This window comes from Actinosynnema sp. NPDC059797 (assembly GCF_042732085.1).
Taxonomy (GTDB): Bacteria; Actinomycetota; Actinomycetes; order Mycobacteriales; family Pseudonocardiaceae; genus Actinosynnema.
In genome coordinates this window covers 1-54,752 of record NZ_JBHWIE010000026.1, presented here as the reverse complement: position 1 = coordinate 54,752, position 54,752 = coordinate 1, and the positions used below count along the sequence as shown (strand labels likewise).

At 73.7% G+C, this 54,752-nt stretch carries 59 protein-coding genes and 1 pseudogene (1 of these 60 running past the window's edge); 22 read left to right on the top strand and 38 right to left on the bottom strand.

Translation table 11 applies throughout. From position 1 onward, the window contains the following. The 3 genes and pseudogenes from ACFV4N_RS10760 to ACFV4N_RS10750 all read left to right on the top strand — a co-directional run. On the top strand, positions 1-3,549 hold the 3' portion of the coding sequence (locus ACFV4N_RS10760) for a multifunctional oxoglutarate decarboxylase/oxoglutarate dehydrogenase thiamine pyrophosphate-binding subunit/dihydrolipoyllysine-residue succinyltransferase subunit (RefSeq protein ID WP_499672266.1). 132 nt of this gene lie to the left of the window's left edge; 3,549 of the gene's 3,681 nt are visible here — the last part of the coding sequence; the start codon falls outside the window, past its left edge; it ends in the stop codon at positions 3,547-3,549. Between the two features lie 5 nt (positions 3,550-3,554). Next, a complete protein-coding gene (locus ACFV4N_RS10755) occupies positions 3,555-3,737 on the top strand; it encodes a DUF6104 family protein (RefSeq protein ID WP_499672265.1) in 183 nt (60 codons plus the stop codon). Positions 3,738-3,765: 28 nt separating this feature from the next. Then, positions 3,766-3,966 (top strand): annotated as a pseudogene (locus ACFV4N_RS10750) (hypothetical protein); the annotation flags it as partial. Here ACFV4N_RS10750 and ACFV4N_RS10745 read toward each other — a convergent pair. The 3 genes from ACFV4N_RS10745 to ACFV4N_RS10735 all read right to left on the bottom strand — a co-directional run bounded on the left by ACFV4N_RS10745 (position 3,927) and on the right by ACFV4N_RS10735 (position 5,966). Further along, positions 3,927-4,157 carry a hypothetical protein gene (locus ACFV4N_RS10745; RefSeq protein ID WP_499672264.1) on the bottom strand — a complete coding sequence of 77 codons (231 nt, stop codon included), beginning with the start codon at positions 4,155-4,157 and terminating at the stop codon, positions 3,927-3,929. The pseudogene ACFV4N_RS10750 and the gene ACFV4N_RS10745 sit on opposite strands and share 40 nt — an antisense overlap. 181 nt (positions 4,158-4,338) lie before the next feature. After that, a complete protein-coding gene (locus ACFV4N_RS10740) occupies positions 4,339-4,977 on the bottom strand; it encodes a class I SAM-dependent methyltransferase (protein WP_499672263.1) in 639 nt (212 codons plus the stop codon). Next, positions 4,974-5,966: an aldo/keto reductase gene (locus ACFV4N_RS10735; RefSeq protein WP_499672262.1), complete on the bottom strand. Its 993-nt coding sequence runs from the start codon at positions 5,964-5,966 to the stop codon at positions 4,974-4,976. Before ACFV4N_RS10735 ends, ACFV4N_RS10740 begins: the two co-directional genes overlap by 4 nt. A gap of 250 nt (positions 5,967-6,216) precedes the next feature. Here ACFV4N_RS10735 and ACFV4N_RS10730 point away from each other — a divergent pair, with 250 nt between their 5' ends. The 3 genes from ACFV4N_RS10730 to ACFV4N_RS10720 are packed head-to-tail and all read left to right on the top strand — an operon-like array spanning position 6,217 to position 8,451. Then, a complete protein-coding gene (locus ACFV4N_RS10730; protein ID WP_499672261.1) occupies positions 6,217-7,551 on the top strand; it encodes an O-antigen ligase family protein in 1,335 nt (444 codons plus the stop codon). Next, positions 7,533-7,970 carry a hypothetical protein gene (locus ACFV4N_RS10725; RefSeq protein ID WP_499672260.1) on the top strand — a complete coding sequence of 146 codons (438 nt, stop codon included), beginning with the start codon at positions 7,533-7,535 and terminating at the stop codon, positions 7,968-7,970. The genes ACFV4N_RS10730 and ACFV4N_RS10725 overlap by 19 nt, the downstream gene beginning before the upstream one ends. A gap of 40 nt (positions 7,971-8,010) precedes the next feature. After that, positions 8,011-8,451: a hypothetical protein gene (locus tag ACFV4N_RS10720; protein WP_499672259.1), complete on the top strand. Its 441-nt coding sequence runs from the start codon at positions 8,011-8,013 to the stop codon at positions 8,449-8,451. A 39-nt stretch (positions 8,452-8,490) separates the two neighbouring features. On the opposite strand, the gene hutI is transcribed toward ACFV4N_RS10720, so the two are convergent. From hutI to ACFV4N_RS10685, 7 genes are all read right to left on the bottom strand, one after another. After that, a complete protein-coding gene (gene hutI, locus ACFV4N_RS10715) occupies positions 8,491-9,636 on the bottom strand; it encodes an imidazolonepropionase (protein WP_499672258.1) in 1,146 nt (381 codons plus the stop codon). Next, positions 9,633-10,898: a formimidoylglutamate deiminase gene (locus ACFV4N_RS10710; RefSeq protein WP_499672257.1), complete on the bottom strand. Its 1,266-nt coding sequence runs from the start codon at positions 10,896-10,898 to the stop codon at positions 9,633-9,635. Before ACFV4N_RS10710 ends, hutI begins: the two co-directional genes overlap by 4 nt. Next, positions 10,895-12,073, bottom strand: coding sequence for an allantoate amidohydrolase (locus tag ACFV4N_RS10705; protein WP_499672256.1), 1,179 nt, complete (start codon positions 12,071-12,073; stop codon positions 10,895-10,897). The genes ACFV4N_RS10710 and ACFV4N_RS10705 overlap by 4 nt, the downstream gene beginning before the upstream one ends. Next, on the bottom strand, positions 12,070-13,713 hold the full coding sequence (gene hutU, locus ACFV4N_RS10700; protein WP_499672271.1) for a urocanate hydratase: 1,644 nt from the start codon (positions 13,711-13,713) through the stop codon (positions 12,070-12,072). Before hutU ends, ACFV4N_RS10705 begins: the two co-directional genes overlap by 4 nt. Position 13,714: 1 nt before the next feature. Then, a complete protein-coding gene (gene hutH / locus ACFV4N_RS10695) occupies positions 13,715-15,220 on the bottom strand; it encodes a histidine ammonia-lyase (RefSeq protein ID WP_499672255.1) in 1,506 nt (501 codons plus the stop codon). Between the two features lie 72 nt (positions 15,221-15,292). Further along, entirely contained in the window at positions 15,293-16,252 is a 960-nt protein-coding gene (locus tag ACFV4N_RS10690; RefSeq protein WP_499672254.1) for a hypothetical protein, read from the bottom strand. Then, entirely contained in the window at positions 16,249-16,728 is a 480-nt protein-coding gene (locus tag ACFV4N_RS10685) for a SigE family RNA polymerase sigma factor (protein WP_499672253.1), read from the bottom strand. The genes ACFV4N_RS10690 and ACFV4N_RS10685 overlap by 4 nt, the downstream gene beginning before the upstream one ends. A gap of 44 nt (positions 16,729-16,772) precedes the next feature. Between ACFV4N_RS10685 and ACFV4N_RS10680 the strand changes: the two genes are divergently transcribed. Continuing rightward, positions 16,773-17,561, top strand: a complete 789-nt coding sequence (locus ACFV4N_RS10680) for an IclR family transcriptional regulator (protein WP_499672252.1) — start codon at positions 16,773-16,775, stop codon at positions 17,559-17,561. A 303-nt stretch (positions 17,562-17,864) separates the two neighbouring features. Here the strand turns inward: ACFV4N_RS10680 and ACFV4N_RS10675 are convergent, their stop codons facing one another. From ACFV4N_RS10675 to ACFV4N_RS10660, 4 genes are read right to left on the bottom strand one after another with little or no spacing between them, the layout of a single operon-like run. Next, positions 17,865-18,749: an ABC transporter substrate-binding protein gene (locus ACFV4N_RS10675; protein ID WP_499672251.1), complete on the bottom strand. Its 885-nt coding sequence runs from the start codon at positions 18,747-18,749 to the stop codon at positions 17,865-17,867. 25 nt (positions 18,750-18,774) lie between these two features. Next, a complete protein-coding gene (locus tag ACFV4N_RS10670) occupies positions 18,775-19,485 on the bottom strand; it encodes an ABC transporter permease (RefSeq protein ID WP_499672250.1) in 711 nt (236 codons plus the stop codon). Next, positions 19,461-20,063 (bottom strand): ABC transporter permease, encoded by a 603-nt coding sequence (locus ACFV4N_RS10665; RefSeq protein WP_499672270.1) that lies wholly within the window; start codon positions 20,061-20,063, stop codon positions 19,461-19,463. The genes ACFV4N_RS10670 and ACFV4N_RS10665 overlap by 25 nt, the downstream gene beginning before the upstream one ends. Positions 20,064-20,112: 49 nt before the next feature. Continuing rightward, positions 20,113-21,153, bottom strand: a complete 1,041-nt coding sequence (locus ACFV4N_RS10660) for an ABC transporter ATP-binding protein (RefSeq protein WP_499672249.1) — start codon at positions 21,151-21,153, stop codon at positions 20,113-20,115. Between the two features lie 103 nt (positions 21,154-21,256). On the opposite strand from ACFV4N_RS10660, the gene ACFV4N_RS10655 reads away from it, so the two are divergent. Continuing rightward, positions 21,257-22,816, top strand: a complete 1,560-nt coding sequence (locus tag ACFV4N_RS10655) for a bis-aminopropyl spermidine synthase family protein (protein ID WP_499672248.1) — start codon at positions 21,257-21,259, stop codon at positions 22,814-22,816. Here ACFV4N_RS10655 and ACFV4N_RS10650 read toward each other — a convergent pair. The 9 genes from ACFV4N_RS10650 to ACFV4N_RS10610 form a co-directional block, all read right to left on the bottom strand. Beyond that, positions 22,805-23,383 carry a hypothetical protein gene (locus ACFV4N_RS10650; protein WP_499672247.1) on the bottom strand — a complete coding sequence of 193 codons (579 nt, stop codon included), beginning with the start codon at positions 23,381-23,383 and terminating at the stop codon, positions 22,805-22,807. The two genes, ACFV4N_RS10655 and ACFV4N_RS10650, sit on opposite strands and share 12 nt — an antisense overlap. 39 nt (positions 23,384-23,422) lie before the next feature. Continuing rightward, positions 23,423-24,019, bottom strand: coding sequence for a hypothetical protein (locus ACFV4N_RS10645; RefSeq protein ID WP_499672246.1), 597 nt, complete (start codon positions 24,017-24,019; stop codon positions 23,423-23,425). Beyond that, positions 24,016-25,269, bottom strand: a complete 1,254-nt coding sequence (locus ACFV4N_RS10640; RefSeq protein ID WP_499672245.1) for a hypothetical protein — start codon at positions 25,267-25,269, stop codon at positions 24,016-24,018. Before ACFV4N_RS10640 ends, ACFV4N_RS10645 begins: the two co-directional genes overlap by 4 nt. Further along, the gene (locus ACFV4N_RS10635; protein ID WP_499672244.1) at positions 25,269-25,571 is read right to left on the bottom strand and encodes a type VII secretion target; all 303 of its coding nucleotides are present in this window, start codon (positions 25,569-25,571) and stop codon (positions 25,269-25,271) included. Before ACFV4N_RS10635 ends, ACFV4N_RS10640 begins: the two co-directional genes overlap by 1 nt. Beyond that, positions 25,568-26,053: a YbaB/EbfC family nucleoid-associated protein gene (locus tag ACFV4N_RS10630; protein ID WP_499672243.1), complete on the bottom strand. Its 486-nt coding sequence runs from the start codon at positions 26,051-26,053 to the stop codon at positions 25,568-25,570. Before ACFV4N_RS10630 ends, ACFV4N_RS10635 begins: the two co-directional genes overlap by 4 nt. An 88-nt stretch (positions 26,054-26,141) precedes the next feature. Further along, a complete protein-coding gene (locus tag ACFV4N_RS10625; RefSeq protein ID WP_499672242.1) occupies positions 26,142-26,909 on the bottom strand; it encodes a hypothetical protein in 768 nt (255 codons plus the stop codon). Further along, positions 26,906-27,505: a YbaB/EbfC family nucleoid-associated protein gene (locus tag ACFV4N_RS10620; protein WP_499672241.1), complete on the bottom strand. Its 600-nt coding sequence runs from the start codon at positions 27,503-27,505 to the stop codon at positions 26,906-26,908. Before ACFV4N_RS10620 ends, ACFV4N_RS10625 begins: the two co-directional genes overlap by 4 nt. A 50-nt stretch (positions 27,506-27,555) precedes the next feature. Continuing rightward, the gene (locus ACFV4N_RS10615; protein ID WP_499672240.1) at positions 27,556-30,759 is read right to left on the bottom strand and encodes a putative bifunctional diguanylate cyclase/phosphodiesterase; all 3,204 of its coding nucleotides are present in this window, start codon (positions 30,757-30,759) and stop codon (positions 27,556-27,558) included. A 223-nt stretch (positions 30,760-30,982) separates the two neighbouring features. Beyond that, the gene (locus tag ACFV4N_RS10610) at positions 30,983-32,164 is read right to left on the bottom strand and encodes an NAD(P)-dependent malic enzyme (protein ID WP_499672239.1); all 1,182 of its coding nucleotides are present in this window, start codon (positions 32,162-32,164) and stop codon (positions 30,983-30,985) included. A gap of 288 nt (positions 32,165-32,452) precedes the next feature. Here ACFV4N_RS10610 and ACFV4N_RS10605 point away from each other — a divergent pair, with 288 nt between their 5' ends. Further along, entirely contained in the window at positions 32,453-33,046 is a 594-nt protein-coding gene (locus ACFV4N_RS10605; RefSeq protein WP_499672238.1) for a dTDP-4-dehydrorhamnose 3,5-epimerase family protein, read from the top strand. Positions 33,047-33,109: 63 nt separating this feature from the next. On the opposite strand, the gene ACFV4N_RS10600 is transcribed toward ACFV4N_RS10605, so the two are convergent. Then, positions 33,110-33,400, bottom strand: a complete 291-nt coding sequence (locus ACFV4N_RS10600) for a S26 family signal peptidase (RefSeq protein ID WP_499672237.1) — start codon at positions 33,398-33,400, stop codon at positions 33,110-33,112. Between the two features lie 114 nt (positions 33,401-33,514). Between ACFV4N_RS10600 and sodN the strand changes: the two genes are divergently transcribed. The 3 genes from sodN to ACFV4N_RS10585 all read left to right on the top strand — a co-directional run bounded on the left by sodN (position 33,515) and on the right by ACFV4N_RS10585 (position 35,347). Further along, entirely contained in the window at positions 33,515-33,934 is a 420-nt protein-coding gene (gene sodN, locus ACFV4N_RS10595; protein WP_499672236.1) for a superoxide dismutase, Ni, read from the top strand. A 329-nt stretch (positions 33,935-34,263) separates the two neighbouring features. Next, positions 34,264-34,869: a histidine phosphatase family protein gene (locus tag ACFV4N_RS10590; RefSeq protein ID WP_499672235.1), complete on the top strand. Its 606-nt coding sequence runs from the start codon at positions 34,264-34,266 to the stop codon at positions 34,867-34,869. After that, the gene (locus ACFV4N_RS10585; RefSeq protein WP_499672234.1) at positions 34,862-35,347 is read left to right on the top strand and encodes a GNAT family N-acetyltransferase; all 486 of its coding nucleotides are present in this window, start codon (positions 34,862-34,864) and stop codon (positions 35,345-35,347) included. Before ACFV4N_RS10590 ends, ACFV4N_RS10585 begins: the two co-directional genes overlap by 8 nt. Here ACFV4N_RS10585 and ACFV4N_RS10580 read toward each other — a convergent pair. Beyond that, positions 35,322-35,792 carry a hypothetical protein gene (locus ACFV4N_RS10580; protein ID WP_499672233.1) on the bottom strand — a complete coding sequence of 157 codons (471 nt, stop codon included), beginning with the start codon at positions 35,790-35,792 and terminating at the stop codon, positions 35,322-35,324. The genes ACFV4N_RS10585 and ACFV4N_RS10580 overlap by 26 nt on opposite strands. 72 nt (positions 35,793-35,864) lie before the next feature. On the opposite strand from ACFV4N_RS10580, the gene ACFV4N_RS10575 reads away from it, so the two are divergent. Further along, entirely contained in the window at positions 35,865-36,308 is a 444-nt protein-coding gene (locus ACFV4N_RS10575; RefSeq protein WP_499672232.1) for a MarR family transcriptional regulator, read from the top strand. A 120-nt stretch (positions 36,309-36,428) separates the two neighbouring features. On the opposite strand, the gene ACFV4N_RS10570 is transcribed toward ACFV4N_RS10575, so the two are convergent. The 3 genes from ACFV4N_RS10570 to ACFV4N_RS10560 all read right to left on the bottom strand — a co-directional run bounded on the left by ACFV4N_RS10570 (position 36,429) and on the right by ACFV4N_RS10560 (position 38,749). Then, positions 36,429-37,211 carry an SAM-dependent methyltransferase gene (locus ACFV4N_RS10570; RefSeq protein ID WP_499672231.1) on the bottom strand — a complete coding sequence of 261 codons (783 nt, stop codon included), beginning with the start codon at positions 37,209-37,211 and terminating at the stop codon, positions 36,429-36,431. 263 nt (positions 37,212-37,474) lie between these two features. Further along, complete coding sequence (locus ACFV4N_RS10565) at positions 37,475-38,224, bottom strand: S1 family peptidase (protein WP_499672230.1); 750 nt, start codon at positions 38,222-38,224, stop codon at positions 37,475-37,477. 126 nt (positions 38,225-38,350) lie between these two features. Continuing rightward, positions 38,351-38,749, bottom strand: coding sequence for a hypothetical protein (locus tag ACFV4N_RS10560; RefSeq protein ID WP_499672229.1), 399 nt, complete (start codon positions 38,747-38,749; stop codon positions 38,351-38,353). A 267-nt stretch (positions 38,750-39,016) separates the two neighbouring features. Here ACFV4N_RS10560 and ACFV4N_RS10555 point away from each other — a divergent pair, with 267 nt between their 5' ends. Continuing rightward, complete coding sequence (locus ACFV4N_RS10555; RefSeq protein ID WP_499672228.1) at positions 39,017-39,961, top strand: diacylglycerol/lipid kinase family protein; 945 nt, start codon at positions 39,017-39,019, stop codon at positions 39,959-39,961. Between the two features lie 239 nt (positions 39,962-40,200). Next, positions 40,201-40,455, top strand: coding sequence for a WhiB family transcriptional regulator (locus tag ACFV4N_RS10550; protein WP_053719541.1), 255 nt, complete (start codon positions 40,201-40,203; stop codon positions 40,453-40,455). 124 nt (positions 40,456-40,579) lie between these two features. On the opposite strand, the gene ACFV4N_RS10545 is transcribed toward ACFV4N_RS10550, so the two are convergent. Next, positions 40,580-42,058, bottom strand: coding sequence for a sensor histidine kinase (locus tag ACFV4N_RS10545; protein WP_499672269.1), 1,479 nt, complete (start codon positions 42,056-42,058; stop codon positions 40,580-40,582). Beyond that, entirely contained in the window at positions 42,059-42,274 is a 216-nt protein-coding gene (locus ACFV4N_RS10540) for a biotin/lipoyl-binding carrier protein (protein WP_499672227.1), read from the bottom strand. It abuts the gene before it with no gap. Positions 42,275-42,382: 108 nt separating this feature from the next. On the opposite strand from ACFV4N_RS10540, the gene ACFV4N_RS10535 reads away from it, so the two are divergent. Next, a complete protein-coding gene (locus ACFV4N_RS10535; RefSeq protein WP_096498094.1) occupies positions 42,383-42,457 on the top strand; it encodes a 50S ribosomal protein bL37 in 75 nt (24 codons plus the stop codon). A gap of 1,001 nt (positions 42,458-43,458) precedes the next feature. Here the strand turns inward: ACFV4N_RS10535 and rsrA are convergent. Both rsrA and ACFV4N_RS10525 read right to left on the bottom strand, forming a co-directional pair. Next, positions 43,459-43,839, bottom strand: a complete 381-nt coding sequence (gene rsrA, locus ACFV4N_RS10530; protein ID WP_499672226.1) for a mycothiol system anti-sigma-R factor — start codon at positions 43,837-43,839, stop codon at positions 43,459-43,461. Continuing rightward, the gene (locus ACFV4N_RS10525; RefSeq protein WP_499672225.1) at positions 43,836-44,462 is read right to left on the bottom strand and encodes a sigma-70 family RNA polymerase sigma factor; all 627 of its coding nucleotides are present in this window, start codon (positions 44,460-44,462) and stop codon (positions 43,836-43,838) included. The genes rsrA and ACFV4N_RS10525 overlap by 4 nt, the downstream gene beginning before the upstream one ends. A 241-nt stretch (positions 44,463-44,703) precedes the next feature. Between ACFV4N_RS10525 and ybaK the strand changes: the two genes are divergently transcribed. After that, positions 44,704-45,180: a Cys-tRNA(Pro) deacylase gene (gene ybaK, locus ACFV4N_RS10520; RefSeq protein ID WP_499672224.1), complete on the top strand. Its 477-nt coding sequence runs from the start codon at positions 44,704-44,706 to the stop codon at positions 45,178-45,180. Between the two features lie 108 nt (positions 45,181-45,288). Here ybaK and ACFV4N_RS10515 read toward each other — a convergent pair whose 3' ends face one another. Together ACFV4N_RS10515 and ACFV4N_RS10510 are read right to left on the bottom strand one after the other, a co-directional pair. Further along, positions 45,289-45,900 carry an alpha/beta hydrolase family protein gene (locus ACFV4N_RS10515; protein WP_499672223.1) on the bottom strand — a complete coding sequence of 204 codons (612 nt, stop codon included), beginning with the start codon at positions 45,898-45,900 and terminating at the stop codon, positions 45,289-45,291. Then, positions 45,897-46,658: an SOS response-associated peptidase gene (locus tag ACFV4N_RS10510; RefSeq protein ID WP_499672222.1), complete on the bottom strand. Its 762-nt coding sequence runs from the start codon at positions 46,656-46,658 to the stop codon at positions 45,897-45,899. The genes ACFV4N_RS10515 and ACFV4N_RS10510 overlap by 4 nt, the downstream gene beginning before the upstream one ends. A gap of 97 nt (positions 46,659-46,755) precedes the next feature. Between ACFV4N_RS10510 and aroA the strand changes: the two genes are divergently transcribed. The 3 genes from aroA to ACFV4N_RS10495 all read left to right on the top strand — a co-directional run bounded on the left by aroA (position 46,756) and on the right by ACFV4N_RS10495 (position 49,471). Next, positions 46,756-48,021, top strand: coding sequence for a 3-phosphoshikimate 1-carboxyvinyltransferase (gene aroA, locus ACFV4N_RS10505; protein ID WP_499672221.1), 1,266 nt, complete (start codon positions 46,756-46,758; stop codon positions 48,019-48,021). A 1-nt stretch (position 48,022) separates the two neighbouring features. Continuing rightward, on the top strand, positions 48,023-49,033 hold the full coding sequence (rsgA, locus tag ACFV4N_RS10500; protein ID WP_499672220.1) for a ribosome small subunit-dependent GTPase A: 1,011 nt from the start codon (positions 48,023-48,025) through the stop codon (positions 49,031-49,033). 69 nt (positions 49,034-49,102) lie between these two features. Further along, entirely contained in the window at positions 49,103-49,471 is a 369-nt protein-coding gene (locus ACFV4N_RS10495) for a VOC family protein (protein ID WP_499672219.1), read from the top strand. Between the two features lie 44 nt (positions 49,472-49,515). Here the strand turns inward: ACFV4N_RS10495 and ACFV4N_RS10490 are convergent, their stop codons facing one another. From ACFV4N_RS10490 to ACFV4N_RS10480, 3 genes are read right to left on the bottom strand one after another with little or no spacing between them, the layout of a single operon-like run. Beyond that, complete coding sequence (locus ACFV4N_RS10490) at positions 49,516-50,007, bottom strand: DUF6912 family protein (protein ID WP_499672218.1); 492 nt, start codon at positions 50,005-50,007, stop codon at positions 49,516-49,518. Continuing rightward, the gene (locus ACFV4N_RS10485) at positions 50,004-51,380 is read right to left on the bottom strand and encodes a WS/DGAT/MGAT family O-acyltransferase (protein WP_499672217.1); all 1,377 of its coding nucleotides are present in this window, start codon (positions 51,378-51,380) and stop codon (positions 50,004-50,006) included. Before ACFV4N_RS10485 ends, ACFV4N_RS10490 begins: the two co-directional genes overlap by 4 nt. A 10-nt stretch (positions 51,381-51,390) precedes the next feature. Continuing rightward, positions 51,391-52,047 carry a phosphotransferase gene (locus ACFV4N_RS10480; protein ID WP_499672216.1) on the bottom strand — a complete coding sequence of 219 codons (657 nt, stop codon included), beginning with the start codon at positions 52,045-52,047 and terminating at the stop codon, positions 51,391-51,393. A 64-nt stretch (positions 52,048-52,111) separates the two neighbouring features. Here ACFV4N_RS10480 and ACFV4N_RS10475 point away from each other — a divergent pair, with 64 nt between their 5' ends. After that, a complete protein-coding gene (locus ACFV4N_RS10475) occupies positions 52,112-52,867 on the top strand; it encodes a TrmH family RNA methyltransferase (protein ID WP_499672215.1) in 756 nt (251 codons plus the stop codon). Here the strand turns inward: ACFV4N_RS10475 and ACFV4N_RS10470 are convergent. After that, positions 52,856-53,254 (bottom strand): HAD-IA family hydrolase, encoded by a 399-nt coding sequence (locus tag ACFV4N_RS10470; RefSeq protein ID WP_499672214.1) that lies wholly within the window; start codon positions 53,252-53,254, stop codon positions 52,856-52,858. The genes ACFV4N_RS10475 and ACFV4N_RS10470 overlap by 12 nt on opposite strands. A gap of 133 nt (positions 53,255-53,387) precedes the next feature. On the opposite strand from ACFV4N_RS10470, the gene ACFV4N_RS10465 reads away from it, so the two are divergent. After that, complete coding sequence (locus ACFV4N_RS10465; RefSeq protein ID WP_499672213.1) at positions 53,388-53,672, top strand: Rv3235 family protein; 285 nt, start codon at positions 53,388-53,390, stop codon at positions 53,670-53,672. Positions 53,673-54,752 lie beyond the last annotated feature (1,080 nt).

Below are 54,752 nucleotides of genomic sequence, written 5' to 3'. Positions count from 1 at the left end.
ACGCAGCGGTCCGGCAACGGGGCCTCGACCACCGCGGAGAACGGCACGACCAAGTCGAGCGCGTCGGCTACCGCCACGGCCACGAAGGCCGCGCCGGCGCCGGCCGCGAAGCCGGCTGACACCAAGCCCGCGGAGAAGCCCGCGCCGCCCAAGCCGGCGAGCAAGCCCGCGCCCGCGCAGGCCGCCAAGGCCGCGCCGGTGCAGCAGGGCAAGGGCGAGGAGCGCAAGCCGCTGCGCGGCGCCGCCGCCGCCATCGCGAAGAACATGGAGCTGTCGCTCACCGTCCCGACCGCGACGAGCGTGCGCGCGGTGCCGGCCAAGCTGCTGGCCGACAACCGCATCGTGATCAACAACCACCTCAAGCGCACGCGCGGCGGCAAGGTCTCCTTCACTCACCTGATCGGCTACGCCGTGGTCCGGGCGCTCCAGGCGTTCCCGAACATGAACCGGCACTTCGCCGAGGTCGACGGCAAGCCGAACGTCGTCACGCCCGAGCACGTCAACTTCGGCCTGGCGATCGACCTGCCCGGCAAGGACGGCTCGCGCTCGCTGGTCGTGGCCTCGATCAAGGGCTGCGAGAACATGACGTTCACGCAGTTCTGGCAGGCCTACGAGGACCTGATCCGCAAGGCGCGGACCGGTGCGCTGACCGCCGAGGACTTCTCCGGCACCACCATCTCGCTGACCAACCCGGGCACGATCGGCACCAACCACTCGGTGCCGCGGCTGACCGCGGGCCAGGGCGCGATCATCGGCGTCGGCGCCATGGAGTACCCGGCGCACTTCCAGGGCACCAGCGAGCAGGCCCTGACGGACATGGGCGTCAGCAAGATCATCACGCTGACCTCCACCTACGACCACCGGATCATCCAGGGCGCGGAGTCCGGCGAGTTCCTCAAGCGCATCCACCAGCTCCTGCTGGGCGAGGACGGCTTCTACGACGACGTCTTCACCTCGCTGCGCCTGCCGTACGAGCCGATCCGCTGGGTCGCCGACATCCCCGAGGGCGCGGTCGACAAGACCGCCCGCGTCATCGAGCTGATCGACGCGTTCCGCACCCGCGGCCACCTGATGGCCGACACGGACCCGCTGAACTACCGCCAGCGCAGCCACCGCGACCTGGACGTCCTGTCGCACGGCCTGACCCTGTGGGACCTGGACCGGGAGTTCCCGGTGGGCGGGTTCGCGGGCCAGGAGCGGATGAAGCTGCGCGACATCCTGGGCGTCCTGCGCAACTCGTACTGCCGCACGGTCGGCGTCGAGTACATGCACATCCTCGACCCGGAGGAGCGCCTCTGGATCCAGGAGCGCGTCGAGGTGCCGCACGAGAAGCCGCCGGCCACCGTGCAGAAGTACATCCTGTCGAAGCTCAACGCCGCCGAGGCGTTCGAGACCTTCCTCCAGACCAAGTACGTCGGCCAGAAGCGGTTCTCGCTGGAGGGCGGCGAGACCGTCATCCCGCTGCTGGACGCGGTGCTGGACAAGGCCGCCGAGCACGAGATCGACGAGGTCGTCATCGGCATGCCGCACCGCGGCCGGCTGAACGTGCTGGCGAACATCGTCGGCAAGCCGATCTCGCAGATCTTCCGCGAGTTCGAGGGCAACCTCGACCCGGGCCAGGCGCACGGCTCCGGCGACGTGAAGTACCACCTGGGCGCGGAGGGCAAGTACTTCCGCATGTTCGGCGACGGCGAGACCAAGGTGTCGCTGACCGCGAACCCGTCCCACCTGGAGGCCGTGGACCCGGTGCTGGAGGGCATCGTCCGCGCCAAGCAGGACATGCTCGACAAGGGCGGCGAGGGCTTCACCGTGCTGCCGGTCGCGCTGCACGGCGACGCCGCGTTCGCGGGCCAGGGCGTGGTCGCCGAGACGCTGAACCTGGCGCTCGTGCGCGGCTACCGCACCGGCGGCACCGTGCACGTCATCGTCAACAACCAGGTCGGCTTCACCACCGCGCCGGAGAACTCGCGGTCGTCGAAGTACTCGACCGACGTGGCGAAGATGATCGGCTCGCCCGTGTTCCACGTGAACGGCGACGACCCCGAGGCGTGCTACTGGGTCGCCAAGCTGGCCGTGGACTACCGGCAGCGGTTCCACAAGGACGTCGTCATCGACATGGTCTGCTACCGGCGGCGCGGCCACAACGAGGGCGACGACCCGTCGATGACGCAGCCCGCGATGTACGACGTGATCGACACCAAGCGCTCGGTCCGCAAGACCTACACCGAGGCGCTGATCGGTCGCGGCGACATCTCCGTCGAGGAGGCCGAGAAGGCGCTCCAGGACTTCTCCTCGCAGCTGGAGCACGTGTTCAACGAGGTCAGGGAGCTGGAGAAGCACCCGATCAAGACCTCGCCGTCGATCGAGGCCGAGCAGCAGATCCCGGCCAAGCTGCCCACCGGCATCGAGCGCTCGGTGATCGAGCGGATCGCCGACGCGCACGTGGACCTGCCCGAGGGCTTCACCCCGCACCCGCGCGTGAAGCCGGTGCTGGAGCGGCGCGCCAAGATGGCCCGCGAGGGCGGCATCGACTGGGCGTTCGCCGAGCTGCTGGCGTTCGGGTCGCTGGTGCTGGAGGGCCGCACGGTCCGCCTGGCCGGCCAGGACTCGCGGCGCGGCACGTTCGTGCAGCGGCACGCCACGCTGGTGGACCGCAAGAAGTCCGACGAGTACACCCCGCTCCAGCACCTGGCCGAGACCCAGGGCAAGTTCATGGTGTACGACTCGGTGCTGTCGGAGTTCGCGGCGCTCGGCTTCGAGTACGGCTACTCGGTGGCCAACCCGGACGCGCTGGTGCTGTGGGAGGCGCAGTTCGGCGACTTCGTCAACGGCGCGCAGCCGATCATCGACGAGTTCATCTCGTCCGGTGAGGCGAAGTGGGGCCAGCTCTCCGACGTCGTGCTGCTGCTGCCGCACGGCCACGAGGGCCAGGGCCCGGACCACACCTCCGGCCGCATCGAGCGGTTCCTCCAGCTGTGCGCGGAGGGCTCGATGACGATCGCGGTGCCGTCGACCCCGGCGAACTACTTCCACCTGCTGCGCCGGCACGCGCTGGACGGCGTGAACCGCCCGCTGGTGGTGTTCACCCCCAAGTCGATGCTGCGCCTGAAGGCCGCGACCAGCCCGGTCGAGCACTTCGTCGAGGACCGCTTCCAGTCGGTCATCGACGACCGGAACGTGGTGAAGTCCGAGGTCACCAAGGTCATCCTGTGCTACGGCAAGATCTACTACGAGCTGCTGGCCGAGCAGGAGAAGCGCGGCGCCAAGGACGTGGCCATCGTGCGCGTCGAGCAGCTGTACCCGGTGCCGGCGCGCAAGCTGACCGAGGCGCTGGAGAGCTACCCGAACGCCGCCGAGGTCCGCTGGGTCCAGGAGGAGCCGGCGAACCAGGGCGCGTGGCCGTTCTTCGGCCTGGCCCTGCCGGAGCTGCTGCCCGACCGGTTCCGCGTCAAGCGCGTGTCCCGGCGCCCGATGGCCGCGCCGTCCGCCGGGTCGTCCAAGGTCCACGAGGTCGAGCAGCGCGAGCTGATCACCAAGGCGTTCGAGTAGGGATCGTGTACTTCACCGACCGAGGCATCGAGGAGCTGGAGAGCCGGCGCGGCGAGGAGGAGGTCAGCCTCGCCTGGCTGGCCGACAAGCTGCGCGGGTTCGTCGACGCCAACCCCGAGTTCGAGACGGCGATCGAGCGCCTGGCCACGTACCTGGCGCGCGACGACGAGGACGACTTCGAGGACTGAGGCGCCCCGGTGACCGAGGCCCCCGCCCGTGCCCGGGTGGGGGCCTCGTCCGCGTTCAGGGCCTCCCCGACGTCTCCCGCGGCGACGACGAGGCCCCCGGCCGGACCCGGGTCCGCTGGTCCGGGAGCTGGAGGAACTCCGCCTGCGCGCCGGCGACCTGAGCGAATCGACCTTGGCGAAGAAGATCGGCTACAGCAGGCAGTCCGTGTCGGCGGTGCTCAACGGCAGGCGGCTGCCCAGGTGGGCGTTCGTCGAGGAGTTCGCCAAGGCGTGCGACGCGCCCCCGGGCAAGCTCCCGGAGCCGCACGCCCTCTGGATGGAGATCAACCTGGGCGCGCGGGCGCAGTCCCCCGGCTCGGCGGTCGGGGCCGGCGCGGGCGTGGAGCGCCGACCGCTCGACACCACGTGGTACCGCGACAACGAGGAGTTCTACAGGTCGGGCGCGCCAGGGGTTGAGCGGGCTCAGCGTCGAGAGCGCGGAGTTCCAGCGCTGCTTCAGCGAGCACTTCGAGCAGCTGTGGGCCGCGCTCGTCCCCCTGGACGACCACCTCAAGGAGCGCGCGGGGTGAGCCTCCCCGTCCCGGGAGGGGGGCCACCCCGCTCAGGCGTGCCGGGCGCTGAACCAGGTCAGGTCCTCGGCCAGCCACGCGTCGCGCGCCAACCCGACGGCGGCCAGCTCGTCGTCCAGCTCGTCGACGGTCAGGCGGCGCGCGGTGAACGGGTGCTCCCAGCGGCGGCCGTCGACCAGGTAGTCGACGGTCGCGTGGAGCAGGTCGCCGTCCCGGCGCACGTCGCGCAGCCCGGTGCGGACGGGCCCGGCGTCGCCGCCCTGCCCGTCGGCGACGCCGTCGAACCAGCCGGGCGGGTGCCACTGGACGACCAGCCTGCCGTCCCGGTCGAGGTGGCGGGCGGCGGCCGCGAGCAGGGCGCGCGGGCCCTCGGGGGTGTTGACCAGGTGCGCGGCCAGCAGGACGCCCGGGAAGCGGGTGCCCAGGCGCAGGTCCTGGATGCGCCCCCGCACGCCGGTGACGCCGCGGAGGTGGGCGAGCATCTCCGGCGACTCGTCCACGCCGACGACCGGGTGGCCGAGCTCGACCAGCCGGTGCGCGACCCGCCCCGTGCCGCACCCGAGGTCCAGCACCCCGGCTCCCGGCGGGAGGACGCCGTGCACCAGCTCGGCCTCGCCCAGGGGCGGCAGCAGGGTGTAGACCTCGACCGGGCTGCCGTCCGCCGCGGTCACCAGGCGTACGCCTCCGGCGCGGGCTTGCTGCCGTTCGGGCCGGGCGCCGGGAACAGCTCGTCCAGGCGGTCCAGCACCTCGCCGTCGAGCTTGATCTCCACCGCGCGCAGCGAGCCGTCGAGCTGGTCCCCGGTCCGGGGGCCGATGATCGGCGCCGTCACGCCCTCGCGGTGCAGCAGCCACGCCAGGCCGAGGTGGGCCGGGTCCTCGCCGAGGTCCGCGGCCAGCTTCTCGTAGGCCTCCACGGCGTCCCGGTTCTTCTCCAGGGCGTCCGCGCTGCGCCCGCTGTTGCCGCGCGAACCGCCGCCCTCGCGCTGCTTGCGCAGCACGCCGCCGAGCAGGCCGCCGTGCAGCGGGGACCACGGGATCACGCCCAGGCCGTAGTGGAGGGCGGCGGGCAGGACCTCCAGCTCCACGTACCGGTTCATCAGGTTGTAGATCGACTGCTCGCTGACCAGGCCGAGGAAGTGCCGGTTCCGGGCCGCCTCCTGGGCCTGGGCGATGTGCCACCCGGCGAAGTTCGACGACCCGAAGTAGATCACCTTGCCCTGCTGGCGCAGGACCGAGAACGCCTCCCAGATCTCGTCCCACGGCGTGTTCCGGTCCACGTGGTGCATCTGGTACAGGTCGATGTAGTCGGTCTGGAGCCGCTTGAGGGACGCGTCGGCGGCGCGCCGGATGTGCAGGGCGGACAGGCGCTTCTCGTTCGGCCAGTCCCCCATGTCGCCGTAGAGCTTGGTGGCCAGCACGGTCCGCTCGCGCCGGCCGCCGCCCTGCGCGAACCACCGGCCGATGATCTGCTCGGTGACGCCCTCGCCCTTCTGCCAGCCGTAGACGTCGGCGGTGTCGAAGAAGTTCAAGCCGTGCTCGTGGGCCCGGTCCATGATCGCGTGGCTGTCGGCCTCGGAGGTCTCCGGGCCGAAGTTCATCGTCCCGAGGCAGAGCCGGGACACGGACAGGCCGGAACGGCCGAGCTGGGTGTGCTCCATACCGCCAAGCCTGCCCCCGTCGCGCCGATCCGGCCACGTGGAGCCGCTCCAGGTGGGCGGAGGCCAGGGCCGGCGGGGTCCGCCGACCGAACAGGCGAGGCCGTTCCCCCTTGTGCGCCAAGAGGAACGGCGTCGGCACGCATGGTCGCCCGCCGGGCGGGCTAGTTTGTAAGTTTTCTTTACCAGCGGTCGATCCCGTGGATAGCATCCGCGCGTCGGAGGGCTCCAGCGGTGCAACTTGGGGAGAGCCGTGCCGGTCCAACTCGAACGGGTGCCCACCGGCACGTCGGTGCCGACCCACCTCCCGGTCCTGCTGGCCGCCATCGCGGCGGCCGTGGTCGCGCAGGGCGGCTACCACCTGCCGGGGCGCGTCCTGTCCGCGGTGCTGGCCGGGCTCGCGCTCCTGCTCGTCTTGCGCACGCGCCCGGCCGCCGGGCCGCTGCCGTGGGCGTGCGGCGCGCTGTCGGTTTGGGCGCTGGCGCTCGCGTTCTCCCACGGGCGGCCGGCGGACGCGCTGCCGACGGTCGCCGCGCTCGGCACGCTCGCCGCCGCGGCGGTCGTGGCCCGGCAGGCGACCCCGGCCCAGCGCGACCTGGCGGCGTCGGCCCTGCTGGGCCTGGGCGCGGCCGCCGCCCTCGTGGGGTGGGCGGCGGTCGTGTTCCGCGTCCCGTCGTGGTCGATGGTCTCCGAGGGGCTGACCAGGGCCTCCAGCACGGTGACCTACCCGAACTCCGCCGCCGCCCTGTTCGCCGCGCTCGCCCTGCTCGCCCTGGGCCTGCGCACCGCGAGACCCGGGTCGCCCGGCCTGGTCGCGGCGGCGTACGCGCTGCTGGTCGGCCTCGGCGCGACGCTGAGCCGGGCCGGGGTGGTCGCCCTGGTGGTGGGCCTGCTGGCGCTGTGCGCGTTCGCCGGTCCCCGCGCGGTCGCGCGGCACGCGCCGCCCGCCGTGCTCGGGGCGCTGGTCGCCCTGGCCGTGCTCGCGCCGTCGGTGCCGGCCGCGGCGCCCGCGAACCCGCCGCTCGCGTTCCTCGGCCTGGCGGCCGGTCTCGCGGTGGCGCTGGGCCTGTCGCGGGAGGGGGTGCGGCGGGTCGGCGTGCCCGTCGGGTCCGCGCTGGTCGCGGTCGCCGCGTGGGCGTCGTGGGACCGCCTGGCGGCGGTGTCCGGCACCCGGCTGACCGTCGACTCCCCCGACCGCGAGGCCGCGCTGCGGGCGGCGTTCGAGCAGGTCGCCGCACGGCCGTGGACGGGCGCGGGCCCGGGGCGCGGCTGGTTGACCCTCACCGGTCCCGCCGGCGGGACGCGCGTCATGCGGTACGCGCACAACGAATACGTCCAGGTCCTGGTCGAACTCGGTCTCGTCGGCCTGGTGCTCCTGGTGGCCGTGCTGGCCGCCGTCGCCGTCGTCGTGTGGCGGGGACGGCCCGGCGCGCCGTGGGTCGGTGCCGCCGCCGGCCTGGTCGCGCTGCTGGTGCACAGCGGTTTCGACTTCCTCTGGCACCTGCCCGTGACCCTGCTGACCGCCGGGCTGCTGATCGGCCTGGCTTCCACCCAACCGGAGGAGAACCCTTGCGAACACGACCACTGAGCCCGGCGAAGGCCGCCGTGGCCACCGCCCTGATCGCCGGCGCCGCGTTCGCGTCCGCGCTGCCGGCCGGCGCCCAGGTGGGCGACGACTCGCCGCCCGTAGTCCTGGAGATCGAGTCGCCGGCGGTCAGGAAGACCCGCGGCGCGGTGGTGGAGGTGACCTTCAAGGTCAACTGCCGGGTCCCCACGAGGGCCATCCTGGACGTCACGTTCACCCAGCGGATCCGCTCGACGGTCAAGACGGTCCACCGGCAGGCGTGGCCCCTGTGCACCGGTGAGGAGCAGCAGGTCACGGTGGGCGTCGAGGCCGTCGACATCCCCTTCGTCGCCAAGTCGGCGTACGTGCAGGCCAGGCTCGGCCGGGTCTCCCAGTACGACAACGTGACCAGCCGGCGCGAGGTCGAGGTCGTCAACGGCTGAGCCCCGCCCCACCCCGCACCGAACGAACCGAGGAGATCCCGTGAAGAAGATCCCGTCCACCCTGGGCAAGGCGTCGGTCGGCGCCGCCGTGGTCGCCGCCGTGGCGCTCGGCGTCGCCCTGCCGAGCAGCGCCGACGTCGGCTCCGACTCGCCGTCCGCCCCCGTCCTGGAGCTCCAGCAGCCCCTGCTCAGGAAGGCCCGCGGCGCGGTGGTCGAGGTGAACCTCACCTTCACCTGCCCCGCCCACCGGTGGTACACCCTGAGCTTCCTGCTCAACCAGCGGGTCGGCCCGGACATCGCCACCGGCTCGCACACCCAGTCGGACTCGTGCACCGGCGAGGAGCAGCACGCCACCTTCGTGATCCTCGCCGAGGACCACCCCTTCCGCGCGAAGGCGTCGTACTACCGGTCCTCGCTGGTCATGAGCCCCGACTACACCAGGGTCGACCTGGAGGGCGAGGTCCAGCTCGTGAACGGCTGACCCCGTCCGTGGTCCCGGGCGCCCCGGGACCACGGCGGGTCACCGCAGCCGCACGCCCGCCCGCCACACCGCGTGCGTCAGCGGCACGCCGGGCCGGTACGCCAGGTGCGTGGCCGACGGCGCGTCGAGCACGTGCAGGTCGGCCCGCGCGCCCACGCCGAGGTGGCCCACGTCGTCGCGGCGCAGCGCCCGCGCGCCGCCCAGGGTGGCGGCGGTGACGGCCTCCTCCACCGTCAGCCCCATCTGGAGCACGGCCGTGGCCACGCAGAACGCCATCGAGGTCGTGTACGAGCTGCCCGGGTTGCAGTTGCTGGCCAGCGCCACGGTCGCGCCCGCGTCCAGCAGCCGGCGGGCCGGCGCCAGGGGCTGCCGGGTGGACAGGTCGCACGCGGGCAGCAGGGTGGCGACGGTCGGGGATCCGGCCAGCGCGTCCACGTCCGCGCCGGACAGGTGCGTGCAGTGGTCGACGCTCGCCGCGCCCAGCTCCACCGCCAGCCGCACGCCCGGCCCCTCGCCGAGCTGGTTCCCGTGCACGCGCAGCCCCAGGCCGCGCGCGGCGGCGGCCAGCAGCACGGCCCGCGACCGGTCCTCGTCGAACGCGCCGACCTCGCAGAACACGTCCGCCCACCGCACGTGCGGCGCGACCGCGTCCAGCATCTCCCCCGTCACCAGGGCCACGTACTCGTCGGCGTCCGCGCCCGGCGGCACCAGGTGCGCCCCGAGGAACGTCACCTCGTCCACCTCGGCCGCCGCGAGGCGCGCGGACCGCAGCTCGTCCGCCACGCCCAACCCGTACCCGGTCTTGGTCTCGACGGTCGTGGTGCCCTGCGCGGCGGCCTCGGCCACGTGCCGCCGCAGGTTCGCGGCCAGCTCCTCGTCCGACGCCTCCCGCGTCGCGGCCACGGTCACCGCGATCCCGCCCGCCTCGTACGCCCGACCCGCCACCCGGGCCTCGAACTCGGCGGTCCGGTCCCCCGCGAACACCAGGTGCGTGTGGCTGTCCACCCACCCCGGCAGCACGGCCCGCCCGCCGACGTCCACCGCCTCGTCGGCGGCGGGCGCGGACGAGGCGGGCCCGACCCACGCCACCGCGCCGCCCTCGACCACGAGCGCCGCGCCCGTGACGCGACCCAGCCCCGGGTCGTTCGTGGTCAGCTCACCGATGCCGGTGACCAGCGTGCTCACAGCACCTCCCCCAGCAGCCGCCCGACGTCGCCCAGGGTCTCGTGCACGCCGTCGCGCGCCACCACCCGGCCGCCGGACACGACCGTCGCCACGTCGGACGCGGTGGCCGCCAGGACCACCTGGTCGGGTGAGACCCCGGCGGTGCGCGCCGAGTCCAGCCGCACCGCCACCAGGTCGCACGGCGCGCCGACCTCGATCCGGCCCGCCTCCGGCCACCCGATCGCCGCGTGGTTGGCCAGCGCCGCGACCAGCTCGGCGGGCGTGAACCGGCCCCTGGTCCCGGTCCGCAGGCGCTCGCCGTGCTCCAGGGCCCGCGCCTCCAGCAGCGGGTCGACCACCGCGTGCTGGTCGCTGCCCAGCGACAGCGGCGACCCGGCGTCCGCCAGCTCCCGCGCCGGGCCGATGCCGTCGGCCAGGTCCGCCTCCGTGGTCGGGCAGAAGCACACGCCCGTGCCCGAGGAGCCCAGCAGCGAGACGTCCTCGGCGGTCAGGTGGGTGCCGTGCACGGCGGTCGTGCGCGGCGTCAGCGCGCCGGCCTCGGCCAGCAACCGCGTCGGCGTCACCCCGTACGCGTCCAGGCAGGCCCGGTTCTCCGCCGGCTGCTCCGACAGGTGCACGTGCAGCGGCCGGTCCGGGAACGCGCCCGCGACCAGGGGCAGCGCCTCGCGCGGCACGGCCCGCACGGAGTGGATCGCCGCGCCGACCCTGGTGTTCGCGTCCTCGCGCAGCCCGGCCACCCGGGACGCCCACCGCTCCGCCGTGCCGTCGGAGAACCGCTCCTGGACGCCGCGCACCGGTTCGCCGATCCCGCCGGCGAGGTAGCAGGCGTCCAGCAGGGTGAGCCGGATCCCGGCCTCGGCGGCGGCGGCCCGCAGCGCCTCGCCCATCTCGTTGCCGCCCGCGTGCAGGTAGTGGAACTCGCCGACCGCCGTCACGCCGGCCACGGCCATCTCCGCGTAGACCGCCCGCGCCAGCCCCAGGTACGCCTCGGGCGTCAGCCGCTCCGCCAGCGCGTACATCCGCTCGCGCCACGTCCAGAACGTGCCGCCGTCGCCGTGCGTGCGCCCGCGCAGCGCCCGGTGGAACGCGTGCGAGTGGGCGTTCGCGAAACCCGGGAGCACCATGCCGCGCAGGCGTTCCACGCCGAGCGGTATCGTGTCCACAGTGGACACGCTGGTGATGCGCCCGCCGTCCGCGCGCACCAGCACCCGCGAGGCCGGCCCGTCCGGCAGCCACGCCCGCTCCAGCCAGAAGCCCCTCACCGCGCCAGGTGCTCCAGCGTCGACGCCAGCGCCACCACGCCCGCCGCGCAGTCGTCCGGCTCGGCGTGCTCGCCCGGCGCGTGGCTCACCCCGGTGGGGTTGCGCACGAACAGCATCGCGGTGGGCACGTGCGCGGCCAGGATGCCCGCGTCGTGCCCGGCCCCGGTGGGCAGCGCGGGCGTGTCCGCGCCCAGCGCCGCGCGCACCTCGGCCAGCAGCCCGGCGTCGAAGGTCACCGTCCCGCCCCAGCTCTCCTCGCGCACGACCACCTCGCAACCCTCGTCCCGGGCGGCCTCCTCGGCCGCCGCCGTGATCTCGGCGACCACCTCCCGGGTGCGCGGCTCGTCGTCGGCGCGGGCGTCCAGCCACAGGTCCACGGACGAGGCGATCACGTTGGTGCCGCCGGGGTTGGGCACGACCCGCCCCACGGTCGCCCGCGCGCCGCCCGTCGCGGCCCGCCGGGTGGCCAGCACCGTCGCGGCGGCCGGGAGCATCGGGTCGCGGCGGTCCTCGACCGGGGTCGCGCCCGCGTGGTTGCCCTCGCCGGTGAAGGTGAGGCGCCACCGGCCGTGCGCCAGGATCGACGACGCCAACCCGACCGGCTCCGCCAGCCCGCGCCCCTGCTCCACGTGCAGCTCGACGAACGCGCCGATCGACGCGAGCGCCCGGTCGTCGCGGCCCATGCGCAGCGGGTCGAAGCCCGCCGCGTGGGCCGCCTCGCCGAACGTGACGCCGTCCGCGTCGGTCAGCGCGCACGCGGCGTCGGCGGGGATCGCGCCCGTCATCAGCCGCGAGCCCAGGCAGGCCACGCCGAAGCGCCCGCCCTCCTCCTCCACGAACACCACGACCGCCAGCGGCTTGGCCGGCGTGAAGCCGCGGGCGCGCAGCAGGTCCACGGCCTGGAGCGCGGACACCACGCCCAGCGGCCCGTCGAACGCGCCGCCGCCGGGCACCGAGTCCAGGTGGCTGCCCGTGACCACGGCGCCCGGCCCCGGCTCGCCCCACCACGCCCACAGGTTGCCGTTGCGGTCGGGCCGCACGTCCAGGCCCCGCCTCCGGGCCTGCTCGGTGAACCACGCGCGCAGCTCCAGCTCGGCGCGGTCGAAGCCGTGCCGGGAGTACCCGCCCCGCCGCCGGTCGCGGCCGACGTCGGCGAGGTCCGCGAGGCCGGTCACTCCGCACCCGCCATGGGCACCGCGACGCCCTTCGCGGCGGCCACCTCGGCGGCCCGCTCGTACCCCGCGTCCACGTGCCGGATCACGCCCATGGCCGGGTCGTTGGTCAGCACCCGCTCGATCTTGCGCGCGGCCAGCTCCGTGCCGTCCGCGACGGTCACCTGGCCCGCGTGGATCGAGCGGCCGATGCCGACGCCGCCGCCGTGGTGCAGCGACACCCACGTGGCGCCCGAGGCGGTGTTGACCAGGGCGTTGAGCAGCGGCCAGTCCGCGATGGCGTCCGAGCCGTCGGCCATGGCCTCGGTCTCCCGGTACGGGGAGGCCACCGAGCCGCAGTCGAGGTGGTCGCGGCCGATCACGATCGGCGCGGACAGCTCGCCGGAGGCCACCATCTCGTTGAACCGCAGCCCCGCGCGGTGCCGCTCGCCGTAGCCGAGCCAGCAGATGCGGGCGGGCAGGCCCTGGAACTCCACCCGCTCGCCGGCCAGCCGGATCCAGCGGGCCAGCTTCTCGTCCTCCGGGAACAGCTCCAGGATCGCCCGGTCGGTCTTGGCGATGTCGGACGGGTCGCCGGACAGCGCCGCCCACCGGAACGGGCCCTTGCCCTCGCAGAACAGCGGCCGGATGTAGGCGGGCACGAAGCCGGGGAAGTCGAACGCCCGCTCGCAGCCGCCGAGCTTGGCCTCGCCGCGCAGCGAGTTGCCGTAGTCGAACACCTCGGCGCCGCGGTCCAGGAAGCCGACCATGGCGCCCACGTGGTCGGCCATCGACTCGCGGGCCCGGTCGGTGAACTCGTCGGGCTTCTTCGCCGCGTAGTCGGCCCAGTCGTCCACGGACACGCCCTTCGGCAGGTACGCCAGCGGGTCGTGCGCGGAGGTCTGGTCGGTGACGACGTCCACCGGCACGTCGCGGCGCAGCAGCTCGGGCAGCACCTCGGCGGCGTTGCCGATCAGGCCGACGGACAGGGCGCGGCCCTCGGCCCTGGCCGCGAGCACGCGGGCGACCGCGTCGTCCAGGTCGTCGGCGACCTCGTCGAGGTAGCGGGTCTCCACGCGCCTGCGGGCGCGGGCCGGGTCGACCTCGACGCAGAGCGCGACGCCCTCGTTCATGGTCACCGCGAGCGGCTGCGCGCCGCCCATGCCGCCGAGGCCGGCGGTGACGGTCAGGGTGCCCTTGAGCGTGCCGCCGAACCGCTTCTCCGCGACCGCGGCGAACGTCTCGTAGGTGCCCTGGAGGATGCCCTGGGTGCCGATGTAGATCCACGAGCCGGCGGTCATCTGGCCGTACATGGTCAGGCCCTCGGCCTCCAGCCGGCGGAACTCCGGCCAGTTCGCCCAGTCCGGCACCAGGTTGGAGTTCGCGATCAGCACGCGCGGCGCCCACTCGTGGGTGCGCAGCACGCCGACCGGGCGGCCGGACTGCACCAGCAGCGTCTCGTCGTCGGCCAGGCCGGTCAGCTCGCGCGTGATGGCGTGGAAGCTCGGCCAGTCGCGGGCGGCCTTGCCGGTGCCGCCGTAGACCACCAGGTCGTCGGGCCGCTCGGCGACCTCCGGGTCCAGGTTGTTGTGGAACATCCGCAGGGCGGCCTCGGTCTGCCAGCTGCGGGCGGTCAGCTCGGTTCCCCGGTTGGCGCGGACCATCTCAGATCGCTCCACTTCTGATCAGCTCCTCGGCGGCGGCGATCTCCGGGGCGAGGTGGCGGTCCGGGCCGGGGCCCGGCACGACCTCGCGGAGCGTCGCGACGGCCGCCGCGGTGGCGGGTGCGGGCTCGAGGGGGTGGCGCAGGTCGAGGGCGCGGGCGGCGGTGACCAGCTCGATCGCCAGCACGGTCCGCAGCCCGTCCACGGCCTTGCGCAGCTTGCGGGCGGCGGACCAGCCCATGGAGACGTGGTCCTCCTGCATGGCGCTGCTCGGGATGGAGTCCACGCTCGCCGGGACCGCCAGGCGCTTCAGCTCGCTCACGATCGCGGCCTGGGTGTACTGGGCGATCATGTGGCCGGAGTCGACGCCCGGGTCGTGCGCCAGGAACGGCGGCAGGCCGTGCGAGCGGTGCACGTCGAGCATCCGGTCGGTGCGGCGCTCGGCGATGCTCGCCACGTCCGCGGTCGGGATGGCCAGGAAGTCCAGCACGTACGCCAGCGGCGCGCCGTGGAAGTTGCCGTTGGACTCGACCCGGCCGTCGGGCAGCACCACCGGGTTGTCCACGGCGGCGGCCAGCTCGCGGTCCGCGACGGTCTCGGCGTAGGCGACGGTGTCGCGGGCGGCCCCGTGCACCTGGGGCGAGCAGCGCAGCGAGTAGGCGTCCTGCACGCGGGTGCAGTCCGGGCCGCGGTGGCTGGCCACGATCTCCGAGCCCTCCAGGAACGCGGCCATGCGCCGGGCCGAGAGCCCCTGGCCGGGGTGCGGGCGCAGCGCCTGGAGGTCGGCGGCGAAGACCCGGTCGGTGCCCAGCAGGGCCTCCACGCTCATCGCGGCGGTCAGGTCGGCCACGTCCAGCAGGCGGTGCAGGTCGGCGATCGCCAGCACCAGCATCCCGAGCATGCCGTCGGTGCCGTTGATCAGCGCCAGGCCCTCCTTCTCGGCCAGCCGGACGGGCTCCAGGCCGGCCGCGGCCAGCGCGTCGGCGGCGGGCAGCAGGGCGCCGGTCGCGTCGCGGACCTCGCCCTCGCCGGTCAGCGCCAGGGCGGCGGCCGACAGCGGCGCGAGGTCGCCGGAGCAGCCGAGCGAGCCGAACTCGCGCACCACCGGCGTGATGCCCGCGTTGAGCATGGCGGCCATCGCCTCGGCGGTCGCCGGCCGGACGCCGGTGTGGCCGCCGGCGAGCGTCTTCAGGCGCAGGAGGACCAGGGCGCGGACGACCTCGCGCTCCACCTCGGGGCCCGCGCCCGCCGCGTGCGAGCGGACCAGGGACTGCTGGAGCGCGGCGCGGCGGTCCGGCGGGATGTGCCGGACCGCGAGCGCGCCGAACCCCGTGGACACGCCGTAGGTGGGCCGGTCGGCCGTCGCCAGGCGGTCGATGTGCGCGCGGGCGGCGGTGAGCGCCTCGCGCGCCGCGTCCGTGATCTCCACGCGCGCGCCCTCGCGGGCGACGGCGTGGACGTCGGCGCGGGTCAGGGGCTTCGGACCCAGCTGCACGGGTTGCTGCATGTGCCCATCTCAACCCGCCGGCCGGGTCCGCACGACCGGGGAACCCCGGATCCCGTCTGGTATCCCAGACGCCTACCAGTCGGCCTGCGGGTCCGGGTCCACCACGACGAGCTCGGCGACCTCGGCCAGCGCCTCGGGCGGGGCCACCCCGCGGGCCGAGGTCGAGTTCGACACGCCGAGGTACCGCCCGCCGCCGAGGTCCACGTTGAGCAGGCCGCCGCTGACCTCGTAGTACTGCGCGGGGCGGCCCCGCACGGTCAGCTCGCGCGCCGCGTTGGCCAGGTAGGGGGCGGTGGAGAGGGAGACGACGTAATCGCGCCCCTCGTGCTTCGCGGTCCCCTGCGCGCTCCAGTTGTCGGTGCCCATGTCGGAGATCGTGAAGTCGGTCGAGCCGCCGAAGGACACGGGCACGCGGACCGCCCGGTCGTCCGGCCGGACGGACTCGGCGACCCGCAGGGCCGTGGCGCGCGCGTCGGGCACCTCCTGGGTGGCGACGCTCAGGAACCGGTCCTCACCGACCCGCCAGTAGAGCGCGCCGCCGGTGAAGAAGCCGGGGGCGCCGGCGACCGTGACCCGGTCCAGGGCCGTCTCCATCGAGGCGGCGAGCGCGTCGACGGCCTCCTTGTGGACGCGGAAACCGATCAGCGACGCGACGGCGTTCGGCGCGCCGGCCCGCTGGTACGAGCGCTCCGAGCCGTGGGGGGCGTTGCTGCGCTGCCACTGGGTGAAGCCGTCCGGCAGCCACGTCGGGCTGTACTCCAGCGCCACCGTCCGCACGGTCGGACCCGGGTCCACCCGCTCCGTCGTGGTGATCGGGACCGCCGGCGGCGCCTGCTCGGCGGCGGGCGGCCTGGCCACCGTGGTGACCGCGACGACGGCCGCGGCGACCGTGCCGGCGGTGGCCAGGACCAGGAACAACGGCTTGCGGGCGCGGCGCGGCCGGTGCAGGGCGGCGAGCACGGGTCCGGGCGGCGGGGTGCGCTCGGCGCGCAGCCGCAGGGCCTCGGCGATCAGCTTCTCGGTGTGGCTCACAGCGCCTCCTTCACCTTCTCGGCCGCGCGCAGGGTGGCCAGCGCGCGGGAGATGTGGCTGCGGACCGTGACCTGGGAGCAGCCCAGCGTCGCGGCGATCTCGGCGTCGTCGCAGCCCTCGTAGAAGCGCAGGACCACGGCCGCCTTCTGCTTGCGCGGCAGCTTGTCGATGCGCTGGAGCATGGCCTCCCGCTCGTCGTAGTGGCCGGTGGTGTCCGGTTGGGGCGGGTCGACCCCGGTCAGCGGGAGGTGCGGCTTGAGGCGTCGCCGCCAGCTCAGGTACTCGTTGGTCACCATGCGCTTGAGGTAGGCCGCCGGCGCGTCCACACCGCTGATGCGCGACCAGCGCTGCTGCGCCCGCAGCAGGCACTCCTGGACCACGTCCTGGGCCAGGTGCGGGTCGCCGGTGAGGACGGTGGCGTAGCGCAGCAGCGGGGTCACCTGCGCCGCGGCGAACTCCTCGAAGCTCGTCGTCATGCCCCTCCAATGCGCCCGGCCGCCGATTTGTTGAGAATGGGTCCGTGGGAGCCAGCAGCGACGTGCCGGCGCTGCGCCGGGGACTCGCCGTGCTGCGGCTGCTGGCGAGCAGGCCGGGACCGCTGTCGGCGGCGGCGGTGGCCCGCGAGCTGTCCCTGCCCCGGTCCACCACCTACCACCTGCTCGCGGAGCTGGCGGCGGCCGGGTTCGCGACCCACTTCCCCGAGGAGCGGCGGTACGGGCTGGGCGTGGCCGCGTTCGAACTCGGGTCGGCCTACCTGCGGCACGACCCGCTGGAGCGGCTGGCGGGCCCCGTCCTGCGGCGCCTGGTGGACTCGGTGGGCCGCACCGCGCACCTGGGCGTGCTGCACGGCGCCGAGTCGCTGTACCTGGTGCGCGAGCAGCCCCGGCAGCCGACCACGATCGTGTCGGACGTGGGCGTGCGGCTGCCGGCGCACCTGACCGCGTCGGGCCGGGCGGTGCTGGCGCGGCTGCCCGCGGCGCAGGTGAGGGCCCTGTTCCCCGCCGTCTCCTCGTTCGTGGACCGGACCGGCCGGGGCCCCGCCAACCTGCCCGCCCTCCGCGCCCTGCTGACCGCCGAGCGCCGCCGGGGCTGGTCCGTGGAGGACGGCTACGTGACGGCGGGCTTCGCCTCGGTGGCGGCCCCGGTGTTCGACCACGGCCAACGACCGATCGCCGCGATCACCGTGACGTTCCGGCACACCTGCGACCCGGAGTGCGGCGAGACCTGGCCCGACCTGGCCACCGAAGTCCGCCGCTCGGCCGACGAACTGACCACCCGCATCTCGGGCCGCCCAACCCCGCACCCCTGAACGCCCAACACACCCACCCGGACCGTACGACTCACCCACCCCGAACGTACGACTCACCCAACCTGAACGCATGACACGCCGGTCCCGACTGCATGACACGCCCGACTTGAGCGCATGACACGCGCGTGTCATGCGTTCAGACCTCGCGTGTCATGCGTTCAGACCCCGCGAGTCGTACGTTCAGGCACCGCGAGTCGTACGTTCGGGACTGGTGAGTCGTACGTTCGGGACACCCGGGGTCGCGGGTCCGGGTAGTGCGACGGCCCGGCTCCCCGAGGGGGGACCGGGCCGTCGGGGTGCAGGTTACAGCGAGACGTTCTTCAGGAAGTCCGCCGCCACGTTGGCGATGGTCTTCTTGTCCACGTCCACCTGCTTCACCAGGTCGGCCAGGACCTCGGTGGTCAGCGCCGCCGACACCTTGTCCAGCGCCTCCTTGCCCTTGGCGTCGACCGCGTCCGACCGCAGCAGCGGCACCACGTTCTGCGCCGGGTACATGGTCTTCGGGTCCTCCAGCTGCACGAACCCGTTGGCCTCGATGTCCGCCGACGTGGTGTACAGGTTCGCCACCTGCACCTCGCCGTTCTTCAGCGCGTCCACGGTCACCGGCCCGCCCGCGTCGGTGGTCTTGATCTCGGTGAACGTCACCCCGTACAGCTCGTTGACCTTGGCCTGCCAGCGCTGCGCCCACTCGCCGGCCGCGCCGAGCGCGTACTTGCCCGAGCCGAGGTCCGCGATCGACTTCACGCCGGAGTCCGCGGTCTCCTTGGTGACCACGAGGACGTCCTTGTCCTCCGCCGGCGACTTCGCCAGCACCTCCAGGCCCGACGGGGTCTTGGCCTTCAGCGCCTCGTAGACCTCCTCCGACCCGGTCGTGGTGTTGGTCTTGTCGAAGTAGTTGAGCAGGTTGCCGCTGTACTCCGGCACCACGCCGAGCGACTTGTCCTGCAACGCCTTCACCACCAGCTCGCGCGCGCCGATGCCGGCCTTGACCGACACGGTCGCGCCCGTCGCCCGCAGCGCGCCGGCGTAGATCTCGGCCAGGACCTTGTTCTCGGTGAAGTCGGCCGAGCCGACCACGACCTCACCGGACTCCGCCTGCTGGTTCGCCCCGCTCAGGTCCTCTTTCGACCCGCACGCGGTGACGACCAGCGCGGCCGCCGCGGCGATGACGGCCCACGTGCGCTTCATGCCGTGCTTCCTCCCGATTCGACGGTCACCGGCTCCTCCGGCGACCCGGCTGCGTCCGCAGCCTCAGCCCGGCGGGGACGACCAGCCGCCCCAGCCCCGCGAGCAGGACGTCCAGCACGACCGCGAGCAGCGCGATGAGCACCGCGCCACCGACGAACTGCCCGTAGTCCAGCACCCGCAGCCCGTCCAGCAGCGGACGGCCCAGCGTCTCGATACCCACGTACGCCGCCACCGAAGCGGTGGCGACGACCTGGAGCGTGGCGTTGCGCAGGCCGCCGACGAGCAGGGGCAGCGCGTTCGGCACCTCCACCCGCCACAGCCGCTGCGCGCCGGTCATGCCCATGCCGCGCGCGGCGTCCACCACCCCGCGGTCCACGTCCTGGATGCCCGCGTACGTGCCCGCCAGGATCGGCGGCACCGCCAGCACCACCAGGCCGATCAGCACGCCGACCGCGCCGCCGCCCGCCACCAGGTACAGGAACGTCACCAGGCCCAGCGTCGGCAGCGCGCGCAGGGCGTTGCCGACGCCCACCAGCACCACGCCGCCGCGCCCGGTGTGCCCGACGTACAGGCCGAGCGGCACCGCGATCGCGGCCGCGCCGAGCACCGCGCCCAGGCAGTACAGCAGGTGCACGCCGACCCGCACCGGGATCGACTTCGAGCCGGTCCAGTTGACCGGGTCGACCAGCCACGCGAAGGCGTCCGCGAAGATCACGACCGGCCCGCCCTCGTCCACGGGGTCAGCACGTCGCGCAGCAGCACCAGCAGCAGGTCGACCACCAGGGCGAGCACCAGCGTCAGCACGATGCCGACGATGATCGGCGCGAGGTAGCGCTGGCGGAACCCGTCGGTGAACAGCGCGCCCAGGCCGCCGGTGCCGATCAGCGCGCCGACGCTGACCAGGCTGATGTTGCTCACGGACCCGACCCGCACGCCCGCCGCGAGCACCGGCACGGCCAGCGGCAGCTCCACGGCCAGGAACCGGCGCAGCGGCCGGAAGCCCATCGCGGTGGCGGCGGCCGTGATGTGCTCGGGCACGGCGTCCAGCGCGTCCGCGACCGGCCGCACGAGCAGGGCCGTGGTGTAGACGGTGAGCGCGATGATCACGTTGAGCGGGTCGAGCACCTGCGTGCCGATGACCGCCGGGATGATCGCGAACAGCGCCAGCGACGGGATCGTGTAGACGGCGTTGGACAGCCCGATCAGCGCCGACCGCACCCGCCGGAACCGGTGGCACAGCAGGCCGAGCACGACCGCCAGCACCACCGACACCAGCAGCGGCACGAGCGACAGGTAGACGTGGTCGAGCAACATGTCCACCAGCGCCGCCCGCGTGCCCGCGTCCGCGAGGTAGTCCCCGATCTCACCCACGGGCGCGCTCGATCACGTCCAGCACCTGCCGCGCGGTGACCACGCCCGCCAGCCTGCCCTCGGCGTCGACGGCCACGCCCAGGCCGGACGGCGAGGACAGCGCGGAGTCCAGCGCGCCCCGCGCCGGCGCGCCCACCTCGTAGAGCGAGCCGCCGGGCACGAGCGCGCCGTCCGGCGCGACCCAGCCGCTCGGCCTGCGGTCCTCGCCGACCAGGAGCCGCCACCCGTCGCCGGGGACCTGCCCGTCGGCGACCGGCGCCTCGGCCACCTCCACCCCGGAAGCGTCCACAAAGGACAGGCTGCGGTAGCCGCGGTCCTTGCCCACGAAGCCCGCCACGAAGTCGTCGGCGGGGTGGGACAGCAGCTCGGCGGGCGGCGCGTACTGCGCGAGCACGCCGCCGACGCGCATCACGGCCACCTTCTCGCCGATGCGCACGGCCTCGTCGATGTCGTGGGTGACGAACACGATCGTCTTGTCCAATTCGGCCTGGAGCCTCAGCAGCTCGTCCTGCAACCCCTCGCGCACCACGGGGTCCACGGCGCTGAACGGCTCGTCCATCAGCAGCACCGGCGGGTCGGCGGCCAGCGCCCGCGCCACGCCGACGCGCTGCTGCTGCCCGCCGGACAGCTGCACGGGGTAGCGCTTGCCCAGCTCGGCGGGCAGGCCGACCAGCTCCAGCAGCTCGGCGGCCCGCGCCCGCGCCTCGCGCCGCGTCCGCCCGGTGAGCAGCGGCACGGTGGCCACGTTGTCCAGCACGGTCCGGTGCGGGAACAGGCCCGCCTGCTGGATGACGTACCCGATGCCGCGCCGCAGCGCCGGCGGGTCCACGCCCATCACGTCGCGGCCGTCCACCAGCACCGTGCCCGAGGTGGGGTCGATCATCCGGTTCACCATGCGCAGCGACGTGGTCTTGCCGCACCCTGACGGTCCGACGAAAACCGTGATCGTGCCCGCCTCGACCACCAGGTCCAGGCCGTCGACCGCGGTGGTGCCGTCGTCGAACCGCTTGGTCACGTCGCGGAACTCGATCACCCGTGGTCCTCCTGCCGGTGGGTATCAAGTGTCGAACGACCCTAGCCCGTCACCCGGACCAGGGCACGGCGTTCCATCATTCGGTCAGTAGGCTGCACCGTTTGTGGCAACCGAACCAGTGCGCGCCCTGCTGGCCGCGCGAGGCGTGCACTCCCGCAAGCTCCGTCGCGTGCTGGACCTGCTGATCGACGACTGGCGCCCGCTGGCGGAGCTGGTGCGGCTTCCCGCAGTGCCCCGGCGCACCGTGCAGGAGTTGTTGACCGCGATCGGTGACGATTTGGAGACCAGTGGTGACCGCCACCGCGTGACACCCGCGAAGGCGGCCGACTACGCGGTGTTCCGGACGGGCGGCGACCTGCCCGACCCGCTGGACGAGGTGGTGCGCGGGCACGCCGCCGAGCTGCGGTCGATCCGGGCGGACATCGCCGACGTGCCGCCGCCGCTGGCCGCGCTGGACCACGTGCAGGCGACGCCGGAAACCGCGCTGCGGCGCGCGTTGTGGCTGGACGCGACCTACGACCTGGCCGGGCGGACGCTGCTGTGCCTGGGCGACCACGACCTGACGTCACTGGCGGTGTGCGCGGTGAACCCGGCCGTGTCGGTCGTGGTGGTGGACGTGGACGACCGGCTGCTGGAGCACATCGCGACCCGGGCCGGTGAGCGCGGGTGGCCGGTGCGGGCGCTGCACGCCGACTTCCGGTTCGGGCTGCCGCCCGCCGTGCTGGAGTCGGCGGACCTGGTGTTCAGCGACCCGCCGTACACGCCGGAGGGCATGGCGCTGTTCGCGTCCCGCGCGGTCGAGTGCCTGGCCGACCTCGGCAAGGGCCGGGTCGTGCTGGCGCACGGGTTCAGCGAGCGCACCCCCGCGCTCGGCCTGAAGGTGCAGCAGGAGCTCCAGAAGCTGGGCCTGGTGTTCGAGGCGATCCTGCCCGCGTTCCACCGGTTCGACGGCGCGCAGGCCATCGGCAGCGCGGCGGACCTGTACGTGTGCCGGCCCACGACCCGCCGCTCGGCGGGCACGCCGCCGAAGACCGCCATCTACACCCACGGCCCGCAGTCGGTGGAGGCGACCGGTCCCGGTTCGCGGGCGTTGCAGGCGCTGGTGGACCTGGCGCCGCGCCCCGAGTCGTCGCCCCCGCCGAAGCCGCGCCAACCCGGGTGGGCCGACCCGGTGGGCAAGGGCGCGGCGTCCCTGGCCGTGGACCTGTCCGGCGACCCGGGCCCGTGGCTGCTGCGGACGCTGCTGGCGTGCTCGCCGGGCCGGATGGCCGCGCTGGTGCCGAACAACCACCCGGACGTGGCATCGGAGAAGGGCCAACGCTCGCTGATGTCCTTGGTGGACACGAGGTTCGCGCTGAAGTTCCTCCGCTCCACCCCGGACGGCAAGCACTGCGTCGTGGTGGCGGACCAGGTGCTGGCGGGCACCCTGGACGCGGGCGGCCTGGCCGTGCGCGAGGTGCTGTCGAGGGCCCACGGCAAGCTCGGCAACGTGTGGCGGGAGGCCCTGGTCACCGCGTCGCGCGGGAAGCTGACCAAGCGGGAGGCGCGCGACCTCGTCGACCGGCACGCCGAGGACGAGGACGAGTTGGAGCTGAGGCTGATCGACCTGCCGCGGCACCGCGTCGCCGCCGTGCTGCCGCGGGTGCGGGCGTCAGCCGGCTGAACCCCGGTCCCGCTCTCGCGGCCGCCGGGTGGCGGCGAAGGCGACGAACCCGAGCGCGGCCACGAGGGCGAGCGGCAGCAGCCACACCCCGGCCGTCCCCACGTCGCCCGGCCGGGCCGGGGACACCAGGTCGTTGCGGTCCAGCACGACGGGGATGCGGTCGCCCTCCTGGTCCAGTGGGTGGTTGTACGTGTCGAGTTCCACGTCGTCGAGACGACGGTCACCGCACTGGAGCGAGTACCAGGGCTCGGAGCTGGTCCTGGACGTGTCGACCTCGTACACCCGGAGGACCTCGCACTCGGCGGTCCGCCCGAACACCGCCAGGTACAGCGCGTGCGAGGTCGTGGCGGAGGCCACCACCGCGCCGAAGAAGACGACGAGCCCAGCCAGGATCAGCGGACCCTTGACCCGCATCTGGAGGATCGCGAGCAGGAAGCCCGCGAAACCCGCGAACAGCGTGACGAAGCCGACCGCCTTGTTGGTGTTGCCCATGGCGAACAGACCGGTGGCGAACTGCGCCGTCAAGCACAGCACCGCCACCGCGACCCAAACGCCCCTGCCCCTCATCCGTCCAGGTGTCCCTTCCACCGCCTCGTCGCCTCCCCTCTACTCGCCGGTCCGGGTGCCGGCGGGCCGGCCGCCGAGGTCCTGCCCACGCGACCGGGTGAAGGCGAGGGCGACGAACAGCGACCCCAGGAGCAAGCCCGCCGGCACCGGCCACCAGCTCGCGCCGGAGACGTCGGACGGCCGCACCGGGTTCATCAGACCGGTGCGGTCGAACACCAGGGACGTCTCCTCGCCCATGTCCCCGATGTGCTCCGAAGCCGTCTGGTACGGCTCGTACTCGATGCGGAGGTCACCGCAGCGCACGGTGTGGACGGTGTAGGAGGCCGCCGAGCTGCTCCTGACGTGCCTCGAATCCAGCACCCGGCAGTCGGTGCGCGTCTCCCCGAAGGCGGAGAGCCACAGCGGGTGGCCCTGCACGACGGAGGTCCCGATCACGACGACGGCCACGGCCACGGCCCCGAAGAACGCCGACACGCCCTTCCAGAGGGCCATCACCGTCAGCAGCAGGGTGAAGAACCCCACGACGACCAGGGCGATCCCCAGCCACCTGAGCGACGCCGCCCCGAGCAGGAACCCGCCGGGGACGAGGCACAGCAGGGCGGCGACGGCGAGTCCCGCGTTCAGGCCCCTGTTCACCGGTCCAGGTACCCGGTCCGGCGCTTGAACGCGGGGTCCTCGCGCCCCTCGTTCTCCAACTCGTCCTGCTTCGCGGCTTCCCGCGAGTAGTCGGCGGCGAGCTTGGTCTGGAAGGCGCCGTCGGTCACGCTGGGGACCGAGTGAGGCATCGGCGTGCCGTCCCCGCGGTCGAGCGGCTTGAACGGGGTGTAGGCGTCCACCGCCGCTTCGCCGAACTTCGCCCTCTGGACCGTCACGTTCTTCGTGGCCCTCTCCCAGGTCTTGCCGGCGTCGCTGTAGGCACGGCCGAACTGCCTGCCCGCGTCGGCGACCTTGGAGCCCACGTCGCCCGGAGTCGGGCGCGCGTTGCCCCAGTCCTCCATGCGCTTCCCGGCCTCCTCCACGCCCTGGAACCTGACCGGGGGCGCGTCCGCGGCCTGCGCGCCGGCGGCGCGGGTGGTGCCGCCGGCGCCCGTGCCCCGGCCGAACCTGCCCAGGCCCTCGAGGGCGTCGCCGAGGGCGCCGAGCGCGCCCTTCATCCGGCTGAGGATGCGGGTCACCGCCCTCAGGAGCTTCGCGATCAGCTGGGTGATCTTGCCGAGCACGACGGCGGCGCGGCCGACCGCCCAGGCGGCGAAGGCGGCGACGGAGCTGCCGAAGCTCACCACCGACGAGGCGAGCGCGATGGCCGCGTTGCGGATGATCTCCCAGACGAGTACCGCGACGAGGTCGCGGATCATGCCGCGCACGGTCGCCGTGAGGGTGCCGGCGGACGCGACCGACTCGGCGACGGCGACGCACGTCCGGCTCGTCTGCAGCGTCTCCCGCACCAACCGGCCCTGGCTCTGCCGGAACGCGTCGGCCGCCGCCTGCTCCCACGCCCTGACCTGGTTCTCGACCGCGTCGTGCTGAGCTTGGGCGATGCCGTCGAGGGCCGCGGCCGCCTTGTTCCAGCCGGCGACCGCCTCCTTGATCTTGTCGCCGTCGCCGGCGAGCTTGTCCAGCCCTTCGCGCAGGAAGCTGATGTGCTCGATCAGCCACCCGATGCCGGCCGTGGCGAGCGAGCCCAGCGGGTCGATCATCATGCCGAAGCCGTCGAGGGTGAGGGCACCCACGTTCATGCCGAACTCGCCCCAGTCGCCCTCCTTCACGGCGCGCCCCAGGGAGTCGTACACCTGCGCACCGGATTCGAAGACGCCCGCGCCGGCGAAGTTGTCCGGCGTGAGCGGTTTGCCGGTGTCGATCCCCGTGATCAGGCCGTCGTCCCCCATCAGCTGCCTCCCCCGAACCGCTCCCGGTTGCCGTCCTCGACGTCGTCGTAGCGCGTGGCCGTCGCGACGGTGTCACCCGCCGCCTCGCCGTAGGCGGCGGCCAGTTCCCTGATCTTCTCCGTGGCCTCGGCGGCCGCCAGCCGCGCGTCGTCGGCGAAGAACTGGAGCAGCTGCCCGAACGCCTCACCGCCGAGTTCGATCCCCGCCACGCCGTCCGCGACCGCCGCGACCTCCTCCTGCCGCCCCTCCTGACCACCGGCGAACGACCGCAGCTGCCCCGCCTCGACCCGGAACCCGCTCACCGCAGCACCGTCCCGAAGCCGTCCTCGTCGTCGGGTTCGTCGCGCCCCCGCGCGGGTCGGGCCGGGGGCCTCGGCGGGGCGCCCCACGCGTCCTGCCGCAGCACGCCGCCGCCCTCCCCGTCCGCCACCGGCGCGGGCGGCGCCTCCTCCTCCGGGATGAACGCGGTCAGGAAGTCCATCGCCTCCGTGCCGCCGAACTGCGGCTCGACCGCGGCCGCCACCTGGCGGGCGGCCCGCGCCTGCGCCCGCCGGACCGCGTCCATGACCGCCTGGCCCAGCTGGACGTGCGAGAACTCGGTCGCGCGCGGCGAGAACTCGATGTGCTGGAGCGCCCCGTTGGGCGCCACCGTGACGGTCACCGCGCCGTCGTTCGAGCGCACGGTCGCCGCCGCGTCCCGGATCCGCTCCTGCATGTCCTGCGACCGCCGGGCGAGGTCACGCGCCCTCGCCTCCAGGTCCGCGATCACCCGTTCAGGGTTCACCCGGTCACCCCCCGTTGTCCTCTGACGCCGGTTCGTGAGTATCGCGGACGACTTGTCGACAAGTACCCGTGTTGGCACAAGTGGCCGGTCACCCGGAGCGGGCGAGTTCCTCCAGCCGCCCGAGGAGGCGAGCGACCGCGCCCAGCAGCTTCGCGACCTGCTCGGTGATCCGCGCCAGCACGGCCGCCGCCCGCCCGACCGCCCACGCGGTGAAGTCCGCCACCGACGTCCCGCCGCTCGACTCGGCCGCGGCCAGCGCGACGGCGGCGTTGCGCACCACCTCGCGGGCGAACATGACGACCAGGTCGCGCACCACACCGCGCACGGCGGCCGCGGCGGTGCCCGCCATCGACACGTGGTCGGCGACCGCGGCGCACCGCCGCGAGGCGGCCAACGCCTCGTCCACCCACGCCTCACGCGCGCGCCGGAACGCCTCCGCCGCGTGCGGCGCCCACCCGGACACGTGCACCTCCACCTCGTCCCGCCGCGCGCGGGCGAGGCCGTCGAGGTCGATCGACGCCTGCCGCCACCGGGCGACCGCGTCCTTGATCCGCGCGCCGTCGCCGGCGAGCCAGTCCAGCGGCGCGCGCAGGAAGGCGACGTGCTCGACCAGCCACCCCAGGTCGGCCTCGGCCAGCGCGGACAGCGGGTCGAGGACCGCGCCGAGCGTGTCCAGCCACGCGGCGGCCAGCCCGCGGCTCCGGGCGGCCCGGGACGGCTCGCCCACCTCGACGTCCGGACCGGACCGCCGGACCTCCTCCACCGCCCGCGCCGCGGCGTCGGCGAAGGGCCTCAGGAGCACGCCGAACGCGTCACCGCCGAGGTCGACGCCGGACCGCACGTCGAGACCGCTCACCGCCCCGCCTCACCGCCGTCCTCCGGGCACCACAGGCTGCGCGGCAACGGCACGTCGGACACGTCGGGCACGTCGGGGACCTCCGGCGCCGCGGGCCCACCGGCCACACCCGGCGTCCCCGGCACCCCGGGCACGCCCGCCACCCCCGCCGCCCCTGCGACCACCCGGTGCCGCCCCGGCGTCGCCGCGCCCCCCGCAACCCCCGCGACCCCCGACATCCCGCTCACCCCGGGCCCCCCGCTCACCGGCGCCCCACCACCACCCCCCGGCGCGAACCCGGTGATGAACTCCACCGCCTCGGTCCCCCCGAACTCGACCCCCACGACCTCCGCCACCCGCCGCGCCACCTCGGCCTGCGCCCGGCGGACGGTCTCCATCACCACCTCGCCGAGCCGGTCGTCCGGGATCCCCGAGGCGGGCAGCGCGAACCGGATCCCCCGCAGCGCCCCGCTGGGCCCCACGGTCGCGGTCACCACCCCGTCGGGCGAGCTGACCACGGCCTCCACCGCGTGGACGCCCTCCCGCACCTCCCGCGCCCGCCGGGCGAGGTCACGCGCCCTGGCCTCCAGGTCGGCGATCATCCGTGCCGGGTCCACCGCACCATCCCCCAACTCCACGTCATCACCCGATCGTGGAGTATCCCGAATCAGCCGGCGCGGGGTATGTGCAAGGGGCCCAGCGCCAGCACCGCCCGGAACTCCTTGGGCGGCACGGGCCGGGAGAACAGCCAGCCCTGGTACGCGTCCACGCCGACGCCGCGCAGCACGTGGAACTGGGTCGCGGTCTCGACGCCCTCGGCCACGCACTCGCGGCCCATCGCCCGCGCCATGTCCACCACGGCCTTGGCCACGGCGAAGTCCGACGAGTCGTTGCCCACGCCCGACACGAACCGCCGGTCGACCTTGATGATCTGCGCCGGGAGGTCCTTGAGCCTGGCCAGCGACGAGTAGCCGGTGCCGAAGTCGTCCACCGCGAACCTGATGCCGCGGCCCACCAGCTCGTCCATCGACTGCCGCACCCGCGACGGCAGGTCGACCAGCGCGGTCTCGACCAGCTCCAGCACCACGCGGTCCCACTCGATGCCCGCCTCGGCGATCGCGTTGGCCACGATGTCGACGAACTCGGGGTCGCCCGGCACGAGCCCGGCCAGGTTCACCGCCACCGACACGGCCCGGCCGCCGGGCGACGGCCAGCCCGCCGCCTCCTTCAGCGCCGTGCGCAGCACCCACCGGTCCAGCTCGCGCAGCAGGTCGCCCTGCTCGGCCACGGGCAGGAAGATGTCCGGCGGCAGCAGCCCGCGGTCCGGGTGCGGCCAGCGCACCAGCGCCTCCGCGGTCAGCACCGCGCCGTCCACGCCGACCACCGGCTGGAAGTGCAGCGCCAGCCCGTCGTGCTGGAGCGCCTCCCGCAGCTGCCCCTCCAGGTGGACCTGCCGGTCGGCGGAGGCGATGAGCGCGGCGGACGCCAGCGACACGCGGCCCGCGCCGGCGCGCTTGGCCTCGAACATGGCCGCGTCGGCGAAGCGCAGCAGGTCGTTGCCGGTGGCCCGGGACCCGTTGGGCACGGCCGCGCCGATCGACGCCGACACCCGGACGAGCTGGCCGTGCACCGGGACGGCCGTGCGCAGCAGGCCCGCCACGGTGGTGGCCAGCTTGTCCACGCCGCCGACCTCGTCGATGTCCTGGCAGATGATCACGTACTCGTCGCCGGACAGCCGGGCGGCGGTGCAGCTGCCGGGCAGCCCGCCCTCCAGCCGCCTGGCCAGCGCGACCAGCAGCTCGTCGCCCGCGTCGTGGCCGAGCGAGTCGTTGACCCGCTTGAAGTTGTCGATGTCGCAGAACAGCACCGCGACCTTGGACCGCTTCGGCGACGCCAGCAGGTCCGCCAGCATCTCCTTGACCAGCGCCCGGTTGGGCAGGCCGGTCAGCTCGTCGTGCGTGGCCTGGTGGCGCAGGGCCTCCGCGGTGCGGCGGCGCTCGGTGATGTCCTGGAACACGATCAGCCAGAACCGGCGGCCGTCGTCCTGCACGGACAGCGCGATGTGCAGCTCGCAGTACACCTGCACGCCGTCGCGGCGCACCAGGATGCGCTGCGGGATCTTGAACGAGCGCTCGGCGCCCGGCGCGGACATCTCGTCGATCGGCGGCAGCGGGTTGCCGCTGTCGTCGGGGTGGGTGAGCCGGCCCGCGGTCATGCCGCGCAGCTGCTCCAGGTCCATGCCGAGCAGGTCGCACAGCGCGTCGTTGGCGTCGACCAGCCGCTCGCCCTCGTCGAACAGGCCGATGCCCACGGGCGTGAGCGACACCAGGTCGGCGAAGCGCTGGCTGGACCGCTTCATGCGGGTCTCGGTGGCCCGCTGCTCGGTGATGTCCTGCGCCGTGCCGACCGCGAGCGGCCTGCCGTCCGGGCCCTTGACCACCACGCCGTAGCAGCGGAACACGCGCACCTTGCCGTCGCGGCGCACGAGCCGGTGCTCCAGCTGGATGGGGACCTCCTCGCCCGCGAGCTGCTGCCACAGGTCGTCGACCCACGCCCGGTCGTCGGGGTGCACCAGGTCCAGGTAGGTCTGGTAGTGGGTGTGCTCCTCGCGCGGCACGCCGAACAGCTGGGACATCATCTCCGACCAGACCACCTCGCCGGTCTGGAGGTTCCACTCCCAGACGCCGAGCTGGGCGGCGCGCTGCGCGTCGGCGAGGCGGCGGCGGTCGGCGCGCAGCTGCCGCTCCATCGCGCGGGCCTCGGTGACGTCCTGGACGGTGCCGTGCAGGCGGGTGATCCGGCCGCCCTCGGCCTCGGCGCGCGCCCGGCACACGTACACGCGGTCGCCCAGTTCGCTGCGGACCTCGGCCTCCAGCGTCCGCCCGCCGTCGGCGTCGTCGTTGCGCAGCAGCCTGCGGCGCAGGTCCTCCAGCAGGCCCCGGTCCTCCGGGTGCACGCCGCACAGCAGGTCGTCGTCGGGCACGACGCCCAGCTCGGCGTACATCTCCAGCAGCACCTCGCTGCGGTGCACGGTGCCGGACCGGCCCGCCTTGGCCGGGAACTCGTAGCTCCAGCTGCCCATGCGGGCGATGCGCTGGGCCTCCAGCAGGCGGGCGCGCTCGGTCTCCAGGGCGCGGTCGGAGGTGAGCTGGTCGGTGATGTCGCGGATGTAGCCGGTGATGAACTGGGTCCGGCCGTCCGACCGCACCTTGGCCTCGGCGACGCCGCGGATCCAGCGCAGGCTGCCGTCGGGCCGGACGATCCGGTAGACGATGTCGATCGGGTTGCCGTCGAGCGCGCGGTTGGCCCAGTAGCTGGCGACCATCTCGTAGTCGTCGGGGTGGACCACGTCCAGCACGGCCTGCGCGCCGGGGACCACCTCGCCGGGCTTGACGCCCATCATCTCGTAGTGCGACTCGGACCAGACCGTGACGCCGGTGTCCGGGTCGTACTCCCAGGAGCCGATCTGGGCGACCCGCTGCACGGTGCGCAGCCGCCGCTGCTCGTCGCGCAGGTCCTCGGCGGCCTTGGCCAGGTCGGACACGTCGACCATGAGCACGGCGTGCAGGCCCGTGCCGGGCACGTGGGTGCGCACCACGCGGACCGGCAGCAGCTCGCCGTCGACCCGGCGCAGGCGCAGGTCGTCGGGCTCGCCGACCAGCAGCCGGGCCAGCTCGCGGCCGACGAGGTCGTCCCCGGACCGGGCGCGGCACAGCGCGACCGCGGCGGGGTTGGCGCGCATGACGACGCCCTTGGGGTCGCACAGCAGCGCGGGCGCCTCGGGCAGCGCGAGGCCGCCCAGCTCCACCTCGCCGTTCGGCGGGCGGGCCGGGTCCAGCACCACCGGAGCGCGTCCAACCCGCTTGGGCACGGTCCCACCTTCCCGTGTCTACGGCAGGGATGACCGGCCCGACCGCACCCGAAAACGGCGTCCCTCTCCACGGGCAATATTCACCCGAGGAGAGGGACGGTAGCGCTTCGGGGCGTCATCGCCCACCCCTCAACGGGTTAACGAAACAACACCTTGGCGGTTTCGTTGCCAATCGAGGGGTACGGACGGATGCGGCCGGAGCTCTCCCAACTCCGACTTGGGGTCAGGCTACTCCGTCCTGCCGGGCTGCCAAGGCCACCGCGTTGGCCACTTCGGGCCCGACCCGGGGGTCCAGCGCGCTGGGCACGATCCGGTCGACGGCCAGGTCGTCGGCGGCGACCGCGGCGATGGCGTCCGCGGCGGCGAGCTTCATGCCCTCGGTGATCCGGCGGGCGCCGGCGTCCAGCGCGCCCCGGAAGATGCCGGGGAAGGCGAGCACGTTGTTGATCTGGTTGGGGAAGTCGCTGCGACCGGTGGCGACCACGGCGGCGTGCCGCCCGGCGACCTCCGGGTGCACCTCGGGGTCGGGGTTGGACAGGGCGAACACGATCGCGTCGCCCGCCATGCCCGCGATCAGCTCCTCCTCGACCGTGGCCGACGACACGCCGACGAACACGTCCGCGCCGCGCAGCGCCTCGGCGATGCCGCCGCGCAGGCCGCTCGCGTTGGTGACCTGGGCCAGCTCCGCCTTGACCGGGTTCAGCCCGTCGCGGCCCGCGTGCACGATGCCGCGCGAGTCGACCAGCGTCACCTCGCCCGCGCCCGCCGCGATCAGGATCTTCGCGCAGGCCACGCCGGCCGCGCCCGCGCCGGAGATCACCACGCGCTGGTCGCCGATGCGCTTGCCGAGGACGGTGTTGGCGCCGCGCAGGGCGGCCAGCGTGACGACCGCGGTGCCGTGCTGGTCGTCGTGCATGACCGGCACGTCCAGGGCCTCGATGAGCCGGGCCTCCAGCTCGAAGCAGCGGGGCGCGGCGACGTCCTCCAGGTTGACCGCGCCGAACGACGGGCGCAGCCGGACCAGCGTCTCCACGATCTCGTCCACGTCCGTGGTGTTCAGCACCAGCGGGATCGAGTCGAGGCCGCCGAAGGTCTTGAACAGGGCGGCCTTGCCCTCCATGACCGGGAGGGAGGCGCTGGCGCCGATGTCGCCCAGGCCGAGCACGGCGGTGCCGTCGCTGACCACCGCGACCAGGCGGTGGGCCCAGGTGTAGCGGGAGGCCAGGCCCGGGTCGTCGGCGATGGCCCGGCTGACCCTGGCCACGCCCGGCGTGTAGGCGATGGACAGGGCGCGGGGGTCGGCCAGGGAGGCGGTGATGCCCACGCCCAGCTTGCCGCCCTCGTGGGCGCTGAAGATCTCGTCGTCGGTCAGCTCGGTCGTGAGCGGTTCGTTCACTGCGGTCATGGGAGTCCCTCCTGCGGTGCGCGAGTGGCGGTGGCGCACCGGGACCGGCGTTGTCACGCGGGTCGACGGGGCCTGGCTGCGGGCCGGCACGCGCGGTCGCGCGGCCGCCCTGGAAGGCGGTGTCGGGCAAGCATGGCAGCGCGAACCGCCGCTGTCTGCGACGGGGGTCACAGTCTTTTCGCAGGTCAGAGGCCATTTTCACAGAACGTACGTCCGGTTTTCTGGACTGACCGGTCAGTTTCCGCAGGCAGGATCGGTCAAGAGCCGGCGGGCCCTAGGGTGTCCGGCATGCAGGCACGTGAGCTGAAAATTCCCGGCGCGTTCGAGTTCACCCCTTCGGTGTTCCCGGACGACCGAGGGCTGTTCGTGGCGCCGTTCCAGGGCGCGGCGTTCGAGGAGGCCGTCGGCCACCCGCTGCGGGTCGCGCAGACCAACCACAGCGAGTCCCGGCGGGGCGTGGTGCGGGGGCTGCACTACGCGGACGTGCCGCCGGGGCAGGCCAAGTACGTCCACTGCCCGCGCGGGCGGTTCCTGGACGTGGTGTTCGACCTGCGGGTCGGGTCACCGACGTTCGGCACGTGGGACGCGGTGGAGCTGTCGCCCGACCTGTTCAACGCGGTGTACGTGCCCGAGGGCCTGGGGCACGCGCTGATGGCGCTGGAGGACGGGACGATCGCCTCGTACCTGTGCTCGGAGGGCTTCAACCCGAAGGCCGAGCGCGGCCTGCACCCGCTGTCGGTGGACCTGCCCTGGCCGGCGGACGTGGAGCCGGTGCTGTCGCCGAAGGACGCGGACGCGCCGACGCTGGAGGAAGCGCGCGACGCGGGCCTGCTGCCGTCGTACGACGCGTGCCAGGCCTGGTACGCGCGGCTGAGGGGATAGCGCCGGGGTGGGCCCGAGGGGCCGGCGCAGCGAGGCCACCACAGCGAGGTCGGCTCAGCCGGGTTAACGCAGTGACCGCGGCCGGGGCCACAGCCGGAACCGCACCGTGCCCACCACCTCGGCCGCGCCCAGCTCGCGCGAGTCGGTCGAGGCGAACGGGTTGTCCCCCTCCACGTGCCACCCCCCCGGTACCTCGCGCACGGCCCGCTTGATCGACAACTGGGTGGGCCGCGCGGCCCACCTGACCAGCACCAGGTCCCCGACCCGGGGCCTGCCGCCGTACCGGACCAGCACCACGTCGCCACCGCGGAGGGTCGGCGCCATCGACGGCCCGACCACCCGAACCAGCGGCAACGGGTTGACCTCCGCGCCACGCCCGTCCCGTGCCAACGATCACCTCCGCCTGCCCGCGCGACGCCCCCGGAGTAGGGTTCCGCACGTCGGAGCATCCACTGTCAGGGAGGAAAGATGCGACTTCTGTCGCGCATCCGTTCACTCCGCCGCCCACTCCTGGAGGCCACCGCGCACTGCGACCTCCCGTGCGGTGTGTACGACCCGGCTCAGGCTCGGATCGAGGCGGAGTCGATCAAGGCGATCCAGGAGAAGTACCAGGCGAACGAGGACCCGGAGTTCCGGACCCGTGCCGTCCTGATCAAGGAGCAGCGCGCGGAGCTCGTGAAGCACCACCTCTGGGTGCTGTGGACCGACTACTTCAAGCCGCCGCACTTCGAGAAGTACCCGGAGCTGCACGAGCTGTTCAACAAGGCCACGAAGGCCGCGGGCGCCGCCGGCGCGAAGGGCTCCATGGACCCGGCCAAGGGCCAGGAGCTGCTCGACCTGATCGCCCAGATCGACAAGATCTTCTGGGAGACCAAGCAGGCGTCCTGACGACCTGCTGAAACGCGGCGCTGACCGGCGGGGACCACTCCGCCCGGTCAGCGCCGTGCTGCACCCCGGCCGTCGTCGGACGACCCGGGACGGCCCGGGACGGCCCGAAGTGGTCCACAGTGGACCGTCCGCCGGGCTGCCATGCGGTCACCCGGCCCTCGCCACCGCCCCGGACGTCCGATCACCCGGCCTCGCCACCGCCCCTGCCACCCGGTCGCCGGTCGGGCGCGCGTGGACGCGGGTGCGGTCCCGTAGTGATGAAGGTCGCGGCGTAACCGGGGACACCAATCACCGGGCCGACGGCCACCCCCGCCCCTAAGATCGGCGACGTGACGTCACACGTCTACCTCCTCCGGCACGGCCAGACCGAGTGGTCGGAGTCCGGTCGCCACACCGGCCGCACCGACATCCCGCTCACGGAGGTGGGCGTGCAGCAGGCCCGCCGCGCCGGGGCCGTCCTCGCCCGGTTGCGCGGCACCGACCGGCCGCCGGCCCTGGTGCTCGCCAGCCCGCGCCAACGCGCCTGGCGCACCGCCGAGCTGGCGGGCCTCCACGAGGTGGAGCGCACCGAGGACCTGGGCGAGTGGGACTACGGCGACCACGAGGGCCTCACCACCCCGCAGATCCGCGAGACCGTGCCCGGCTGGACCGTGTGGACCCACCCGTCGCCCAACGGCGAGACCGCCGAGCAGGTCCACGCGCGCGCCACCGCCGTCCTCGACCGCGTCCGCAAGGCCCTGCCGGGCGGCGACGTCGTGCTCGTCGGCCACGGGCACTTCAGCCGCGTGCTCATCGCTGCCTGGCTGAACCTGCCGCCGGACCAGGGCGTGCACTTCGGCCTCGACCCGGCGGGCACCACCGTGCTCGGCGACGAGCGCGGCGACCCCCAGGTGCGGCGGCTGAACGTGCCCGCGTGGGAGGTCGACGTTGACTGACCCGCGCGTCCGGCGCGTGCGCCCGGAGGACGTGCCCGCGGTCGTCGGGCTGGTCGAGGAGCTGGCCGAGTACGAGCGCCTGCGGCACGAGTGCCTGCTGACCGCCGGGCAACTGCACGACGTCCTGTTCCGCCCCAACCCCGCCCTGTTCGGCCACGTGGCCGAAGTGGACGGTCGGGTCGTCGGGATCGCCCTGTGGTTCCTCAACTTCTCCACCTGGCGCGGCACGCACGGCATCTACCTCGAAGACCTCTACGTCCAGCCCGCCCACCGGGGCGGCGGCCTGGGCCGGGCGCTGTTGCAGGCCCTCGCGGAGGAGTGCGTGCGGCAGGGCTACGCCCGGTTGGAGTGGTCGGTGCTCGACTGGAACACCCCCTCGATCGGTTTCTACAAGTCGCTCGGCGCCCTCCCCATGGACGAGTGGACCGTCTTCCGCCTCACCGACGACGCCCTCACGCGACTGGGACGGGACGGCTGAGCGCGGCCTGCCTGATGATCCCGACCCACCACACCACCGTGAACGCGATGACGGTCGGGTTCTTCACGAACAGCAGCACTGCCAGGTAGGTCGGCGAGGAGCCGGCCGACTCCAGACCCACGTCGAACACCAGGAACGCCGCTGTCAACAGCGTGCCCTGCCACAGCAGGGCACGCCAGTGGCGTGACACGAACGTGCGGACATTCGCCCACCTCCACCCCTCCCCGCGCGACGCCAGCCGCCACACCGCGACCACCAGGGCGACCCGCGCCGCCACCACCAGCACCTCCGAGGCGAACCCCGCGAAGCCGGGCAGCCCCCGGTTCACCGCCACCAGTCGCTGGACGGAACCGACCAGCGACAGGCCGACGACCACCGGCCAGTGCCGCAGGTAGAACCGCCCGGCCCACCTCGGCACCTCCAGCGCCAGCCGCAACTCCGACATCCCCCAACCCCCTCAGCGATCGAATATTTTAGTTCAGTGTACTGAAATATTAGGAGCGGTAAAGTGCCGGGCATGGACGGCCGGGACTACGGACGCGAGCTGAGCACCGCTGTGGTCGCCTTCCACGAGGCCGTGGGCGCGCGGCTGGGCGTGACCGCGGTCGACCAGCGGGCGCTGGCGCTCATCGCCGGCAAGGGCCCGCTGACCGCGGGCGCCCTGGCCAAGGAGATCAACCTGACGCCGGGCGCGGTGACCGGCGTGGCCGACCGGCTGGAACGCGCGGGCCTGGTCCGGCGCGAGCCCGACCCCGAGGACCGCAGGCGCGTGGTGATCACGGCGGTGCCCGGCGCGTTCGGGCAGGTCTTCGCGGGCCTGGCCGCCGCGATGGCGGAGCTCTCCGCCCGCTACACGCCCGAGGAGCAGCGGGTCATCGGGGACTGGGTCGCCCGGACCGTCGAGGTCCTGAAGGAGCAGACGCGGCGGCTCGCCGAAGGTCGCCCACCCGGGCGGTCCTGACCCGAGCAGACCTGGCCCGAGCAGACCTGACCTGGGCGGTGCCGGTTCAAGCGGTGCCGGCTCAAGCGGCCCTCACGCGGGCCGCGCCGGCTCAAGCGGTCCCGACCGGGCCCGGCGAGCTCACCGCGAGCGCTTCACCCCGACCGCGCCGTAGGCGACCGCCTCCGCGCCGCTCTCCGGCTCCCCCTCGCCGCGCCACCGGGCGGCCAGCACCAGCCCCGGCTCCAGCAGCTCGAAGCCCGCGAACAGCGGCTCCAGCTCCGCCTTGGACCGCGCCACGATCGGCGTGAGGGTGTCCGCGGTCACGCCGACCAACTCCTCCACCATCTCCGGCTGCTCGTCGGCGGTCAGGTGGCTCATCACCAGGTAGCTGCCGTCCACGACCGCGTCCCGGTAGCGGGCGACCAGCTCGACGGGCCCGTCCTCGTCGCCGACGTAGGGCAGGATCGCGACCATCAGCACGGCCACCGGCCGGGTCAGGTCGAGCAGGCCGCGGACCTCCGGCGAGGACAGCACCGCGCCCACGTCCCGGATGTCGGCCTCCGCGATCGCCACGCTCGGGCTGTCGCGCAGCATGGAGCGGCTGTGGGCGACGGTCGTGGGGTCGTTGTCCACGTACACCACGCGGCACGTCGGGTCGACCTGCTGGGCCGCCTCGTGCACGTTGCCCGCGGTCGGGATGCCGGAGCCCAGGTCCAGGAACTGGCGGATGCCGGCGGCCACGCACACGCGCACCGCCCGGCGCAGGAACGCGCGGGTGTGCTGGACGATCTCCGCGGTCGGGATCTTCGGCATGGCCCGCTCGGCGTACTCGCGGTCGACCGCGAAGTTGTGCGCCCCGCCCAGGTAGTAGTCGAACAACCGGGCCACGTTGGGGCGCTCGACGTCACCGTTCGTCGACACCCATCTCGGGGAGTTCTGCACTGCGCACCTCACCCTGCACGGCACCCGGAGCGGCGTGAACGCCTGCAGAACCGTATCTGGCTACTCCGTTCGTGTCCATCCGCCAAACGTGAACACGCAGGGTGATTACAACTGGTGGCAGGTCGGGCCGGTCGCCGTGGCTGCCCCGACCGCGGAGCCCGACCGTGGTGCCCCGACTCTGGTGCCCCGACCGGGGGGCGGCGCAGGGGAGGAAGTCCTGCCCCCCGGTCGGGAGCCTTCGGTCAGACGCCGGCGTAGGAGCGGATCCAGTCGCGGTAGCGGGTGACGGCGGTGTAATTCGACCGCGTCGAGCGGTCGGAGGTGGAGGCGACGCCGACCTGGTAGCGGCGGCCGTCGACCGGGCTGGTGGCGAACATCGGGCCGCCCGAGTCACCGCCGGCCGCGATGCCGTTGACGCGGGTCACCGAGATGGCGATGCCGCCGCGGTAGTCGCGGCCGTTGACCGAGGTGACCCGGGTGTCGGCGTACTTGAGGTAGCGCGACTGGCAGTTGATCTCCGGCTGGTTGGTGCAGGTGGCGCCCCAGCCGTAGAGCTGCACGGTCTGGTTGACCGCCACGGCGGTGGTGGTGCCCAGCGGGGCGTAGGTGGTCGACACGGAGCGGTCGATCTGCGCCAGGGCCAGGTCCACCGAGGGGTGCTGGATGATCCGCGTGGCGGTGACCAGCGTGCCGCCGGTGGTCTGGTCGAGGCTGCCGACCCGGAACGTGTAGGTGCCCGAGGACGCCACGCAGTGCTGCGCGGTGAGGATCCAGGTCGGGGCGATGATGGTGGCCGAGCAGTTCTGCTGGCCGTTGCGGAACAGGCGGGCCGCCCAGGGCGCGTTGCTCGCCGTGCCGCCTCCGATGATGTACGGCTGGACGCCGTCCGCCTCCTGGGCGGAGGCCGCCGGCGCGGCCGCCGTCAGGGCCAACGCGGACAGCAGCGCGGCAGTGGCTCCGACCACCGCGGACAGGGCGCGATTGAGTCGCATGGATTCGTCACCTCAACGAACGCAGGGAGTGGTGAATTCACCACCCACAGCGTCACCCGTCGAGGTGAACGGGAACACCCGCCGTTCGTCGGCGGGCGTCCAGCCGATGGTCGGAGACCGAACGACCTAATCGTCCTGTTCGTCCACGCCCAGCGCCCACCGGCGCACGGGGTTGGTGAACAGGAGGAACAGCGTGACCCCGGCGTAGAGGCCCGCCAGCGCGCCCCACAGCTGCTGCCCGGACGGCCCGTAGGTGTACCAGGCCACGCCCAGCAGCAGGAGCTGGAGCACGACCGCCGGCGTCCGGCCCCAGTGCCTGCCCAGCAGCAACCCGATCGCGGCCGCGAGCACCCCGCCGCCCAGCACGACGAAGTACGCCGCCTCGCCGAGCAGCGAGCCCGCGTCGTCCACCTCGAACGACCGCACGACCAGGGCGACCGCGAACGCCAGCCCGGCCAGCCCCTCCACCGCCGTCAGCCCGCCCGCCACCCGGACCGCCGCCGGCACCCCATTCCGGTTCGACACGCTGGGCCTTTCCTTACCGTGAGTACTCGTCACGCATCGTAGGCCACCCGGTTGGCGAGTCCCCTTCGGCCGCGCCAGGGGCGAAGATCAAGGGAAGTCTTCGGCGAGCCGGCGGTCGGGCCGGGGTGCACTTGTCGCGGACACGGGTCACGAGGCTCCGCACGGCGATGCGGGAAAGGAGATGTGGGCCACTTCAGGGCGCTCTGATTCCTCCTACCGGGTGCAGCGCAATCTGCCTCAGGTCACGCGCTGTCCTACCCTGCAGTAGTGCGCGCACTTCTGGTGGTCAACCCGCAGGCGACGGCGACAACGCCCGGTGGCCGGGACGTGCTCGCGCACGCACTGGCCAGCGAGGTGAAGCTCGACGTCGTCGAGACGGACTACCGCGGGCACGCGGCGGACGCCGCCGCGGGCGCCGTCGTGGACGGGTACGACCTGGTGGTCGCGCACGGCGGCGACGGCACGGTGAACGAGGTCGTCAACGGCGTGCTGCGCGGCGGCGCGCGACCGGGGCTGCCGCTGCTCGGGGTGGTCCCGGGCGGCTCGGCCAACGTCTTCGCGGGCGCCCTCGGCCTGCCCCGCGACCCGGTCGAGGCGACCTACCGCCTGCTCCAGGCCGTCGAGCACGGCACCAGCCGCCGGGTCAGCCTCGGCAAGGTCGCCTCCGCGGGCGGCCCCCTCCAGCACGACCGCTGGTTCACCTTCAACGCGGGCGTCGGCTGGGACGCCGACGTGGTCGCCGGCGTCGAGCACCAGCGGGCCAAGGGCCTCCAGGCGTCGCCGGGCCTGTACGCGCGCACCGCGCTCGCCAGCTACTTCACCCAGCGCAGGCACCCCGCCAGCCTGACCGTGCAAATCCCGGGCGAACCGCCGTTCGAGGACGTGCGCCTCGCGTTCGTGTCGAACACCGACCCGTGGACCTACCTCGGCGACAAGGCGATCCGGCTCAACCCGAGCACCTCTTTCGACGGCGGCCTGGGCCTGTTCGCGCTGCACGGCATGGGTTTGCCGACAGTTCTTCGCTACGTCGCGCATCTTTTGGCCACCGATGGGAACCCGAAGGGCGCGAACCTGCTCCGGCGCGACGACGTCGAGTACGTCCGGGTGACGACCCGGGAGCCCGTCAACCTCCAGGTGGACGGGGACCTGCTCGGCACGTGCACCGAGGTGGAGTTCACGGGCGTGCCAGGCGCGCTGACGGTGGCGGTGTGACCACGTTCGTGTGACCGTGGTGTGACCATCGCGCTACCCATCTGCGATGTTTCACCTGGTAGGGATGCCGCTCCGTGAAACCACAGGTGAACTCAGTCGATCTTTCGGGTGAGTTCACTCACCGGGTTAGTGCTAAACCCTTGACATCCGTGGCGTTCGTGAAAGCATTCACAAGCACCCCAAAAACCGACCGCTGACGACCGGCGCGCCCTCGCGCGCCTAGCTGAGGAGTAGTTCCAATGGACTGGCGCCACCGCGCGATCTGCCGCGACGAGGACCCCGAGCTGTTCTTCCCCGTGGGGAACAGCGGTCCTGCGCTCCTGCAGATCGCCGAGGCGAAGACCGTCTGCCGCCGTTGCCCCGTCGTCTCCGACTGCCTCTCGTGGGCGCTGGAGAGCGGCCAGGACGCCGGCGTGTGGGGCGGGATGAGCGAAGACGAGCGCCGCGCCCTCAAGCGCCGCAACGCTCGCACCCGGGCTCGCAGCAACGCCTGAGCCACGAACCAGCGAAGGGCCCGACACCGTGCCAGGTGTCGGGCCCTTCGTTTGTGTTGCACACCCTCCCGCATGACCACGTGACCCCGCTGAGGCAGGTTGCCACGTGTGCACGGGGAGCAGTCTAACGCCGTGCTCTGAGGGGCACGCGCAGGACCGCCTCTGTACCGCCTTTGGGCCGGCGTCGCAAGCTCAACGAGCCCCTGAGTTCCGACTCCACGAGGGTCCGGACGATCTGCAGGCCGAGGCGGTCGGTGCGCTCCAGCGAGAAGCCCTGCGGCAGGCCCTTGCCGTCGTCGGAGATCACCACGTCGAGCCACTTCGCCGAGCGCTCGGCGTGCACCACGACCTCGCCGCGCTGGCCCGCCGCGTAGGCGTGCTCGAACGCGTTCTGCACCAGCTCGGTCAGCACCATCACCAGCGGCGTGGCCAGCTCGGCGGGCACGATGCCGAACGGGCCGTCCCGCCGCACCACCACCTGCGACTCGGTGGCCGCGACGTCGGACATCATCGGGATGACCTTGTCCACCACCTCGTCCAGGTCCACCCGCTCGTCCACGGACATCGACAGCGTCTCGTGCACCAGGGCGATCGAGGTGACGCGGCGCACCGACTCGGCCAGCGCCTCGCGGGCCTCCTCGCTGCTGGTCCGGCGGCTCTGCAGGCGCAGCAGCGCGGCCACCGTCTGGAGGTTGTTCTTCACCCGGTGGTGGATCTCGCGGATCGTCGCGTCCTTGGACATCAGGGCCCGGTCGCGGCGGCGGACCTCGGTGACGTCCCGGCACAGCACCAGCGCGCCCGCCGCGCTGCCGCGAGGCCGCAGCGGCAGCGCCCGGAACAGCACGGCGGCGCCCCGGCGCGACTCGGCCTCGATGCGCATCGACGGCTGGCCGTCCAACGCCGCCCGGATGCGCTGGGCGACCTCCGTGGCGTCGAACGGGTCGCCGATCAGCGACCGCGTCAGCGGCGCCAGGTGCACGCCCACCAGGTCGGACGCGTGGCCCATGCGGTGGTAGGCGCTCAGCGCGTTGGGGCTCGCGAACACCACCGCGCCCGACGCGTCGAGCCTGATCAGGCCGTCACCCACGCGCGGGCTCGTGTGCACGTCCGGCGACGGCTCGGTGGTCGGGAACGTGCCGTCGGAGATCATCTGGCACAGGTCGGCGGCGCTGCCCAGGTAGGAGATCTCCAGCGGGCTGGGCACGCGCGGCACGGCCAGGTTGGTGTTGCGGCTGAGCACCGCGATGACCTCGTCGTTCCGCTTGACCGGGATGGCCTCGCGGCGCACCGGGACACCCAGGTGCCAGCGCGGGTCCTCCTCGCGGCAGATCCGCTGCTCGGTGATGGCGCGCCGCAACTGCGGGTGCTCCTCGACGTCGGCCGTGCTGCCCACGACGTCCTCCGGGTGGGCGGTCGGCGCCGTCGTCGGCCGGGCCTGGGCGACGCACAGGAACTCGCGGTCGTCCAGCGGCACCCACATGAGGAAGTCGGCGAAGCTCAGGTCCGAGAGCAGCTGCCACTCGGCGACGACCAGCTGGAGGTGGTCGACGGCGGCGCCGGAGAGCTTGGTGTGCTCGGCGAGGAGGTCGGTGAGCGTGGACAGCTACTCCACCACCGCGATCAGGTCGCCCTCCTGCACCACGTCGCCGGGCGCGACCGCGATGCGGGTGATCCTGCCGGAGCCCTCCGGGAGGACCGGGATCTCCATCTTCATGCTCTCGAGCACCACGACCGTGGTCTGGTGGTCGACCTGGTCGCCCTCCTTGACGGCGATCTGCGCCACGTTGGCGACGATCTCGGCGCGAATCTCCTCGGCCATGGCCCTCCTTCGCTCGGGTCCAATCCAACCACGGTTCAGGGCCGGTGATGTGCGGATCAGGGGTCGTGACACACTGATGAGAGGTAGTTCGAGCACTAGGAGAACCCCATGTCGAAGCGTGCCCGCAAGCGCCGCGACCGCAAGAAGGGCGGCGCCAACCACGGGAAGCGCCCCAACGCCTGACCCGTCGTTCGGCGGTGTGGTGTGCGAAGGCCCCGGGAGCTGCGGCTCCCGGGGCCTTCGGTTTTCTGGGGGTCGGGCGGTGGGCGGGAGGGTCGGTAGGGGCGGGTTAGGGGTCGTTCCGGCGTCGTTTCGGCGTGCGGGCGGGCGGTTGGAGCGGCACGATCGGCACCGGATCGCTTGATCTTGGAGCGCCTCGGGTCTGCTGGTCACACAACCGGGTGAACCAGGCCCGGACCATGTACGGAAACGCCGTTACGCCCATCGGTTGAGAATGAAACGAGGCCCCGAGCAACCACCCCCACGACCCACGACAGCCACACCCCCACCCAGGCCGACCGACCCACCTAGGCCGACCGACCCACCCAAGCCGCCCACGGCCCAGCCGGTGCACCGCAGCCTCACCCGCACCGCAGCCCCACTTACAGCAGCAGCCTTGCCCGACCACCGCCGGCCCGACCACCGCCGGCCTCGCCACCGCCAGCCTCGCCACCGCCAGCCTCGCCAGTCCCGCCACCGCTGACCCCGCCGCCGCTGGCCCCGCCACCGCCGGCTCCACCACTGCCGACCCCCTCACCGCCGAGGGAACAAGGCGCGAGGTGGGGGTCCGGGCATGGGTGTGCCTTGGCCGCCGGGGTCTGCGGCGCGGACGTCCGGTGGTTCGGCGGCGAGGAGGGCCAGCGCCTCGGCGCGGCGCGCGGCGGGGGCGATCCGCAGTTCACCGGCCCCGGTTCGGGGCGGCCGGGGCCGCGGCCGCGCAGGCTTGGCACGGCCGTGCCGCTCCGGTCCGGTGGGCGGCGTCGTCGGGGGTCACGGCGTCGGTGGACGACAGTGCCGGCAGGTCCCGGGAGCGGGAAGCCGGTGAGATGAGCGGGGAGCGCACCGGTCACCTCGCGGGCGGTGGTAGCGGTGGCGGGCCGGGCGTGCCGGAGGGGTTCGGGCCACTTGCGCGACGAGCGGCGCCGGAGCCCGAAGGGGTCCGGCGCCGCTCGTGGTGGTTCGCTTCAGTCCGAGGAGGACGTGGAGGTCGTCGAGGTCGGCGAAGACGTGGAGGAAGGCGCTGAGGCGGGCGCCGAGGGGGATGTGGTGGTGGTGGTCGTCGTGATCTCGACCTCCACCTCGACCGTGCCCTCGCCGGTCGTCCGGAACAGGTGCGCGCGCAGGCGGCGCTTCAGCTCCTCGGGCGCGTGCTCGCCGCCGCACTTGCGGGCCAGCAGCGCCTTCAGCTGCTCCTCGATGCCGTACTGCTCCAGGCACGGGTGGCACTCGTCCAGGTGGGTCTGGAGGAGTTCCTTGCGCTTCTGGTCGCACTCGTGGTCGAGGAAGAGCCAGACCTCGGACAGGACCTCGGAGCAGTCCGTCTGGTGGGGTTCGCCGCAGCTCATCGCCCCGCCACCTCCCGGTGGCCGTCGCGGAGGAAGCCGCGCTCGCGTGCGACGTCGGCGAGCTGCTCGCGAAGCTGCCTGCGGCCCCGGTGCAACCGGGACATCACGGTGCCGATCGGGGTGCCCATGATGTCTGCGATCTCCTTGTACGCGAAGCCCTCGACGTCCGCCAGGTAGACGGCGATCCGGAACTCCTCGGGCAGTCTCTGGAGGGCGTCCTTGACGTCCGAGTCCGGCAGCCGGTCGAGCGCGTCCACCTCCGCCGACCGCAGGCCCGTCGACGTGTGGCTCTCCGCCTGGGCGAGCTGCCAGTCGGTGATCTCGTCGGTCGGCTGCTGGAGCGGCTGGCGCTGCTTCTTGCGGTAGCCGTTGATGTAGGTGTTCGTCAGGATCCGGTACAGCCAGGCCTTGAGGTTGGTGCCCTCGGCGAACGACTGGAACGCCGCGTACGCCTTGAGGAAGGTCTCCTGCACCAGGTCCTCGGCGTCGGCCGGGTTGCGGGTCATCCGCAGGGCCGCCGAGTACAGCTGGTCCAGCAGCGGCATGGCGTCGCGCTCGAACCTGGCTGCGCGCTCGGCCGAGGTCTCGTCGCTAGGCGTGACCTGCGTTCGCGTGGCTGGCACCGCGCTCCCTTCCCACCTGCCGGTCAGCGCGGTGGACGTCGTCTGAGACGCCTTCGAGGATACGTGGCGGGCGGTGGGACGGCAGTGAGCCGAGCCACGTGGCGGGCGTGCCTTGGCCGTCCGCCCGATGGTCGTCCGCCCGTTGGCGGACTGCGCGACCTGCTGGTCCTTCACCTCGGTAACCACGTCCCCAAGAACGCGCCCGCCGCGGCGGGCATTCCCTCCATTAAGGTGCGCGATCATGGCCGGACGTGGTACGCCCGCCACCGCGTTGCTGGACAAGCAGAAGGTGGCCCACGAGCTGCACGCCTACGAGCACGACCCGCGGCACGAGTCCTACGGGCTGGAGGCCGCGGAGGCGCTCGGGATCTCACCTGAACGTGTGTTCAAGACGTTGGTGGCGGAGGTGGACGGCAGGCTCGCGGTGGGGGTGGTGCCGGTCACCGGGCAGCTCGACCTGAAGGCGCTGGCGGCGGCGTTGAAGGGCAAGAAGGCGAAGATGGCGGACGTGGCGGCGGCGGAGCGCGCGACCGGGTACGTGGCGGGCGGCATCTCGCCGCTGGGGCAGAAGAAGCGGTTGCCGGTGGTGGTGGACGCCTCGGCCGAGGCGTTCGAGACGGTCTACTGCTCGGCGGGGCGGCGTGGGCTGGAGGTTGAGCTGGCGCCCGCGGACCTGGTGCGGTTGACCCAGGCCGTGGTGGCGCCGATCGCCGGCTGACCCGGCAGCCCCAGCCCGGCGGGCCAGGTCCGGCAACCCCAGCCCGACAACCCCAGCCCGACAACCCCAGCCCGACAACCCCAGCCCGACAACCCCAGCCCGGCAACCTCAGTCCAGCGGCCTGAGCACGCGGTCGAGCCACTCCCCCACCACGCGGTGCACGCCCTCCAGGTCGGCCTTGAGGTTGTGGTCGCCGGGCAGCAGCACGAGTTCGCGGTGGTGCGCGGCGGCCGGGCGGCCGAACGGGTCCTTCTCGCCCTGCACCACGAGCGTGGCGACCTCGACGGCGTCCAGCTCGGGCAGCCGGCTCTTCTCGGGCTTGCCGGGCGGGTGCACGGGGAACGCCAGGCACAGCACCGCGACCGCCTGGCCCTCGGCGGACGTGCGGCAGGCGACCCGCGCGCCGGACGAGCGACCGCCGAACACGAGGGGCAGGTCGTCGAACCAGCCGGTGGACAGGTCCTCGACCACGGCGTGCCACGCCGCGTCGAGCTGCTTGGCGGGTGCGGGCGCGCGTCTGCCGGCCACCCGGTAGGGCTGTTCGACCAGCGCGACGTGCACGCCGACGTCGACCGCGGCGCGGGCGGCGGCCACGAGGTCGGGCGCGTCGATCCCGCCGCCCGCGCCGTGCCCGAGCAGCAGCGCCGCCCGGCCTTCGGGCGCGCAGTGCAGTTCGACCCGCGCCGGGCCGTGGGGGGTGTCGACCACCCGGGAGGTCATGGCAGCTCGAACAAGGTGGGCTCCGGTTTCTCGGACTCCCCCAGGGCGACCGCGTCCATCAGCGACGGGTCGTTGTTCTTGATGCTGTTGACCCGCATGGACACGGGGCGCAGCTCCAGCGCGTCGACCAGGTCGCGGTCGGGCGCGAGCAGGTCCTTCGGGTCGGTGAGGTCGGGGTCGAGCCACGCCTGCCAGCGGTCCTTCGGCAGCACCAGCGGCATGCGGTGGTGCACGGCGGCCATCTCGCCGATGGCGTCGGTGGTGAGGACCGCGCAGGTGATGACGGGTTTGCGCTCGTCGCCCTCCTGCTGCCACCACACGGACCAGATACCGGCCATGGCGAGGCTGGAGTCGTCGCCGGGGTTGATGAAGTACGGCTGCTTGCGGCCCTCGCCGGGCTGCCACTCGTACCAGCCGGCGGCGGGGATGATGCAGCGGCGCTTGGCCGCCGAGTCGCGGTAGGCGGGTTTCTCGAGCACGCTCTCGGACCGGGCGTTGATCATCTTGGCGGCGCCGGAGGTGTCCTTGGCCCAGTGCGGGACCAGGCCCCAGCGCATGACGCGGACGCTGCGCTCCAGGCTGTCCGGGTCGGGGGTGCCCTCGTCGTCGCGCGGGTGGCGCTCGACCACGGCGAGCACGCGCTTGGTGGGCGCGACGTTGTAGTCGGGGCCGGGGGCGTCGCCCTCGGTCCCGTCCACCGCGTCGAACTCGGCGGCCAGCAGCGCCGGGTTCTTGGTGGAGGCGTACCTGCCGCACACGACCCATCACCCCACAACGATCAGTCCCGACGGTCATCGTCGCACGTCGGAAGGCCCGGTGCGAGCCGTCCGGGAGGCCATGCGGGATCATCGACGCATGACTGAGCAGTGGTTCGCGCCCACCGCCGACGGCCCCGTGCACGCGACGGTACCCGTTCCCGGTTCGAAGTCGATCACCAACCGCGCGCTGGTGCTGGCCGCGCTGGCCGACCGGCCGTCGACGGTGGGCGCGCCGCTGCGCAGCCGCGACACGTTGCTGATGGCCGCCGCGCTGCGGTCGCTGGGGATCGGGGTCGACGACGGGCCGGACGGGTCGTGGCTGGTCACGCCGCGTCCGCTGCGCGGGCCGGCGCGGGTGGACTGCGGGCTGGCGGGCACGGTGATGCGGTTCCTGCCGCCGGCGGCGGCGCTGGCCGTCGGCGAGGTCGCGTTCGACGGGGACGAGCACGCGCGGGTGCGCCCGATGACGACGATCCTGGACGCGCTGCGCGCGCTGGGCGCGGACGTCGAGGGCGGCGCGCTGCCGTTCACCCTGCGCGGCGCGGGCGCGGTGCCGGGCGGCGAGGTCACCATCGACGCGTCCGCGTCGTCCCAGTTCGTGTCGGGCCTGCTGCTGTCCGGCGCCCGCTACGACCGCGGGGTGGTGGTGCGGCACTCGGGCAGGCCGGTGCCGTCGCTGCCGCACATCGAGATGACGGTGTCGATGCTGCGCGAGGCGGGCGTGGAGGTGGACGACTCGACGCGGGACGTGTGGCGGGTGGCGCCGGGCCCGATCGCGGGCCGCGACCGGCACGTGGAGCCGGACCTGTCCAACGCGACGCCGTTCCTGGCGGCGGCGGCCGTGACCGGCGGTTCGGTGACGGTGCCGGGCTGGCCGGAGCGCACCACGCAGCCCGGCGGCGCCGTGCGGGAGCTGTTCGAGCGCATGGGGTGCCGCGTGGAGCTGACCGCCGGGGGCCTGACCCTGACCGGTCCCGACCGGCTGACCGGCGTCGACGTGGACCTGCGCGACGAGAGCGAGCTGACGCCGACCGTGGCGGCGCTCGCCGCGCTGGCCGACGGTCCGACGCGGATCAGCGGCGTGGCGCACATCCGCGGCCACGAGACCGACCGGATCGCCGCGCTGGCCGCCGAGATCAACCGGTTGGGCGGCGAGGTGGAGGAGACCGAGGACGGCCTGGTGATCACGCCTCGGCCGCTGCGCGGCGGGCCGTGGCGCGCCTACGCCGACCACCGGATGGCCACGGCGGGCGCGATCATCGGGTTGGTGGTCGAGGGCGTGGCGGTGGACGACATCGGTTCGACGACGAAGACGATCCCCGATTTCCCGGGGATGTGGTCGGCCCTGCTGGGAGCGCGCTGACGTGGCGCGCGGCGACTGGCGGCGGCTGGACGAGTCGGACGTCCGGGTGCGGCCGGGCAAGGGCACCCGGCCGCGCACCAAGCGCAGGCCCGAGCACGCGGACGCGGTGCCCGCCATGGTCGTCGGCGTGGACCGGGGGCGGTGGACCTGCGCGATCGGGGACGACCCGGCGCGGCTGGTCACCGCGATGCGGGCGCGGGAGCTGGGCCGCACCCCGGTGGTGGTGGGCGACCAGGTCGGCCTGGTCGGCGACACCACGGGGCAGCCGGACACGCTGGCCCGGATCGTGCGCGTCGACGAGCGCCGCAGCGTGCTGCGCCGCACCGCGGACGACACGGACCCGTTCGAGCGGGTCGTCGTGGCCAACGCCGAGCTGCTGGTGATCGTGTCGGCGCTGGCCGAGCCGCAGCCGCGGCGGGGGTTCATCGACCGCTGCCTGGTCGCCGCGTACGCGGGCGGGCTCCAGCCGCTGCTGTGCCTGACCAAGAGCGACCTGGCGCCGCCGGACGAGCTGCTCGCGGCGTACGCGGAACTCGACCTGCCGGTGGTGGTGACGCGGTCCGACCAGGACCCGGCGCCGCTGCGGGAGCGCCTGGCCGACCGGGTGTCGGCGCTGATCGGGCATTCCGGGGTGGGCAAGTCGACGCTGGTCAACAAGCTGGTGCCGGACGCCAACCGGGCGGTGGGCGTGGTGAGCGGCGTCGGCAAGGGCAGGCACACGTCGACGCAGGCGGTGGCGCTGCCGCTGCCCGGCGGCGGGTGGGCCGTGGACACGCCGGGCATCCGGTCGTTCGGGCTGGCGCACATCACGCCCGACGACATCGTGGGGGCGTTCCCGGACATGAAGGCGATGGCCGAGGAGTGCCCGTCCGGCTGCGGGCACCTGGGCGCGCCGGAGGACCCGGACTGCATGCTGGACACGCTGGTGGTGACCGGTGAGGCGTCGCCGGGCAGGCTGGCGTCGCTGCGCAGGCTCCTGGAGTCGCGCGGGAAGCTGGAGGAGTACGACTAAGCCGGAGGAGCGCGGCCGGTCGTTCACCCGTGCGTGTGAGCGGGGTCGGCGGTAGTACGGTGCGCGGTCGTGGCGAAGGTGACCGGCATCGGCGGGGTGTTCCTGCGCGCCCGCGACCCGGCGCGGCTGGCCGAGTGGTACCGCAGGGCCCTGGGCGTCCCGATGAGCGACGGCGGCGCGGTGACGTTCCACTGGGACGGGGCGGAGACCACGACGCTCGCGCTGTTCGCGCAGGACACCGACTACTTCGGGGAGCCGGGGCAGCGGGTGATGATCAACTTCCGGGTGGACGACCTGGCGGTGCTGCTGGAGCGGTTGCGCGCGCACGGCGTCGAGGTGCTGCCGCAGACCGAGGACTCGGAGTTCGGTCGGTTCGGCTGGTGCGTCGACCCGGAGGGCAACCGGGTCGAGCTGTGGGAGCCGGCGCCCGGGATGTGAGACCGGCGAGGACCAACGGCCTCGCCGGTCGGGCCCGCGCCGCCCTACATCAGCTCCAGCACGAACGGCAGCTCCTGCGGCGCGTACCAGGCCAGCTCGTGGTCCTCCGCCCCGCCCAGCGCGAACTCCGCGTCCGGGTCGCCCAGGTCGGCCGCGTCGATCACCTCGGCCGCCGCGCGCACGTCGTCCTCCGCCTCCCCCGTGTCCAGGTGCACGGCGGCCACCTGGTCCACCGGCACCGGCCCCGACAGCTTCACCACCGAGAAGTCCAGGTCGGGCCGCAGCTTCGCGCCCTCCACGTCCACCGACACCACGGCCCGCCGCGGCACGGCCTTCTCGTCGCCGGCGATCAGCCGCAGCGACGCCCGCGCCGCGTCGAGCATCGCCGCGTACTCCAGCTCCTCGGTGTCGCCAGCCGCGTAGGACTCGCGCAGCGCGGGCGTCAACGCGAACCCCGTCCCGCCCACCGGGACGAACTGCCCCTGCTCCACCAGGTCGCGCAACATCGCGACGGTCGCCGGGAGGTACACCCTCATGCGGACACCGTTCCCATCAGCTCCTCCACCGACTCCTCCACCATCGCCGCGAGCACGTCCACGTCGGACATGGCGTCGCGGTCGGCGTTCAAGCCGAAGTACACGCCGCCGTCGTACGACGTCACCCCGATCGACAGCGCCTGGTTCTTGGCCAGCGGCACCACGGGGAACATCTCGATCATCTTCGCGCCCGCCGCGTACAGCGGCACCTGCGGGCCGGGCACGTTGGTCACCACCACGTTGAACAGCCGCCGCGAGAACGACGACGCCGCCCGCGCGCCCAGGGCGTGCAGGGTGGGCGGCGCGAAGCCGGAGAACCGGACCAGCGTCTGCGCCGCGACCGACTGCCCGGACTCCTGGTGCGCGCGCATCGCGTGCGACACGTGGTGCAGCCGCACCACCGGGTTCGGCTCGCCGACCGGCAGGTCCACGAAGTACGCGGCCACGCCCGCCTCGTCGTCGCGCACCGACATGGGCGCCATGGCCCGCATGGTCGTCCCGGCCGTCACGATCTCGCCGCGCGACAGCAGCCACGTACGCAGCGCCCCCGACAGCACGGCCAGCACGGCGTCGTTGACGGTGCCGCCGTGCACCCGGCGGACGGCGCGCAGGTCGTCCAGCCGCGCCCGCGCCACCGCGAACCTCCGCTGCGGCGAGATCCGCACGTTCAGGGGGCTGCCGGGCGCGGGCGTCGCGGCCGTGCGCAGCGCCGACGCCAGGCCGCCGAACAACCCGGCGACCTTGCGCACCGCGGCCACCGTGTCCATGGTCGCCGAGCGGGCGTTCTCCACGACCTCGCCGGGCCGCTGCACGGCCTCCGCCACCGCGTCCGCCACCAGCTGCAACCCGCTCGGCTCGGGCGCGGGCATCCACAGCGACTCGACCGGCGGGCGCGGCGTGGCGGACACGTCCAGGATGACCTGCCCGATCTCCGGCGCGCCCAGCCCGCTGACCACCGCCTGGTGGGTCTTGGTGACCACCGCGATCCGGTTCCGGGCCAGCCCCTCGACCAGGTAGACCTCCCACAGCGGCCGCGCGTGGTCCAGCGGGCGGGACATCAGCCGCGCGACCAGGTCGTGGAGCTGCCGGTCGCTGCCCGGTTTCGGCAGCGCGGACCGCCGCACGTGGTAGGTGACGTCGAAGTCCTGGTCGTCGACCCACACGGGCCGCGCGAGCCGCCCCGGCACGGGCACGACCTTCTGCCGGTACCGGGGCGCCAGCGACAGCCGCTCCTCGATCAGCGCGACCAGCCGGTCGTAGTCGAAGCCCGAGCGCGGCCTGCGGAACACCGCCACCCCGCCGACGTGCATCGGCGTCGTGGCGTCCTCCAGGTACAGGAACGAGGCGTCCAGCGCGGAGAGGCGGTCGGGCATGCCGACCAGGCTAGTCGCTGCAGTCCGCCACGAGCCGCCGCACGGCGCTGACCTCGGCCTCGTCGCGGTGGTGCCGGGCCAGCCTGATCGCCGCGGCGGCGGGCATGGCCGCGCGCACCCCGCCGTCGACGCCGGCCAGGAAACCCCGGAGCAGCCGGGACCGGGCGAGCCGCTTGAGCGGCCGCAGCGGCGCCACGGCCATCGCCATCCAGCTCAGCGCCACGTCCACCCGGCGGTCGCCGCGGCGGGCGCTGGCCCAGTCGACCACCACCGGGCCCTCCGGGCCGAGCACGACGTTGCCGGGGTGCAGGTCGAGGTGCAGCAGGCCGCCCTCGCCGGGCAGGAAGCCCGGTGCGGGCAGGTCGTCGAGCCTGCGGTGCAGCCCGGCCAGCTCCCGCCCGAGCGCACCCGCCCGCCACGGCTTCGCGTCGACCTCCGCGGACATGCGCGGCCCCGGCACGTACTCCATGACCAGGTCCGTCTCCGAGACGTCGGCGACCCGGGGCACCGGGATGCCGTGCCGGCGCAGGTAGCGCATCAGCTCGGCCTCGGGCCGGGGGTCGCGTCCCGCGCGGCTGCGCTTGACCAGCAGGCCGTCGGGACGCAGGTAGACGTCCGCCTCCTGGCCAGAGGCCAGCAGACGGTGCGCCTCGTCGCGCGGTGTCATGTGACGATCATCATGATTGACAGCGGAGAAACAAGCCCCGAACGGGTGGAGGACACTGCTCCTCGTGGATGTTTCGCCCAAGGACAAGTTCGTCACCGTCTACGGCCGCAAGCCGGTGCTCGAAGCGCTGGACGACCCGCGGCTGGAGGTCGACAAGGTGGTGCTGGCCGACACCGCGCGCGGCCCCGCGGCCAGGGAGATCCTGGACGCGGCCGGCCGGCGGGGCGTGCGGGTGCAGCGGGCCACGGCGCAGCGCGTGAAGGTGCTGGCGGGCAACGGGCGGCACGACCAGGGCGTGCTGGCCGACGTCGTGGCGCCGCGGATGCGCCCGCTGGACGCGGCGCTGCGCTCGCGGCCCCGGCACGTGCTGGTCCTGGACGGCATCACCACGCCCGCGAACGTGGGCATGATCCTGCGCACCGCCACCGCCGCGGGCATCGAGGGGATCGTGGTGCCGCGCCGGGGCGTGGCGTCGATCGACCCGCTGGTGGTGAAGGCGTCGGCGGGGGTGGCGTTTCGCGCCCCGGTGCTCAAGTGCGCGACGGCCGGCGAGGCGGTCGAGGCGCTGCGCGCGGAGGGCTACCCGGTGTACGCGCTCGACGCCGGCGCGCCGCGGACCGTGTACGGGTTCGACCTGCCCGAGCGGGCGGCGTTCGTGCTCGGCAGCGAGACGGCGGGCGTGTCGGCCGAGGTGAGGCCGCACGTGACCGGCTGGCTGTCCATCCCCATGGCGGCGGGGGTCGAGTCGCTGAACGTCGCCAGCGCGGCGGCGGTCCTGTGCTTCGAGGTGGCCAGGCGGGCGACGGCGTCAGCCGGGTAGCAGGACGTCCAGCTCCTCCAGGGTGGCGTCGACCGACCGGTGGTGGACCCCGACCATCCCGGTCGCGACGGCGCCGCGGACGTTCACCGCGAGGTCGTCGACGAAGACGCACTCGTCCGGGGCGAGCCCGAGCAGCTCGGCGACCAGCAGGTAGACGCGCCGGTCGGGCTTCGCGATGCCGACGTCACCGGACGTGACGACGACGTCGAACAGCGGCGACCAGGCGGCGGGCGGGCGCCACAGGCCGTCGGCGTTGGAGAGCACGGCGGTGCGCACGCCGCGGCGCCGCAGCCGCCGGGTGGCGGTGACGAGGGGCGGTTCGGCGGCGGTGTGGTCGTCGCCGAGGTCGGTGAGGACGCCGCCGTAGTCGAGCACCAGTCCGCGCACCCGTTGCCTCCATCAGGTGATCTTGGTACGTACGGCGGGCTTCCCTACTCGGTTCAGCATGCCACCTCAACTGCGCACGCTGCCCCCGTCGTGGGGAACACCGCCCCAACCGCCCCCGCCTCACCCGACGTCCTTGGACGCCCGCCACTTCCTGATCCCGGCCCTGGAAACCCTGTGCGGCCGCCGCCCCGCGAGCCAACTGGCCAAGACCTTCGCCCCACCGGCGGTGTCGACGCTGGCGGGAGCGGTGACGAGGAACCGGACCCGCCTGGGCCGCTACCGCCTGTGCCGGGTCTCCTCGGACGCGGCCGAACTGGCGGGAACCCTGCACATGCCGACGAGGACCCGCGCCTTCGCGGCGAGGGTGGAACGCCAAGGCGACCGCTGGCACTGCACCGAGTTCCACCTGCTGCCCTGAACCCCCGCCCACCCCCTCGGTCCCCACCGCCTCCCCCACCACACGTTCGGGTGATCACAACCCCACCCATGTACGAAAACACCGTTACGACCATCGGTTGATGAAATGGACGCCCGAGCAACCACCCCCTCCGCACCCACCCCTCCGCAGCCGCCCAACCCACCCGTTCCAGCGACCCCACCCCACGCCGGCCCCCAGCCCACCCGAGCCGAACCACAGCCGCAGCCCCGCCAGCCGACCCCCGACCCACCAGCCACACGGCCAACACCCACCCGCCGCATGCACCCGGCACGCCCGCACCCACTCCCGCGCACCCGCACACCCGTGCGCACACGCGTCTGCGGCCAGCAGGGCCAACGCGAGATCCGGAGGACTGGCCGGTGTCTGACCAGGCCGGCACCCGGCCAAGCCGAAGCGAGCCAAGCTGGGCCAGCCAGGACGAGAGCCAGCCAAGACGAGGCCCGGGTTTCGCCCCAGCGCCCAGCCCTGCCCCCCTGTCAGACCCCACCGGCCCCGGCCGAGCCCCCGTGAAGCGCCAGCCGAACCCCCTCGAGGCACAGGTCAGCTCCCTACCGGGCCGCAGCAGAACCCCGCTAGACACAGGCTGGCCCTGTGTGACCTGCCAGTCGAGCGACGTTGAAGGAGGCGCACCCAGGCGGCGTTGAGGTGCACTTAGGCGACGCCGAGGTGGAGCCGGGCGGCGCTGAGACCCCCAAGCGGCATCGGGAGCAGGCCAAACAGCGCGGAGACCGCTGCCGATCCGCGTCGGACCCCGCCGATCCGCGTTGGGCCGCGGCTGTCTCGCGTCGGGGCGCGGCCGTCTCGCGTTGGGCCGTGGCCGGGTCTTGTTGGACCGCGCCGGAGTCCGGTCGGGGTGGTTCGCGGCCGCGAGGGTGCCGCGAGCCCGCCGGTTCCTGCGGCTCACAGGCTGGGCAACCCGAACCGGTGAAACGTGGAAGCGGGGGGGGGGGCCTGGGGGGAGGGCCCCCGCGCCAGGGGGGGGGGCGGCTGTGGGGCGGACACGACCCGCCCGCTGTACGGGGCCGACGCCCCCCCGGCCCCCCCCCCCCCCCCCCGCCC

Coding starts and splice junctions, on each gene's coding strand:
- ACFV4N_RS10735 (WP_499672262.1), bottom strand. CDS start 5,966: ATGGAGCACACCCAGCTCGGCCGTTCCGGCCTGTCCGTGTCCCGGCTC.
- hutU (WP_499672271.1), bottom strand. CDS start 13,713: ATGGTCCGCGCCAACCGGGGAACCGAGCTGACCGCCCGCAGCTGGCAG.
- hutH (WP_499672255.1), bottom strand. CDS start 15,220: ATGCAGCAACCCGTGCAGCTGGGTCCGAAGCCCCTGACCCGCGCCGAC.
- ACFV4N_RS10685 (WP_499672253.1), bottom strand. CDS start 16,728: ATGACGACGAGCTTCGAGGAGTTCGCCGCGGCGCAGGTGACCCCGCTG.
- ACFV4N_RS10675 (WP_499672251.1), bottom strand. CDS start 18,749: ATGAAGCGCACGTGGGCCGTCATCGCCGCGGCGGCCGCGCTGGTCGTC.
- ACFV4N_RS10665 (WP_499672270.1), bottom strand. CDS start 20,063: ATGTTGCTCGACCACGTCTACCTGTCGCTCGTGCCGCTGCTGGTGTCG.
- ACFV4N_RS10650 (WP_499672247.1), bottom strand. CDS start 23,383: ATGAGGGGCAGGGGCGTTTGGGTCGCGGTGGCGGTGCTGTGCTTGACG.
- ACFV4N_RS10640 (WP_499672245.1), bottom strand. CDS start 25,269: ATGGGGGACGACGGCCTGATCACGGGGATCGACACCGGCAAACCGCTC.
- ACFV4N_RS10610 (WP_499672239.1), bottom strand. CDS start 32,164: ATGACCGCAGTGAACGAACCGCTCACGACCGAGCTGACCGACGACGAG.
- ACFV4N_RS10605 (WP_499672238.1), top strand. CDS start 32,453: ATGCAGGCACGTGAGCTGAAAATTCCCGGCGCGTTCGAGTTCACCCCT.
- sodN (WP_499672236.1), top strand. CDS start 33,515: ATGCGACTTCTGTCGCGCATCCGTTCACTCCGCCGCCCACTCCTGGAG.
- ACFV4N_RS10580 (WP_499672233.1), bottom strand. CDS start 35,792: ATGTCGGAGTTGCGGCTGGCGCTGGAGGTGCCGAGGTGGGCCGGGCGG.
- ACFV4N_RS10575 (WP_499672232.1), top strand. CDS start 35,865: ATGGACGGCCGGGACTACGGACGCGAGCTGAGCACCGCTGTGGTCGCC.
- ACFV4N_RS10565 (WP_499672230.1), bottom strand. CDS start 38,224: ATGCGACTCAATCGCGCCCTGTCCGCGGTGGTCGGAGCCACTGCCGCG.
- ACFV4N_RS10550 (WP_053719541.1), top strand. CDS start 40,201: ATGGACTGGCGCCACCGCGCGATCTGCCGCGACGAGGACCCCGAGCTG.
- ACFV4N_RS10540 (WP_499672227.1), bottom strand. CDS start 42,274: ATGGCCGAGGAGATTCGCGCCGAGATCGTCGCCAACGTGGCGCAGATC.
- rsrA (WP_499672226.1), bottom strand. CDS start 43,839: ATGAGCTGCGGCGAACCCCACCAGACGGACTGCTCCGAGGTCCTGTCC.
- ybaK (WP_499672224.1), top strand. CDS start 44,704: ATGGCCGGACGTGGTACGCCCGCCACCGCGTTGCTGGACAAGCAGAAG.
- ACFV4N_RS10515 (WP_499672223.1), bottom strand. CDS start 45,900: ATGACCTCCCGGGTGGTCGACACCCCCCACGGCCCGGCGCGGGTCGAA.
- aroA (WP_499672221.1), top strand. CDS start 46,756: ATGACTGAGCAGTGGTTCGCGCCCACCGCCGACGGCCCCGTGCACGCG.
- ACFV4N_RS10490 (WP_499672218.1), bottom strand. CDS start 50,007: ATGAGGGTGTACCTCCCGGCGACCGTCGCGATGTTGCGCGACCTGGTG.
- ACFV4N_RS10485 (WP_499672217.1), bottom strand. CDS start 51,380: ATGCCCGACCGCCTCTCCGCGCTGGACGCCTCGTTCCTGTACCTGGAG.
- ACFV4N_RS10480 (WP_499672216.1), bottom strand. CDS start 52,047: ATGACACCGCGCGACGAGGCGCACCGTCTGCTGGCCTCTGGCCAGGAG.